Genomic DNA, 57,671 nt, shown 5'->3' on the forward strand with positions numbered 1-57,671 from the left:
CTTCGGTGAACTTGCTGCCGGTGGACAGGGAAACGTACACATCACCGGCGTTGTTGGAGTCATTACCAACGAACGTGACGATGTCGTCCTTGCCGTCACCGTTGAAGTCACCGACGGCGGGACGCTCGTCGTCCAGGCCGAAGTAGTCGTGCCACTTCTGGTTGTCTTCGGTGAACTTGCTGCCGGTGGACAGGGAAACGTACACATCACCGGCGTTGTTGGAGTCATTACCAACGAACGTGACGATGTCGTCCTTGCCGTCACCGTTGAAGTCACCGACGGCGGGACGCTCACCTTGCGACGCGAAGTCGCCGTGCCACAACTGGAATGTGCCGAACCCAGATTCGTTGGCCAAGGCGACATAGACACCGCCCGAATCACCTTGCTTGAACAGGGCGATATCGGCTCTGCCGTCTCCGTTGAAATCCCCTTCCAGCTGGCTGTCATTCCTTTCAATCAAGGAGGTGTTCCAGCTGTCCTTCGAAGAGAAGGAGGTTCCGTCGGAGTCCGTTACGGAAAAAGCGCCCTCGCTGAAAGTGGCGATGTCTTCGTAACCGTCACCGTTGAAGTCGGTTCCGCTGTCAGGGGTGGTTGTAGCCGTGACACTGTGGGTGGCTGTTCGTTGCTCTCCTGAAGCCATGACAGGAACCACACGGTAGTGCCAGGTTTGCGAGGCCCGCAGAGCTTCATGACTATAGGTAAGGGCGCTCGTGGTATCCAGCAGAGTCGACTCCGTCAGGGGAACCTCGGCGGTGGTGGCCGCGTAGACTCGGTAGTTCTCGGCGCCCGAAGGCTGCCAGCTCAGGTTGATGGCGTGTTTGCTGGCGGGTGTGGCGGTGGGGGCGAGCATGCCGGAGTTGATCCAGCCGGTGATGTTGTCGGTGCGGGCGATGGTGGCGCCACGTTTGGTGGTGTCCTCGCCGAAGCAGCCGTGTTGCCAGGAGTTGCTGTTGATGCCGACCAGTTCCACGGTGTCGTTGACCTGCCGCAGCACGGGCCCGCCCGCGTCGCCTTTGCAGATGCTGGACTGCTCGGTGCTGCCGAGCACACTCGCCGACCCAGCCGACACGGACTCCACGGAGAAGGTGCCGGTGTGGGCGGTGGTGGGGGTCCAGTCGGTGGCGGTGCGGCCGTAGCCGGCCGAGCGGACCGTGTCCCCCTGGGCCGCGGCTGTGGCGCTCACCGGCACGGGGGTGATGCCGGACACGGCCGTGTCCAGCTGGGCCAGCACCAGGTTGCGGTCGGTGCGGGGCACGAGGTCGATCACCTCGGCGACCTGCCCGGTCTGTCCGGTCAGATCGCTGCGCCCGATGGTGGCGGTGGTTGGTGTGGCGGGTTCTCCGGCGGGCACGGTGGTGGGCTCGGCCGGGTCCGCGGCGAAGCAGGAGGCCGCGGTGACGATCCACCGCTGGGCGATTAGGGCACCCGAGCAGGACCGCTGATCACCGACATCGACCTTGGCCAGGAAACCATAGCTGCCGTCCGGCACCTGCTGACCACCACTGACCGCCTGCGCGGGCAACCCGGCCAGCGCGGTGGCGGCCACGGTGGACGCGACTATCCCCGCGACACGTCTCGATCTGAACAATTCCGATCCTTTTTCCGTTTTCTTCGTCGATTTCTTAATCATTGGGAAACACGCAGTTCGACCAGCGTCGCCTGCTCATTATCAGGAGGTTCTTGCCCTTCCCCGACGGGGTTGTATTCTCCGGGGGCCAGTTCCACGTTTTCCGTTGTCCCGTTCACGGTCAGAGACGCGTTTACGTTGTGGTCGCCACTCTGTATCGCGTAGACTCTCGGAATTTCCATGCTGAGCCAGCCATTTTGTCCGAGTACTTCGTAGCACGAAGTGGCGACCTCGATACTTTCCACCTGGATCGCCGACGTGTCGGCATCGCACTCGGTCTTGACGATGTTCCCATCGCCCTCGATCAATTTGATCCCGGTTTCGGCCTCGATCGCCTCGGCGCCGGGATAGCTGTAGTCCTCCACGATCGGAGGAGGAACCGAAGACGCGGCCACTTCAGAAGTGCTGTCGCTATCACCAGCCGCGACCGCAGTGGCAACCCCTGTCGAGGTCACCAGCAACCCGGTCAGACCGAGCAGCCCCGATCGCACGGATTTACGCATTGCTCGCCCACTTTCCTGGTACGAAAAATAAATCTTAGTCAGTTGCCAACCATAGAATTCCCACAAGGACATTACTCGTAAGCAATTGAACAGTCAATGCCAGATGGAATTTTTACTATTTGTGATTTTCCTCTCTTTGTTCTTTGTTAGCGACGTTATAAAATTGTTGCAAAAATTTTTTTCGAAAAGTATGTTGACCTCACTTGATCAAGGTGCGAATCTCTTTGGTTGAATCCTTTGGGTGTTCTTAGGAGGAGCGAGTGTTACACCCTGGAAGAACCAGACACCCTGGAAGTCAGAGGGAGCGACGATTCGCAGGTATAGCTGCTAGTGTCGTTGCTACAACGGTGATTGGATTACTGGGAAATACTCCGTTCGCAGTAGCCGAGGCCGATCAAATTACCGCAACCGATCGTGCTGAAGCCGTTCGACTGTGGGAGGAAGGTGGCCCTGCGATGCGGGAAGCGGCCGCTGATGCTCTCGCGGAAGGAGATGCGGCGTTACGCGATTTCCTCGCCGACGGAAGGGAAACCGCCAAGCATCAGGACTTGCGGCTCCGCACGCTGCAGATGATGGATGCCGGTGGTCCGGCTACGAGAAACGCAGCCAATCAAGCACTCGAAACAGACACCGACGCCGCGTTGCAGGAGTTCCTGGACACAGGCTGGAAGGCGCCGTACCACACCGATCTACGACTGTGGGTGGTGCAGGCTAAGGCCGGCGGCGGTCCGAGTGTGCGCAGCGCCGCGGAGGAGGCACTGAGCGCCGACACCAAGGCGGCCTTGGAGAACTTTCTCGAATCGGGCTGGCAGGCCCCGCATCACACTGACCTTCGACTGCGGGTGGTGCAGGCGAAAGATGCCGGTGGTGCACACGTGCGGCAGGCGGCCGAAAGAGCCCTGAACGCTGATAGCGAGGCGGCGCTGCGACGTTTCCTCGACCACGATTGGGAAGTGGCGCAGGCCCGTGATGAGGAACAGGCCACGGTCACCGAGTTGGTCGAGCGTGCGGAACAGGCCGAGGAAGAGGCTCGAAAGCGCACGACGAGTGCGCAGCAGGCCAGCGAACGTGCCGTAAAGGCCGCGCGGAAGGCCAAGGAGGCCGCACAGCGGGCCAGGCAGGAGACCGAATCCGCCCAGGGCGACACGCAGCGGGCCAGTGCCGCAGCGCAGGAAGCGGCCAAGCTGGCTGACGAGGCCGCCGAAGCCGCCAAGACCGCCGTTACAGCCGCGGCCGCGGCGGATCGTGCGGCACGGGTTGCGGCCAACGCCTCCTCACGCGCTGCCAGTGCCGCCAGCTTGGCGGGACAGGCCGCTTCACGGGCGTACTCGGCTGCTTCAGCTGCCGCACAGGATGCGAATCAGGCTCAGGCCGCTCGCGACGCTGCCGAAACCGCTCGTGATGCTGCTGCTGGCGCGGGCCGTGCGGCTGATGCCGCCCGCAGTGCCGGTGATGCGGCCAACCAAGCCGCGAGTGCGGCCCAGTCGGCGGCCAGCGCTTCCGAGAATGCGGCGTCGGCCGGTGCCGCGGCCAGTGACGCGGCACAGCAGGTCGGCGTCGCTGAGGACGCCGCAGCTGAGGCGCGGAAGGCCGGCGCCGAGGCTCGGGCGCAGGCCGAGCGTGCCACCCGGGCGGCTAATGCTGCGACGTCCTTGGCGAACCGGGCGGGCGAGGCAGCCGACAACGCTGCCGCCGCGGCCGATTCAGCTGCTCAGCACGCCAACAACGCGGCCGATGCCGCTGAGGACGCTGCCGCACATGCTGGGGAGGCCGACGACGCTGCGGCTGAAGCCACTCGCCACGCCAATGGCGCGATCGAGGCGGCGAATGCTTCGGTGGCGGCAGCTGAACAGGCCCGCAAGGTCGTGGAACTGGCTCGAGAGGCCGATTCCGAACGGCTCGCCCAGCAAAAACAGCGTCAGATCGAGGCCGCGCAACAGGCCAAACAGACTCGTCAGAAGAGTCAGGACATGGCACAGTGGGACGACCTCGAACAGGCTCGTACCGACGCGGAAACCCAGAAACTGCTCGAAGCGGCAACTGCGCCCGACGCTTCTCCAGAAACGGTACTGAGTAAGGGGCGACAGGCCGCAGTCAACATCATGCGCACCGGAGGCCCCTGGAGCAGACAGGCCGCCCAACACGCGCTGTCCGGAACCGAGGCCGACATACGTCGCTGGCTCGAGTCGGGCCGCGAAGCGGCGCAGAACTCGGACAACCGCTCCCGCGTAGCACGGATCGCCGAACTCGGAAAACCCGCCGAGCTTCGTCAGGCCGCCGAACAGGCTCTGCAGGGCACTCCCACTGACATCAATGAGTTCTTGTCAAATCAGAACTACCCGGGACGTGCCACCGACGAACGAGTCCGCGTGGTCCAGATCAAGGACGGCGCCACTGGCCCCGCTGTCAGAGAAGCAGCCGAGGCAGCCTTGAACGGCACCGAGGCGGATGTGCACCAATTCCTCACGGAGGGACAGTTCACCGCTCGTGCCACCGACGATCGGGTCAACGTAACCCAGCTCAAAGACGGCGGTGCCCCTCACGTGCGTGCCGCGGCCGAAGCAGCGCTGCAAGGGCCACCTACCTGGACCAGGGCATTCCTACGCTCTGGCCAGTACGTCGCCAAAAAGCGTGATCACAGAGCCGCCGTCCACAACGCGGAAATGAACCGACTCGTCGAACGCGGACTGCAGGCAGCAGCAGAGGCGCAACGGCAGGCCTACGAAGCGGCCCAAGCCGCCGCAAAGGCACGCGGGGCAGCGGCCGAGGCCGACAAGTACGCCCAGCAGGCAGCGAACTCCGCCGACCAGGCAGCCCAGTACGCCAACCGGGCCCAGGCCTCGGCCGCGGCCGCACAAACAGCGGCCCAGCAGGCGGCGGATTCGGCCGACACCGCCCAGAACGTGGCCGAGTCGGCACGGCAATCAGCCCACGACGCGGCCATCTACACTGTACGAGCACAACGCTCCGTCGCCGACGCACGCAGCTATGCCTCGGAAGCCTACGCCGCCGCCACTGAGGCACGCGACGCGGCACTGCAAGCTGGCAAAGACGCCGTAGCCGCCGCAGAAGCGGCCGAACAGGCCCGCCAAGAAAAGATAAAACAAAAACAGGCGGAGTACACTGAAAAAAGGAACAATCGACCGGAAGTCACGGAGGAGCAAACTCAAGAAGTTAGATCCCAGACTAATAGCTGCATAGCAGAATACCCCGAAGGACACCCGGAAAAAGCAACATGTCAACAGGATTACAACAAAAAAGAAAATCATTCCGAACTGGGAATAAAGGAATCTTTCTGTAAGACCAACGATAAATATGGCCAATTGGCTACCGTTGTCGGCGGAATGAGCCTGGGGGCATCCGGGCTTTCTGCACTAGGAGTGGTCACCCTTCCGGCGAGCGCACCTACGGGTGCAATTGGGGCAGGAGCTACAGCTGTCGGTTTCGCGTCATACCTCGCAGGAGAAATCGTCGGATGCGATTGACAACTCCCCTATATTTCTGCAGCCATCTACGTTTATTCAGTAACACAACTAACCATGTTGCTATCAAAGCGTATCATGTTGAGTACACCCTAGGAGTTTCCAGAAAACATAATCACCAAGACCCTCGGAAAAACAAGGTAACCCCAAAGGAAAAAATGCGAAAATCGAGCAAAATACTCCTCGTGGGAGGGGCTTCAGCATGCGGATTAATTGCTATCGTACTCATGCTTCTGTGGATCTCTTTTGAATCAAATCCACAACTAAGCAGCTTGTTTCAGTTGACAAGCATCGCAATACTGGGAATAGGGTCTGCTTTGCTGATCTACAGCAAAAAACAGAAATAGCAACAGCTGGCGTTGCATATCGCTATTCCCTGGATGGCCTACCAGGGGCGCCTCCACGTACGACACATGGAGGCGCCCCTACCCAGCCCACACAAATTTTGTGTAGTGCTGCGCGATACGCATAGTGTGCTTCGTCAACGATATCGTTCAAAAGACGACGAAGTCAGCGCACAGCAATCCGATCATGACACGGCACCCTACACTGAAGGCTAGGACCTGAACTACCTCTCAGGTCCCTCGGAGGATCCGGATTCCGATGAATGACGCGGGAACTCCCACTGAGAGCACACACCGGGAACGAGGCCGTCACGGTTCACGCCGGACGAGATGCCCGTGTTGTGCATGGCGCAGAACCACCAGGATCCCTCCTTCTTGACCAGGACCCACGTACCGACGCTCGCACGCTGCTCGTCACGAGTAACCACGAGCCGGCGAAGGAAGACCACGGCGACGCTCGAATCGGGGAAGGTGATGCGGTCGATCTCGTACCAGATGCGAATGCCTTCGGCATGGTGCGTGAGACGTTCGCGGTGGTAGCGGTGGATCTCCTCCTAGCTGTGGAATTGCTGCCCGTTGACCGCCGTGAAAACACGTCGGAGGTGAATCGCTGGTCGAACTTCTCCGCGTCGTGCTCCGCGACTCCTCCAGCTCGGTGAATATCCGTCTGATCGCGCGGGCATCGTCCTCGTCGCTGACCGCGTCGTGAGTTTTCGGAGGATCCGCCATGGTCACTCGGCCTTCCGGTGTCGAGCCGTGCCCTCACGGGCCCCTCCCACGACGTTCTACTGGTGTTACACGTCCGTTCGGGATCCGTCGCTCCGAGTAGAGCTCTCGACCTCGGGAAGACGAAGCACCTGGCGACCGGGCCGGGCCCCGCGAGGCCGCGGGAAGCGTCGAATCCAGTCGAAGACGGTCCCCGAGCGCCCATGCCCCGCTCCACCCACCCCGCGGCTCACTCCCCCGACCAGATCCGGTCCAGCGGTAGCCTCCCGGTCGGGATCGCCGACCGCCCCGGCGGCCGCGGCGCGGGCCAGCCCAGCGCTATGCCGGTGCGCACCGACCAGGGCTCGGTGAACCCGGCCAGCGCGCTCGCCCGCTCCGCGTTCTCCCGCGGGAAGAACGTCGCCGGGCACGAGCCGAGTCCCTCGAACCCGGCCGCCGTCACGATCGCCTGCGCGATCCGGCCCCCGTCGAATTCGGCGTCCTGACCGCTGCGATCCAGCGCCAGCAGCACCACCACGGGCGCCTGGCTCAGGTACAGCGCGTAGCTCCCGCACCGGCTCAACCGCTCGCGCTGCTGCCGGTCCCGCACCGTGTGCAGCCGCCACGGCTGCCTGTTGCGGGCCGATCCGGTCCACCGCGCCACTTCGAGGACCCGGCGCAGCTGCTGCTCGGTGACCTCCCGGTCGGTGAACCAGCGCGTGGCCCGCAGCCCGCGCAACGTCTCCAAGGGATCCTCGGAATGGGCACCACGCCCGCTCGGTTCGCTCACGAACTGGAGTATGGTGCGCTAACGTACACCCCGTCGCGACGGGTTGGCTCGGCAGCAGCCGAAACCGTATGGAGGTTCGCCACGTGCAGTCGGAGACGACGGTACCGCCGGAGACGATGCTGCCGGAGCGCAGCAAGCAGGTGGCCCGAGCACTGCGAGCGGCGGAAGTGGCCGGCGAGATCAGGGAGATGCCCGGCTCCACCCGCACCGCGGCCGATGCCGCGACGGCCCTCGGCTGCGAGACCGGGGCCATCGCCAGCAGCCTCGTGTTCCTTTCCGACGAACACCCAGTGCTGGTGCTCACCAGCGGACGCCACCGGGTCGACACGGACAAGCTCGCCGAGAGCCTCGAGTGGCCCCCGCTGGAGCGGGCCAAGCCCGAACGGGTGCGGCAGGCCACCGGCCAGTCGATCGGCGGTGTGGCCCCGCTCGGCCACCCCGCGGCGCTGACCACGATCGTGGACAGCGCGCTGGCCGACTACCCGTGCGTGTGGGCGGCGGGCGGGACACCGCGCACCCTGTTCCCCACCACGCACGACGAGCTGGTGCGGATTACCGGAGGGTATTCACTCCCCGTCGCCGAGGAGTGAGTGAGGTTCGGCGGGTCTTTTTGCTTGGCGGGTCACTTGGCGGAACCTCAGTCGGGGTCTCGCTGTGGGGAGGCCCGACATCGAGTAGCCACCTACACAACGTCGGGCCCTCCTCGCGAGACCCGAGACTGAGAACCCGCGGCGGTGCCGACTGCGCAGGCTCGAAGCACCTGCGTTGAACGGTACCCTTCAGTCGGGAGCTCCTGTCCGGGGTTTCGTGGCGACTCATTCTCTCGCGGTGGTGCCGACTGATCAGGCTCAAAGCACCTGCGGTCGGAGTGGAGGCCTTGGTCGGAAGTTCCTGACAGAGGGTTCGACGACTCCGCTCTCCTGGAATCTCGGCACTGTCCGCGCCAGCCGCGGAGTGCCACACTGGGTGTGTAGCCCCCCGGTTAGCCAGTACCAGCTTCTGGTACGCGCCGGGGGTATTTTTGTTCCACCCGGCAAGCCCCGGACACCTCCTCCGCGCCGATCCCGGCGCGGTCGGGGACCGCACCGGGATCGGCGGGCACCGGCTCTCACAGGTAGAAGGCCAGGAACAGGAAGCCCGCGAGCACGCAGAACAGGATCAGCAGCACCTTGTCCTTGAGCGCGACCTCCTCGGGTTCCCCGGCCACGCCCTTGTCCACGTCCACGGCGTAGCGCAGGATCCCGATCACGAAGGGGATGATCGAGATGACTCCCCACCGGGAGTTGTCGTGGTTCTGGATCTCGTAGGCCCACTGGCTGTACGACATGATCATGATCGCCGCCGAGATGGCCCAGACGAACCGCAGGTACGAGGCCGAGTAGGCCCGCAGGGACTTCCGGATCTTGGCGCCGGTCTCGTTGGCCAGCTTCACCTCGGCGTAGCGCTTGCCCGCCACCATGAACAGCGAACCGAACGCCACGACGATGTAGAACCACTGGGTGATCACCAGCCCGGCAGCGGCACCCCCGGCCACGGCGCGCAGCAGGAACCCGGAAGCGACGATGCACAGGTCGATGACCGGCTGGTGCTTGAGCCCGAAGCAGTAGCCCAGCTGCACCGCGATGTAGACCGCCATGACGGCGAGCAGCGGGATGCTGACGAGACCGGAGATGACCAGCGACCCCACCAGCAGCAGACCGCACACGGCGTAGGCGATCGGCAGCGGGACCAGGCCCGCCGCGATGGGCCGGTTGCGCTTGGTCGGGTGGGCGCGGTCCGACTCGACGTCGAGCGCGTCGTTGATGAAGTAGATCCCGGAGGCGGCCATCGAGAAGACCACGAACGCCATGGCCGCGTCCAGCAGGATCGAGACGTCCAGCAGCGACCCCGCCGTGAACGGGGCGGCGAGCACGAGGATGTTCTTGACCCACTGCTTGGGGCGCAGCTCCCTGATCAGGCCGTTGAACAGCCCGGCGGGCGTTCCGGCCGCCGCCGTCACCCTGGCGTGGTAGGCGTCCGAGGACTTGTCGGTGCTGTCGGCGGAGGTGCTCGCCCCGCCCGCACCGGAGTCCTCCTCCAGCGCGGCGGCCTCACCACCGGCCTCCGAGCCGATGGCCCCCGAGGAGTCCGCTTCGACCTGCTCCTCGACCTGCCGCGGCAGCTCGGAGTCGGTCTCCACCGCTCCGCGGGAGGCGGCGGACTCTCCCGCCGGCTCCGTGGTGGCTGTCTCGGTGGCCACCCGCGTGCCGCCGGAGGCCTGCCCCCCGGCGATTCCTTCCGAGTCCTGCTGCGGACCCTGCCCCGTCGTGGGCTCTTCGTCGAGCTGAAACCCGGTCTCGTTCTTGTCAGCCACGGTTCCTCCGCCGTTCGATGTAGCGACGCACACCCCACGCGACGGCCCCACCGAGTGTCGAACCCGCTGCCACGTCACTCGGATAGTGGACCCCGAGCACCAGTCGGCTGACCATCATCGGCGGCACCAGCGCGGGCGTGAGTCGACGGCCGAGCACCCTGCCGTACAGCACGGCGGCCGTCGTCGTGGAAGTCGCGTGCGAGGAGGGGAAGCTCAGTCTGCTCGGAGTGTCGACCAGCACCCTGATCCCCGGGTCGCCGGGTCTGCTGCGGCGCACCACCCGTTTGACCGCGATGGAGGCTCCGTGTGCCGCGGCCACCCCGGCCGCGGAGGCGATCCAGTCGGCGCGCCGCCCGCGGTCGGCCAGCGCCCCCACTGCTCCCAACACGAGCCACCCAATCGCGTGGTCACCGAATTTGGACATGACTCCGGCGACCGTAACCACTGGTCGCTTGGCCAGCACGCCCTGCACCCTGCGCACCGCCACCGTCTCGGCCGTAACCGCCGGTCGCGGGTGTTCCTCCGCACCCTGCTCCGCCTCGGCGGCGGGGGGTGCGGTGGTCAGCTCTGCGTCCACTTCGTCTCCGGCTTTCTTCTCGGGCAGCTGCACGGGGGCTGTCGGTGTCCACCCGAGCGTTCTGGTCTCGGATCCGTGCTCTCAGCTGTAGGCGGTATTCGAATGTGGCGACCCGGACGGGCGGTCCGCGGACCCGTTGCCCGCCGAGTTCGCGCCGCGGCCCGGGGCGGGCACCACCCGCCCCGGGCCGACGCGCTCTCCGCCCCGTGACGTGAGTCATTCCGGACGGGTCGCCGCACGCGGATTCAGCTCACTCGTACATCTGCTTCCACGCCTCGGGGCTGGTCAGCTCCGGCAGGGCGGCACGATACGCCTCCCGCAACCGCGACCACTCGCTCACCAGCCTGCGGTAGTCGGCGATGGCCCGAGTACCGAGCCTACGGAACTCCTCCGGGTCACGTCGCCGGAAGGCCGTGCCGCTGCCGTCGGCGGTGGAGACGGTGGCGCTGTCCAGCGATCCGAGCAGGAACCACCGAGCGCTGGCCGAGGGGATGTTGAGCTGGGGACGCCGCCGCGCCTCGGCGTCGGGCTGCTTGAGGTTGTGCAGCAGCGCCTTCGAGGCCCGCAGGGCGATTCGCGTCGTGCGCACCGGCGGGTTCAGCAGCTGCTCGACCAGCACGGGGTCGGCGGTCGGCGAGGGCAGGTCCCCGGCCGAGGAGAAGGTCTGCGCGTCGTCGTACTGCTCACGCAGCTTCCGCACCTCCGGCAGCGCCGTGCGCAGGCTCTCGAACAGCCCGTCCGGCCCGGCCATGAAGTCCTCGACCGCCTTGAGCTGCACCGCCACGGTCGAGTACTCCATCGAGAACAGGTGCCGCAGGGTGAGCTTGAAGCTCTGCTTGAGCAGGTTCTTCTTGACGTCGTCGGGACTGTGCAACGCCGCCAGGATCAGCCTGTTGCGGGTGTGGAAGTAGGCCGTCCAGTCGGTGGCGTCGTTCTTGTCGCTCCAGGGCATGTGCCAGACGGCCGCACCGGGCAGCGACACCGTGGGATAGCCCCGCTCACCCGCGCGGACGTGGTACTCGGCGTCGTCCCACTTGAGGAAGAGCGGCAGCGGCAGCCCCGTGTTCTCGATGACCTCGCGGGGGAACAGGCACATCCACCACCCGTTGTAGGTGGAGTGGATGAGCTTGTGCAGCTTGCTGCTCTCGCGCAGCGGGTACTGGGAGAAGTCGTGGTCGGTGGCCGCGCCGGGGGCGGCACGCCACATCGCAGCTCCCAGGTCGACGACCTCGCCCATGGTGTGCAGCCGCGAGCGGGCCTGCAGGTTGAGCATGTGCCCACCCACGATCACCGGCTGGACGGAGGCCCTGGCGAAGGCGTTGGCCCGCAGCACCCCGTCCGGCTCCAGCGCGATGTCGTCGTCGAACAGCATCACCTGCTCGGCGTCGGAGTTGTACACCCCCTCGTACATCACGCGGGTGAAGCCACCGGAGCCGCCGAGGTTCGGCTGCTCGATGACGTGCAGCTTGTCGCCGATCCTCCTGGCGGCCTCGTCGAAGCCGTCGGTTTCCCGGATCTTCTGCCCGCCCTGGTCGGCCACGACCACGCGCTCGACGAGTTCGAGCACCTGGGAGTCCTCGCCGAGGGTCTGCAGGGTCTGCACGCAGTCGGCCGGGCGCATGGTGGTGGTGCCCACCACGACGCGCTGCTTGGGCAGCCTGAGGTCGGTCGTCCAGGACGCCTCGTCGAGGTCGAGCTCGCTGTCGTTGGTGAACAGGTCGAACCAGATCCAGCCGCCGTCCTCGAACGGCTTGAGCGAGACCCGGAACTCCAGCCACCGCCACGACTTCGAGCTGGCGACCTGGGCGCCCTCCAGGTGGACGACGTCGCCGTTCGGCTTGGACCGGTACACGTCCAGCCGCCCGGTGCCGCGGACCTTCAGCCGCAGGACCACCTCGTCGATCTTGGTCCAGCGCTTCCAGTAGCTGGCGGGGAAGGCGTTGAAGTACGAGGCGAACGAGAGCCGCGAGTTACCGGGAACCCGCACCGAACGCCTGGACAGCACGGTGGCGCGCTGGGCGAGGTTGTCCGGCTCGTCCAGGTAGAGCGGACGCGCGTCGAGCGGGTCCTCCGCCCGGGGGAGCAGCACCCGCTGCAGGACCTGTCCCGCGGCGACCCGCCGGTGCCCGGTCCGCACCGTGGCCGAGTCGCTGAGCTTGCTCTCCCCCGCCTCCGGCGAGGCGGGGGTGGTGCCGCCCTCGTCCGCCTGTTGTTCGGTCAGGTCCCCGGCTGCGACACCCGCGGCCTCCGCACCGGCGGGAGCGGGGTTCGCTTCCGCCTCCGGTGCTCCCGCCTCCGGGGCGCTCGGTTCCGATGGTTCCGACCCTGTCGGTTCCGATTCGGCTGGGGAAGTCCGGTCAGTCACGTCAGTCCTCCATCGAGCCGTCCAACGAGCGGCCCTCGGTGAAGTAGGGGGAAACCTTGTTGTCGAACATGCTCAGCGCCGAGCCGATCGCCATGTGCATGTCCAGGTACTTGTACGTACCCAGCCTCCCGCCGAAGAGCACCTTGCGCTCCTTCGCCTCCTTCTTGGCGAGTTCGCGGTAGGTCTCCAGCTTCGACCGGTCGGCGGATGTGTTGATCGGGTAGTAGGGCTCGTCACCGCTCTCGGCGAACCGCGAGTACTCCCGAACGATCACGGTCTTGTCCTTCGGATAGTAGTCCCGCTCCGGGTGGAAGTGCCGGAACTCGTGGATCCGCGTGTACGGGATCTCCTCGTCCGCGTAGTTCAGCACCGGGGTTCCCTGGAAGTCGCCGGTGTGCACCACTTCGGTCTCGAAGTCGAGGGTCCGCCAGCCGAGCTCACCGGCGGAGTAGTCGAAGTACCCGTCCAGCGGCCCGGTGTAGACGATCGGCACCTCGGGAAGCTGGTCCCGGACGTCGAAGTAGTCGGTGTTGAGCCGCACCTCGATGTTGGGGTGGTCGGCCATCCGACGCAGCCAGGCCGTGTACCCGTCCACCGGCAGGCCCTCGTAGGTGTCGCTGAAGTAGCGGTTGTTGAAGTTGTACCGCACCGGCAGCCGGGTGATGTTGCTCGCGGGCAGTTCCTTCGGATCGGTCTGCCACTGCTTGGCCGTGTAGCCGCGCACGAACGCCTCGTACAGCGGCCTGCCGATCAGCGAGATCGCCTTTTCCTCGAGGTTCCTGGCCTCGGCGGTGTCGATCTCGGCTGCCTGCTCGGCCACCAGCGCCTTCGCCTCGTCCGGGGAGAAGGCGCGTCCGAAGAATTGGCAGATCAGCCCGAGATTCATCGGGAACGAGTAGATCTGGCCCTGGTAGCGGGTGAACACGCGGTGCTGGTAGTCCGTGAAATCGGTGAAGAGGTTCACGTAGTCCCACACCCGCTTGTTCGAGGTGTGGAACAGGTGCGCACCGTAGCGGTGCACCTCGATGCCCGTTTCCGGCTCTGCCTCGGAGTAGGCGTTACCCCCGATGTGGTGCCTTCGATCCAGCACCAGCACTCGCTTGTCCAACTGGCTGGCGGCGCGTTCAGCGATGGTAAGTCCGAAAAATCCCGAACCTACGATAATCAGGTCATAGCCTCCGAAGCTCACAGCCGCGAGGGTAGCGTCAGCCGTACGAGGCCCCGAAACTGCGTTGTCACACACCCGAGTGAAACGACCACTACCGATCTTGCCCGGCGGCCCTGCGCAGGCCGATTCCGGATAACAATGGGATCACGACGCCCTCCCGGGGCCTCCGGTACTTCTGCGTTTCCGGAGCGGACCATCCGGCGTTCACCGTGATTTCGCCGCATACTCACCCGGCAGGAAGTGAACGAATCACGGACTATCCGCTCCAGCGAGGTGCCGCATGTTCCGCGAGCTCACCGCCGGGACCGTCGCGCTGGCCACGGCCGTGCTGCTGGCCGGCGGGGTGACGGATCGGGAAACGGCGCGGGCCGCCCCCGGACCGACGACACGGACCACGGCCGAGCGGGTGGAACTGTCCACCGCCCCCACCGCACGGGGGCAGCGGGGCGCCCGCACGGTGCGGACCGACCGCCCGTTCAGCATGCTGGGGCTCACCTGGGACGGCCCCGCCCCGGACCGGCTGCGCGTGCGCGAGCGGGCGGCTGGGTCGAGATGGGGCGAGTGGCACGCCCTCGAACCGCTCTCCCCCGCCCACGCCCCCGAGGGACGTGACCGGGGTGACCAGGGGCGCGGCGCTCCGGACGGGGCCAGTCGAGTCCGCTGGGTCGGATCCACCTCGGCGGTGCAGGTACGCGCCCGGCGCGGCGGCGCGGACGTGACCGAACGGCTGCGGCTGATCGCGATCAGGCCTGCCACCAAGCCGACGCCCGGCGGACCGGACGCCCGGGACGGGCGGGGTGCGCGCCCACCCGTGGTCACCCGCGCCCAGTGGGGTGCCGACGAGAACCTCATGCGCTGGCCGCCGCAGCACGCGGCGACCACGCGGGCAGCCATCATCCACCACACGGTGGAGACGAACGACTACACCTGCGCCGAGTCGGCCCGGGTCGTGCGGGGGCTGTACCACTACCACGCCGTTGAGCTGGGCTGGGGAGACATCGGGTACCAGGTGCTGATCGACAAGTGCGGAACGGTGTTCGAGGGGCGTACCGGCGGCCTGGACGGGCACGTGGTCGGTGGTCACACCAAGGGGTTCAACGCGCAGACCTTCGGGGTGGCGCTGCTGGGCAACTTCCAGACCGCCCGGCCGTCCGAACGCGCGCTGGCCGCGGCCGGCAACATCGCGGGCTGGAAGCTGGGAACGGTGGGGCGGGACCCGCTCGGGCGGACGACGCTGGTGTCCGGCGGCGGCAAGGACAACAAGTACCCGCAAGGGACCTCGGTGACCCTGCCCAGGGTCTTCTCCCACCGGGACGTCAGCGACACCGCCTGCCCCGGCCGGAACCTGTACGCACGGCTGGACGACATCCGCCGCCACGCCGCCGGCTGAGCTTCGCCGCGCCACCCACGCCAAGCCAGTCCCCGAAAAAGCCCCACCCCAACGCAGGCGCTTACGAGCCTGAGCAGTCGGCACCGCCAAGCAGAGCGAGCCGCCCAAGATAAGTACTTACGAGCCTGAGCAGGAGGAGAAGCTCCGGTGCGTGAGTCGGATGCATTGCACGGCCGGGCCGCTCGCCGCGTAGGTCGCTACTCGAGAGCGGCCCAACACAGCAAGGCGCCGACTCACGTGCCGGCTAACCGGCCAGCTACGCAAAGCTCCGCCGACTCCCACCTCACCACCAGCGGTCCAACACTGCTGCCACCCCGTCGACCTCGTTGCTCGCCGTCACCTCGTCGGCGGCCTGGCGGACGTCGGGGTGGGCGTTGCCCATGGCCACGCCGTGGCCCGCCCACTCCAGCATGGGGATGTCGTTGGGCATGTCCCCGAAGGCCAGGACGTCGGAGGTGGCGATCCCCAGGTCGTCCGCGACGCGGGCCAGCCCGGTGGCCTTGTTCACCCCGGGCGCGGACAGTTCCAGCAGCCCGGAGCCGGTCGAGTAGGTGACCTGCAGCCTGCTGCCGACCAGCTCCTCCGCCACCACGGCCATCTGAGCGCTGGTCATGCGCTCGTGCAGCACGAGCAGCTTGCCCGCGGGCGCGCCCACGAGCTCATCGACGGGCACGACCTGCAGGTCCGGGTTCGGCCAGCAGCGGTGGAAGTCGGACTCGGCGAGGAACTGCTCGTCGACGCGGTCCCGGGCACCTCCGGTCGCGCGCTCCACTCCGAAGGAGCAGCCCGGCAGCGCTTCGCGCAGCGACTTGGTCACGTCCCGCAGCGTCACCGGGTCGACGTCGCTGGAGTGCAGCACGGTGTCGGCGGCGGCGTCGTAGATCACCGCCCCGTTGGCGCACACCACGGTGCCCGCCACCCCCAGCGAGTCCACGATTCGCGGCACCCAGCGCGGTGGACGCCCGGTCACCAGCACCAGCGGGGTCCCGGAGGCGTCGACGCTGCGCGCGCTGCGGGCGGTACGGGCAGTGACCCTCTCGGCCGGGTCCAGCAGAGTTCCGTCGATGTCCGAGGCGACGAGGCACGGTTGGCGCACGTCCCCATGATGCCCGCGAAACGCGGATTTCGTAACGCGATCGTGGTCACCCCTGAGCTCTGCGGCACCGACAGTGCGTCGTCGCACCCCGGAAGGCGGCGTCCCCGCGGCGGGTGAGCCGGAGAATTTCATAACACTGCCGCATGTACCTGTGCCTACGCCGCACCGACCTCTCGTAGCGAATCCGGGTGAGCGTATACGGTCACGAGTGTGCGCGTTGGGATAGTGATTCTGCCCGAACATCGTTGGTGGGCCGCGGAACCGCTGTGGCGGATGGCTGAGGAGTACGGATTCGACCACGCTTGGACCTACGACCACGTGGGCTGGGGCTCGTTGGTGGACAAACCCTGGTTCGACGCGGTCCCCACTCTCACGGCCGCCGCGACCGTGACCTCGCGGATAAAGCTCGGAACCCTGGTGGCCTCGCCCAACTTCCGGCATCCCGTGCACTTCGCGCGGGAGCTCACGGCGCTGGACGACGTCAGCGACGGACGTTTCCTGCTCGGAGTCGGCTCGGGGGGACACGGTTTCGACACGCAGGTGTTCGGTGGACGGGCGCTGTCCGCCGAGGAGCGCGGCAATCGCTTCACCGAGTTCCTCGAACTGCTGAACACCATTCTGACCTCGGACAACGCCAGCTTCGACGGTGAGTACTACTCGGCCGTGGAGGCGCGCCGCGCCCCGGGATGCGTGCAGACGCCGCGGGTGCCGTTCGTGGTGGCCGCCGAGGGAGCGCGGGCCATGCGGTTGGCCGCGCGGTTCGGGAACGGCTGGGTGACCACGGGACGCCCGCCCGGCACCGAGGTGACCGACAGCACGACGTGGTGGCGCCGCCTGCGGGACAACACCGAGCGCTTCGACGAGGCGCTCCAGCAGCAGGGGCGCGTTCCGGGCAGGGTGCCGCGCTACCTCAACGCCGACGCCGGGCCGTCCTACTCGCTGTCCAGCGTCGAGCACTTCAGGGACGTGCTGGGCAGGGCTTCCGAACTCGGGTTCACGGACGTGATCGTGCACTGGCCGCGCACCGAGGAGCCGTTCGAGGGCAGGGAGTCGATCCTCGAGGAAGTTTCCAGTGAGGTGTTGCCCGGTCTCAAGGAACATTGAGAACTTGTAGCGAAGACCTGCGTAGCCGGCCGGTTAGCCGGCACGTGAGTCGGCGCCTTGCTGTGTTGGGCCGCTCTCGAGTAGCGACCTGCGCGGCGAGCGGCCCGGCCGTGCAATGCCTCCGACTCACGCACCGGAGCTTCTCGTCCTGCGTGGGCTCGAAGCGCTCGCGTTGGGGTGGAGGTTTTTCGGGGACTGGCTTGTCGTAGGTGGTTGCGTGGCCGAACCTCAGTCGGGGTCTCGCTGCGGGTGCCCCGACGTCGGGTAGCCACCTACACAACGTCTCCGGCCGTCCTCGCGAGACCCGTGACTGAGACTCCCCGGCAGTGCCGATTGACTGAGCTCAGAGCGCTGCCGGGACGCACCACCGCTCGGGGACGTTTCGGCGCGCTCCCCGAGCGGTAGTCCTGTGCGGAGGAGTTCTCCCGTCGGAACACCGATCTCGTGGGGAGGTGCGATGGCGGAACGGGACACCGCCCGCGGACTGCTGGAAGTCGCGGGCACCACCTACGCGTCCGAGGCCGGGATCAAGCTGCGCGACCAGCCCGCCCCGCTGTACCGGCTGCTCGTGCTCTCGGTGCTGCTGTCCACCCGCATCAAGGCCGAGATAGCCGTTTCCGCCTGCCGCGAGCTGGCGGAGTTCGGAACGCCCGAGCGGATGCTCGCGGCCACCTGGCAGCAGCGGGTGGACGCCCTCGGCAGGGGGCACTACGTGCGCTACGACGAGAGCACGGCCACCGCGCTGGGGGAAGGTGCCGAACTGCTGCGGAGGAAGTACGGCGGGGACCTGCGCCGACTGCGCCGCGCGGCCGACGGCGACCTCGGGAAGCTGCGCGCGGGGCTGCGCGAGGTGCCCAAGCTGGGGCCGGTCGGGGTGGACATCTTCTGCCGCGAGGCCCAGGAGGTCTGGCCCGAGCTGCGCCCCCACTTCGACAAGAAGGCCCTGACGGGTGCGGAGCGGGCGGGGTTGCCCGCGGACGGGCAGCGGTTGGCAACCCTGGTCGACGACTCCGACCTGGCTCGGCTCGCCGCCGCCTGCGTGCGGGTCACCCTGGAGAAGGGGCTGGTCGAGAAGCTGAGTCAGGAAGCCACCACGGGGTGATGAAACGTGCGGCAGTTTGCTCAGTGGGCCGGTTAGCCGGCACGTGAGTCGGCGCCTTGCTGTGTTGGGCCGCTCTTGAGTAGCGACTCTCCCGAAAGTGCGCAGAGCACCCGAACAGGAACTCCTGACCAGGGCGCCACACCAACGCGAGCGCTGTGACCCCGAGCAGTCGGCACCGCCGCGGGTTCTCAGTCGAGTGCCCGGCGAGGACGGCCCCGACGTTGTGTAGGTCGCTACCCGATGTCGGGGCACCCGCAGCCGGGCGCCGACTGAGGTTCCGCCAAGTGACCCACCAAGCAGCGGGAGCCGCCACGGAGAAACCCCGTCAGGGGGTGAGCAGTTCCTTTCCACCCATGAATGGCCGCAGCGCCTCCGGCACCCGCACGGAACCGTCGGCGAGCTGGTGATTCTCCAGCAGGGCCACGATCCACCTGGTGGTGGCCAGGGTGCCGTTGAGGGTGGCCGCGATGCGGTTGCCGCCCTCCTCGTCGCGGTGGCGGACGTTGAGCCTCCGCGCCTGGAAAGTGGTGCAGTTGGAGGTGGAGGTGAGCTCGCGGTACTCCTGCTGGCTCGGGAACCACGCCTCGCAGTCGAACTTGCGCGCGGCGCTGTCCCCGAGGTCCCCGGCCGCGGTGTCGATCACCCGGTAGGGCAGCTCCAGCTTGCCGAGCATGTCCTCCTCGGCGGCCAGCAGCCGCTCGTGCTCCTCCCGCGCCTGCTCCGGGGCGCAGTAGACGAACATCTCCAGCTTGTTGAACTGGTGCACCCGGATGATCCCCCGGGTGTCCTTGCCGTAGGAGCCCGCTTCCCTGCGGAAGCAGGTGGACCACCCGGCGTAGCGCCGCGCCCCCTCGGAGAGGTCCAGGATCTCGCCCTGGTGGTAGCCGGCCAGCGGGACCTCCGAGGTCCCGACGAGGTACAGGTCGTCCTCCTGCAGGTGGTAGACCTCGGAGGAGTGCGCCCCCAGGAAGCCGGTGCCCTCCATGATCTCGGGCCGCACCAGCACCGGGGGGACGGTGAGCGTGAACCCGGCGGCCGTGGCGCTGGCCGCTGCCATGTTCAGCAGCGCCAGCTCGAGTTGGGCCCCGACTCCGGTCAGGAAGTAGAACCGCGCTCCGGACACCTTGGCCCCGCGCTCCATGTCCAGGGCGCCGAGGGCGGTTCCCAGGTCGAGGTGGTCGGAGACCTCGAAGTCGAACTCCGGCGGGGTGCCCACGTGCTTGAGCACCACGTAGTCCTGCTCACCGCCGGGTGGCGTCTCGGGTTCGATGATGTTGGCGACGGCGCGCTGCGCGCGGTCCAGCTCGGCCTCGGCAGCGGTCTGCTCCGCCTCGGCCTCCTTGACCCGGCTCGCGAGTTCCTTGGCGCGGGACAGCAGCTGCTCCCGTTCCTCACCCGTGGCCTTGCCGACCTCCTTGCCCATTCGCTTCTGCTCGGCACGCAGGTCGTCGGCACCGGCCACCGCGGACCTGCGCCGCTCGTCGGCGGCGAGCAGGGCATCCACCAGGGAGGGGTCCTCCCCACGGGCGCGCTGCGAAGCGCGCACGGCTTCCGGGTCCTCGCGCAGCGTCTTCAGGTCGATCACGGCAGGTCAGCCTAGCTTGCGACGGGGCGGCGGGCGAGCCCGGGTACTTCCGCGGCGCTCCGGTCCGCGACCTGCGCCCCCCGGGCAGCCACCCTTGCTTGAGCGGCCCGCACGAGGTGCAGGCAGTATGGAAGGTGATGGCCGAGTCCCCCGAACCCGCACAGCAGGACCAGCGGTCCGACTCGACGTCCTCCGCGGAGGGCAGGCGTGCGCGACGTGACTCCGCGAACGCCCGGCTGGTGATGATATCGGCCGTTCTCGGTGCTCTGCTGGTTTTCACCGTTGCGGCGGCGTTGAACTGGCCGTCCTCGGAGACCCCCGATTCGACGGGGGGTGGAGTGGGCGAGCAGCAGACGAGCGCCGCTCCGCCTCCGCCGTTCGAGGCCGCGGCTGGGACGTGCCTGAACTGGACCGAGCCGGACGCCAGCGACATCCGCAAGGTGAACTGCTCGGAACCCCACCTCTTCGAGATGACCGGGAAGAGTGAAGTGTGGGCGCGCTTCGGCCCGGACGCCCCCTTCCCCAGCACCGAGGTGTTCAACGAGCTCAAGTCGCAGCGCTGCACCGACGTGGCTCGCCAGTACCTCGACGAGCAGTTCGACCCGCACGGCCGGTTCGAGGCCAGCGCCTTCCTCCCGAGTCGGGAGAGCTGGAACAACGGCGACCGCACGCTGCACTGCGCGCTGCAGCAGCCCGGACCGGCGGGGAAGCTGTACAGGTTCGACGACAAGGTGGGCCGGCTCGACCAGTCCGACACCTACGAGGTGGGGACCTGCCTCGGCATCAGCGGCAACTCGCTGTCCTCTCCCACGGAGTGCTCGAAGCAGCACTCCGTGGAGATCGTCGGTGTCGCCGACCTGAGCAAGGAGTTCGACGAGGGGTATCCCGCCACGCAGGACCAGGACAAGTACCTGATCACCACCTGCCAGGAGCAGCTGAAGAACTACGCGGGCAGCAAGAACGCCGCCGAGGACAAGGGGCTGGCGCTGTACTGGGACAACCTCCAGGAGGAGAGCTGGCAGGCCGGTTCGCGCAAGGTCAACTGCAAGGTGGCGGCTCCTCAGGAGAACGACGACGGGTTCTCCCCGGTCACCGGAAGCGTGGCCGCCGAGGTTTCGATCTCCGACCAGCCCGCCCCGACCACTTCCCCGACTCCCGGCGTACCGGCAACAGGCACGAGGTGATGCGGCAGTGCCAGTCGAGATGACCCGCCAGCGGTTCGAGGAGCTCGTGAGCGACGCCCTGGACACGGTCCCGAGCGGGCTCATGGCCGAGCTGAACAACCTCGTCGTGCTCGTGGAGGACCACCACCCCGAGGACGAGTCGCTGCTGGGGCTGTACGAGGGGGTCGCGCTGACCGAGCGGGACAGCACCTACGGCGGGGTGCTGCCGGACCGGATCACCATCTACCGCGAGCCGCTGCTGGAGATGTGCTCCGACGAGCAGGAGGTCATCGACGAGGTGGCCGTGACCGTGGTCCACGAGCTCGCGCACCACTTCGGCATCGATGAGGCGAAGCTGCACGCGCTGGGGTGGGGCTGATTCCGGGGGAGAGAGTCGGTGGGTCCGTTCGCTCGGGTGGTCGCGTGGCGGAAGCTCAGTCGGCGCCCGGCTGCGGGTGCCCCGACATCGGGTAGCGACGGTGGTGCGGAGCCGCAGGGAGTCGGGGATCAGCGGCTGTGGGCCCGGGCGAAAACTTCGTCCCAGGCCGCGGCGACCTGCTTGGCGCACAGTTCCGGCGCGGCCCCGCCCACTCCGGTTCCGAGCCCGGGCAGCGCTATGGAGCGGACGACCTGGCGCACCGGGGTCCCGTTGTCGAGCACCGCACCGGACCACAACCGCAGCATGGCCCGTGCGGCGAGATAGGGGTGCACCGTGTCGGCAGGGAGCTTCTCCCCCGGTGCACGCATCGTGGGCGCGCTTATCAGCCAGGCGGGAACCCGGGAACCGGTGGGCACCAGCAGCGCCTCCCCGACGGGGAGCTCACCGCCGTGGTAAGCGAGCACCGCACTGCGCACCTGCTGTTCCACATCGGGAAACGCGTTCGCGTAGGCGGCGTCCACGCCCCCGCGCATCCATCCGTAGGAATTCGCCGGGCTGACGACGGCGTCCACGCGATTGTCGAGCACCGAACCGTGATGCACGCTGACGCCGTCCCGACCGTCGGCGACCTCGTTCCAGGCTGCGGCCAGCGGCTCGTCCAATGCGCACAGGACCAGTCGCAGCTCCGGCTCCGCCCCGTGTCTCGAGCGCTCCGAATCCGCGGTCACGCACACAGCATCGCAGGAAATGCCACTTTCGCGTAACTGGGTAGCTCACACTCAAGGGGCATGATCTTCACCACCGCTCTCCTCCGCTCCGGTGAAACGGGAGGCGACGCGCGGCTGTCCTCGGGCGCCGGGAGCACCCGCCGGAGGAACCGGGGAGACGTCCGGAAATGTGACGCCAGTAACCTGAGCGTGTGCCCAGAATCGCCTATCTCGGCCCCCCGGGAACGTTCGCCGAACAGGCCAGCCGCGCCCTGACGGAGGACACCGACTCCGAACTGGTCCCCAGCGAATCCATCAGGTCGGCACTGGACGCCGTGCGCGGCGGCGAGGTGCTCGCGGCCGGGGTGCCGGTGGAGAACTCGGTCGAGGGAGCGGTCTCGGCGACGCTGGACGGGCTCGCCTCGGGGCAGCCCCTCGTCGCGGTGGCCGAGACGGTGCTTCCGATCCGCTTCGACGTGCTGGTGCGCCAGGGGAGCTCGGCGCGGGACGTGACCTCGGTGGCCAGCCACCCGCACGCCCTGGCCCAGGTCCGCCGCTGGGTGACGGAACGGTTCCCCGGGGCCTCGACCGTGCCCGCCTCCTCCACCGCGGCGGCGGCCGAGGACGTCGCCGCGGGTTCGGCCGATGCGGCGGTGGTCGCCCCCGTCGCGGCGCAGCACCACCCCGAGCTGGTCCCGCTCGCCCGCGGGATCGCCGATGTGGACGACGCGGCGACGCGCTTCCTGCTGATTCGCGCCCCGGGTCCGCTGCCCGAGCCGACCGGGGCCGACCGGACCTCGATCGCAGTGGTCGCGCACGACGAGGTGGGCACGCTGGGGGAGGTGCTGTCCGAGCTCTCGCTGCGCGGGATCAACCTGAGCCGCATCGAGTCCCGCCCGACGGTGGACGGGCTCGGCGCGTACCGCTTCTTCCTCGACCTGGACGGGCACGTGGCCGACGCGCGCGTCGGGGACGCGTTGGCCGGGCTGCACCGGCGCTGCTCCGAGGTGCGCTTCCTCGGCTCCTTCCCCAAGGCGGGGCGGGAGCCGGTCAACGTGCGCCCCTCGGCCTCCGAGCAGGCGTTCCGGGAGTCCGCGGCCTGGTTGGAGCGGGTTCGCTCGGGTGCTGAAGGTTCCTCGGAGCGGTTTTGAAGGTTCCTCGGGCCGGTTCGCGTAGGTGGTTCCGTGGCGGAACCTCTCGCGGGCTCTCGCTGCGGATCCGAGCCGCCGCCACGCAACCACCCACAACAAGCCAGTCCCCGAAAAGCCTGCCACCCCAACGCAAGCGCTCTGAGCCCGAGCAACCGGCACCGCCGCGGGTTCTCAGTCGAGTGCCCGGCGAGGACGGCCCCGACGTTGTGTAGGTGCCTACCCGATGTCGGGGCACCCGCAGCCGGGCGCCGACTGAGGTTCCGCCACGCAACCACCCGAGCAGAGGGACCACCCGAGCAAACCGAGCTGCCGCCCCTCGCTGTCGCTGGCCGGGCGTGCACGCCTTCTGGGGCGTAGCCTCGAAACGTCGCCGGCTACTAGGAGGTTCGCCGATGTTGATCCGCAGGCTCGCGCGGCCGTTGTTGGCCTCGGTCTTCATATACGGTGGAATCGGAGTGTTCCGCGACCCGAAGGGCCATGCCCAGGGGGCCGCCCCGCTCGTGGAACGTGCCACCGCCCCGGTCCAGGACACCCTCCCCGACCAGGTCCCCACCGACACAGAAACGCTGGTCAAGGTCGACGCCGGGATCAAGATCGGCGCGGGGGTGCTGCTGGCGCTCGGCAAGTTCCCCAGGTTTTCCGCGCTACTGCTCAGCGGCAGCCTGGTCCCGACCACGCTGGCCGGGCACGCGTTCTGGGAGTACTCCGATCCGGAGCAGCGGGCGGGCCAGCAGATACATTTCCTCAAGAATCTCGGGCTGCTGGGCGGGCTGCTCACCACGGCCGTGGACACCAAGGGCAAGCCCTCGGTCGGCTACCGGGCCCGGCACGGTGCGCACCGGGTGGCCGAGCAGACCCAGCACGCGGTCGGCAACGGCAAGGGCCGGAAGGGCAAGGGGCGCTCGTCCAGCAGGTGACGCCGTCGAACGGCCCGTTCCGGCGCGGGGCGCACCCGCTGCCGTTCGGGCCCCTGCCCGCGGCATCGCGCTTTCCTTGCCAGTAGCGTTGCGGACGTGCCGGTACGTGTACTGCTCGTCGACGATCACGAGGTCGTTCGCAGGGGTCTGCGCGATCTGCTGGACACCGAGGAGGACGTCGAGGTGGTCGGCGAGGCCGGAGGTGTGAACGAAGCCCTGGTCCGTGCGGAGGCCGACCGGCCGGACGTGGCCGTGGTCGACATGCGGCTGCCGGACGGGGACGGGCTCGATCTGTGCCGCAGGCTGCGTGCCGCGGACGCCCCGCCGCACTGCCTGGTGCTCACGGCTTTCGACGACGAGCAGGCGCTCGTCGGGGCGATCAACGCGGGGGCTTCGGGGTACCTGCTCAAGCAGGTGCGCGGCCAGGACCTGATCAACGCCGTGCGCGAGGTGGCCGCTGGGCGTTCGCTGCTGGACCCGGTGACCACCAGGAGGGTGTTGGACCGCCTGCGCGAAGGGGGCGGTGGTGAGCCCGATGACGACGAGCTCAGGGACCTGACCGAGCAGGAGCACCGCGTGCTGGAGCTCATCGGGGAGGGGCTGAGCAACCGCGAGATCGCGGAGCGCCTGTTCCTGGCGGAGAAGACCGTCAAGAACTACGTGACCTCGGTGCTGGCCAAGCTCGGGATGGAGCGCCGCACCCAGGCCGCGGCCTGGTACGCCCGCCACCGGGGTTGAGCCGCCGAGCTCCCCGGGAGGTTCCGGAAGAGGGCTCGCTCCAGCCCAGGCGATGCGAGCCCGAGCCGACGCGCCCCGAACAGGAACTCCCAACCAGAGCGCTCACACCAACGCAAGCGCTGTGAGCCCGAGCAGGACGAGAACATCCGGTGCGTGAGTCGGATGCATTGCAAGGCCGGGCCGCTCGCCGCGCAGGTGGCTGCTCAAGAGCGGCTCAACGCAGCAAGGCGCCGACTCACGTGACGGCTAAGCAACCACGCACGCAGTCGGCACCGCCGACCCTCACCCAGAAGAAAGAGGAACCTCCCAGGTCACGGTGCTCCCCCGCTCGGGGGAGGACTCGATCGCGCAGTGCCCTCCCGCGGCCACCGCGCGCTCCTCCATGTTGTGCAGTCCGCGCTTGCTCACGTCCTGCGGTATCCCGCACCCGTCGTCGGCGACCTGCAGCAGCAGTCCCGTCCCGGTGCGGCGCACCCGCACCGACACCGCGCCGGCACCGGAGTGCCGCACCACGTTCGACAGGGCCTCCCGCAGGGCGGCGCGCGCGTGGTCGGCCACCGCGACGGGGACGTCGTCGAGCTCGCCCTCCACTTCCAGCTCGGGCGACCACCCCAGCAGCTCTCCCGCGATGCGCACCTCCGAGCGCAGCGAGTCGGCCAGCGCCGGGGGCTGTTCGGATCGCTCCGGGTCGGAGGAGGTCAGGGTGCGCACCGTTGCGCGGACCTCGGCGATGGTCTGGTCGATCTGGTCGGTCACCTCGGTGAGCCGCTTCGCGTCCTCCTCGTCGAGCCGGTCGGACAGCCTGCGCCCCAGCACGTTCAGCTGCACTCCCGCCCCGTAGAGCCGCTGCACGATCACGTCGTGCAGGTCGCGGGCGATCCACTCCCGCTCCTGGTAGACGGCGATGCGCTGCCGCGCCGTGGATCCCTCGGCCAGCACCAGGGCCAGCCCGGCCTGGGCTGCGAAGGAGGTCAGCAGGTCGACGGTCACTCTCGTGAAGGGGTCGGCGCTTCTCCTGCGGTAGACGGCCAGGGAGCCCAGGCGGCGCTCCCTGGTGCCGAAGGGGGCCACGGCGAACGGGCCGTACACCCGCAGCGCCCGGGGGACGTAGGGCGCGGTCAGCGGGTCGTCGATGAGGTCGTCGACGACCACCGGCACCCCGTTGTGGGCGACGTGGGAGGCGGCCGAGTGCGGGGAGAGCACCGCGCCGACCGGGTCGGTGGGCGGGCCCGCGGCCTGGGGGCCGACGTAGGAGGCCTCGACGGTGAGGTTGTCCTGCTCGTCGCGGACCATCAGCAGCCCGAGGTCGGCCTCGGTGAGCGCGACGGCGCGGCGCACGATCAGGGGGAGGACGGCGTCCGGGTCCTCCGCGGCGAGCGCCGCCTGGGTGATCTCCGTCGAGGCCGCGAGCATCCGCCTGGCCAGCGTTGAATCCATGACAACCACGAGATTAGGCTCCGCGCGCCGGCTGGTCCGTCCTGCGGAGCCGAAAGACGAGCAAAGTCACAGGCACGGCTCGGTCCGGTTCCTTCCCCGCTCGGGAGCGGCCTGCTCGGCCGCGACGTGCCCGCCTTCGGTCACGCGCAGCACCAGATCGGCCTCGGCCGCCTCGCACTCCCGGTGGGTGACTCGCACGACCGTGTGGCCGTGCAGCTGAGCACGCAGCCGGGTGGAGAGCTCGTCGGCCGTGTCCACGTCGAGGTGGGCCGTCGGCTCGTCGAGCAGCACCAGCTCGGGGTCGGGCATCAGCAGCGCCCGCGCCAGCGCGAGACGCCGCGCCTGGCCACCGGAGGGCCGCGTCCCGCCGGTTCCGAGGATCTCGTCCAGCCGCCAGGCCCAGTCCGGCAGCGCGGCCGAGCGCAGCGCTTCCGCCATCCGCTCGTCGTCGGCCTCCGGGTCGGCCAGCCGCAGGTTCTCCCGCACGGTGGTCGACACCAGCTGCGGGTCCTGCGGGCACCAGGAGATCCGCCCCGCCGTGCTCGCCGTCCCGCGCTCGGGGGGCAGCAGCCCGGCGAGCAGCGCGAGCAGCGTGGACTTCCCGCGGCCGGACTCGCCGAGCACGGCGACGTGCGTTCCCCGCGGCACGTGCAGCGTCACGTTCCGCAGCGCGGGGGCGGCAGCTCCGGGCCAGCGCACGTCCACCCCGTCCAGCAGCACCTCGCCCGCCGCGGTGGGCTCGCGCGGGGAGTTCGCTCCCGCGGAGCGCGTTCCGGCAGTCCCCTCCCGGTCGGCAGCGCCGCCCGGAGGCGTTCCGCCGGGCTCCGCCAGCAGCGGGGCCAGCCGTTGGCGGGCCGCCCGCAGCGGTCGCCACTGCTGCGCGGCCGCGGGAAGCTCGGCCACCGCCTCGGTCGCGGCCAGCGGGACCAGCGCCAGCAGCGGCGCGAGCTCGGGGGCGAGCTCGCCCCGGGCCACGGCCCGCGCGGCCAGGGCGGTGCAGCCGACGACGGCGGCCCCCATGACCAGGGTGACGACCGCCCCGGCCGCCCCCTCGCCCGCGGAGACGCGCCTGGCCCTGGCGGCGAGCCGCGAGTCCGCCTCGGCGAGCTCGGCCCTGCGGGAGTCCGCCGCCCCGAACGCGAGCAGCTCGGCCGCGGCCTCCAGCAGCCCCAGCACGCGGGCGGCGACCTCGCGCCGCCCCCGGGCCACGGCTGCGGCGGCGCGGCGCTGCACCAACAGCGCCACGGCGGGCCCGGCGAGCCCGGCCACCAGCAGCCCCGCGGCGAGCAGCACCCCGGCCGCGGGCAGCACCAGGGCCTGCAGCACCACGGCCCCGCCGCCCACGCCCACCGCGATCAGCGGGGGGACGAACACGCGCGGAGCGAGGTCGCGCACGGTGTCCGCGTCGTCCACGAGCCTGGCCGCCCCCTCCCCTCTGGCGAGCGCGCCCGCCCTGGCCGGTCCCAGCCGCACCAGGCCTTCCCAGAGCGAACGGCGCAGCCTCCCGGCGAGCCGGAACGCGGCGTCGTGGGTGAGCAGCCTCTCGGTGTAGCGCAGCACGGCGCGCGAGAGCGCGAAGGTGCGCACCCCCACCGCCGCGACGCTCAGGGTCAGCACCGGTGGCTGCTGCGCCGCCCGCGCGATCAACCACGCGGAGGTCGCGGTCAGCGCCACCCCCGACATCAGGGACAGCACCCCCAGCCCGGCCCCTCCTAGGCCGCGCGCGGTGACCAGGGCGCGCAGGCGCGCTTTCCCGTGGAGCGGCTCCTCGGCGGCGCCCGCGGTCTCGTACCCGCGCACCTCCGGTTGCGGGGACCGCGGGTTGGCCTGGCGGTGGCTGGCCAGCACGACCACGGACCCCGCGGCGGCGGCCTCGTCGAGCGCGGTCTCCACCCGAGCGGCCGTAGCCGTGTCGAGGTGCGCGGTGGGCTCGTCGGCCAGCAGGATCCGGGCCCCTCCGCGCAGCCGCAGCAGCGCGCGGGCCACCGCCACCCGCTGGCGCTCCCCCGTGGACAGCGCGTCGACCGGGCGGTGCCGCAGGTGACCGGCCCCGGAGGAGTCCAGCGCCCCCTCCAGGTGGGCCGCTGTTCCGGCGGGCTGGTCGGTCGCGGCGACCAGCAGCTCGTCCTCGACGGTCCCTCCGGAGAACACGGGGTGCTGCGGTATCCAGGCCAGCAGCGAGCGCCACCGCTCGGCGGTGGGATCGTCGATCTCGACCCCGCCGTAGTGCAGGCTGCCCGTTTCCGGGGTGACGAATCCGAGCAGCGCGGCGATCGTGGTGGACTTGCCGCTCCCGCTCGGCCCGATCCCGGCGAATCCCTCCAGGCGCAGGACCTCGCCCGGTCCGGCGGTGAAGCTCAGCCCCTCGGGGGTGCGGGTTCCGCGCCGGAGCACGCTGAGCCCGTCCACGGAGAGCCGCGCGTCGGCGGGCCACTCCGCCGGCCAGCGCCGCGTTCCCGGCTCGCGCTCGTCCGACCGCTCCTCGCCCGGCCGCTCGCCGCCCGACCGCTGGGTGCGGACCAGTTCGACGCGGCGCACCGCTTCCAGCCCGTCCTCGCTGGCGTGGTGGGCGGCCCCGGCCGCGCGCAGCGGCAGGTAGCACTCGGGGGCGAGCACCAGCACCAGCAGCCCCGTTTCCAGGGGGAGCTCGCCCGAAACCAGCCGCATCCCGATGCCGACTGCCACCAGCGCCACCGAGAGCGAGGAGCACAGCTCCAGCACCAGCGCGGACAGGAAGGCGATGCGCAGGGTGCTCACTCCCCTGCGCCGGTGCTGCTCGCTGACCCGGCGCACCGCCTCGCCCTGGGCCCGCGCCCTGCCGAAGGCGGTGAGCACCGGCAGCGCGCGCACCAGCTCGTGCAGGTGTCCGGACATGCGTTGCAGGGAGTCGGTGGCGCGCTTGGTCCTGCCCTCCGTGTAGCGCCCGACCAGCCAGGCGAACAGCGGGATCAGCGGGACGGTGAGCAGGATCGTCACGGCCGAGGGCCAGTCGGCCACCAGGATCCGGGCCCCGATCACCGGGGGGACGATCGCGGCGGTCACCAGGGCGGGCAGGTACTTGGTGAAGTAGGCGTCGAGCGAGTCCAGCCCCTTGGTGGCCAGTGTGGTCAGCTCGGCCGCGCCGTAGCCGTCTATCCACTCCGGACCTCGCCGCAGCGCCGAGTCCAGCAGCAGGGAGCGCAGCTCCTCCTTGGCGCCCGCCGCGGCCCGCGCCGAGACGCTCTCGGTCGCCCAGCTCAGCGCGGCCCGCGCCAGCACCGCACCGCAGAGCACGCCGATCCGGGGCGCGATCCCGTCCGCGGCGAATCCGCGCAGGACCACGTCGGCCAGGGCGCTCGCCAGTGCCCAGGCCTGCACCACGAGTGCCAGCGCGTTCGCCAGGGCGAGCAGCCCGGAAGCGGCGAGCGCGCGGCGGGTCGAGGCGGACAGGTGCGGCAGCGCGCCGAGCGGGCCGCGACTCAGCGCGCCCGGTTCGGCGTCTCCCGTTCGGGGGCGCGCGGGGTTCGGAATGCGCAACCGACCCTCCTGGTCAGGGACTTGCAGTGTTCACGTAGGTGGTTGCTCGGCCGGCACGTGGGACGGCGCCCTGGGAGTGTCGGGCCGCTGGTGAGCAACCACGCAGAGCACCCGAACAGGAACTCCCCACCAAGAGGCCCCTCCAACGCGAGCGCTCTGAGCCCGAACCACCGGCACCGCCGAACAGGAACTCCCCACCAAGAGGCCCCTCCAACGCGAGCGCTCTGAGCCTGACCCGCCGGCACCACCGCGGGCCAACCAAGCCGACGCAAAACCCGAACAGGAACTCCCCACCAAGGCGCCACCCCAACGCGAGCGCTCTGAGCCCGAGCCACCGGCACCACCGCGGGCCAACCAAGCCGACGCAAAACCCGAACAGGAACTCCCCACCAAGGCGCCACCCCAACGAAAGCGCTGTGAGCCTGACCCGCCGGCACCGCCGCGGGTTCTCTCGTGGTGCTCTCGCGAGGAAGGCCCGACGTTGTGTAGGCCGCTACCCGATGTCGGGCCTCCCGGAGCGAGAGCCCGCGAGAGGTTCCGCCACCCGCACCGCCAAGCAACCGGCACCGCCGACCCACTAAGGAACGTGGACCGGGGGGATGTGCTTGGTCCCGATCCGCTTCCGAAACACCCAGTAGGTCCAGCCCTGGTAGACCAGCACGGCCGGGGTCCCGAAGGCGGCCACCCAGCTCACCACGGCCAGCGTGTAGGGGCTGGAGGCCGTTTCGGCCACGGACAGCGACCACTCCGGGTCGAGGGTGGAGGGCAGCACGTTCGGCCACAGCGCGCCGAACAGGGTGACCACTGCTCCGGCCAGCGCGATCCCCTGCAGGGTGAACGCCTGGCCGTCCCGGGATCGGGCCTGGCGTCCCAGGGCGGCGAGCCCGGCCGCGAGGCTGGTCAGCAGGGGGATCCAGGTCCAGCTGGCGCCTTCCCGCAGCTGCGCCACCAGCAGCAGCGCGGCGAGCGGGGCCAGCAGCGGCACTCCCAGGGTCAGCGCGAACCGCTGGGCGCGTGCCCGCACCTCGCCCTCGGTCTTCAGCGCGAGGAAGGCGGCCCCGTGCAGCAGCGAGAACGCGAGCACGGACACGGCCCCGAGGACGTTCGGCCAGGTCAGGATGACCAGCGGGCTGCCCACCCTGTCGCCGTTGGCGTTCAGCGGCAGCCCGAACACGGTCGCCGAGAGCATCAGGCCGACCATCAGCGGGGCGGCCCAGGAGGCCAGCACGATGACCGCGTCCCAGGACTTCCTCCACCGGGCGGTGTCCACTTTGCCCCGGTACTCGAAGGCCACTCCCCTGCCGATGAGCACGATCAGCAGCACGGTCAGCGGGAGGTAGGCGGTGCTGAACAGGGAGGCGTACCAGCCGGGGAAGGCGGCGAACATGGAGCCGCCGGCCACGATCAGCCACACCTCGTTGCCGTCCCAGACGGGGCCGATCGTGTTGATCAGCACGCGACGTTCGGCTTCCCTGCGCCCGAGGATCGGCAGCAGCATGCCGACCCCGAAGTCGAACCCTTCCAGGAAGAGATACCCCAACCAGAGCAGGGCGATAACGCAGAACCAGAAAGCAGGCAGATCCATCAGATCACTCCGGCGGTGGTCGAGCGGGGTGGCGCGGTGGGCGCCCCCGCGGCCGGGCTCCGGCGCGCGCGGCGGTTCCCGGCCGTGCGTGGCGGTGTCGCGGCGGGCCTAGTACGCGAAGGACAGCACATCGGAGTCCTCGTCCGAGTCGGAGTCGTCCCCTCCGCCGTCGGAGTGCTTCGGGGGCATGACCGCTTCGAACCCGCCGCGCGCGTAGCGCACCATCAGGAAGACCTCGACGACGAGCAGCACCGCGTACACCGAGGTCAGCGCGATCAGCGAGGTGAGCATCTCGCCCGGTGCCACCCCGGAGGAGACCGCCTGGGCGGTGTACATCCGCACGCCGTCCACTCCGGACGGGTTCGGGTTGGGGACCACGACGAAGGGCTGCCTGCCCATCTCGGTGAACACCCAGCCGAAGACGTTGGCCAGGAACGGCGTGGCGATCGAGGCCAGCGCCAGCGGTCCCCACCAGCGCCCCGTGGGGAAACGTCCCTTCCGCGTGAACCACAGCACCGCCGCGGCGGACAGCGCCGAGACCGCGCCGAAGCCGATCATGAGGCGGAATCCCCAGTAGGTGACGGGCAGGTTGGGCTGGTAGTCGATCGGTTCGCCCGCGAGCTCGCCCAGCCGGGGGTCGTCCGGGTAGTTCGCGCCGTACTTCTGCTCGTACTCCTGCTGGAGCTGCTGGACGCCCTTGACCTCGGTGCTGAAGTCCCCGTGGGCCAGGTAGGACAGCAGGAAGGGGACGGTGAGGCTCTTGACGCTCTCGCAGTCGGGCTGGCTCACGTCCCCGTAGGCGAACACCGAGAAGCTCGCGGGCTGCTCGGTGTGGCACAGCGCCTCCGCCGAGGCCATCTTCATCGGCTGCTGGGAGAACATCAGCTTGCCCTGCACGTCACCCGAGACGGCCAGTCCGGCGAAGGCCACCAGGGCCACCCAGGCGCCGACCCGCATGGACTTGTGCCAGACCCTGCGGTCCTCGTCGTGCGGCGCACCGGCACGGTCCCGCTTCCACACCTTCCACGCGGCGATGCCGAGCACGAAGGTCCCGGCCACCGCGAAGCAGCCGAAGATCGTGTGCGGGAACGCGGCGAGCAGGGTGCTGTTGGTCAGCACCGCCCAGATGGAGCTCAGCCGCGGTTCCCCGTCGACCAGCTTCACCCCGACCGGGTGCTGCATCCAGGAGTTGGCGGCCAGGATGAAGTAGGCCGAGGCCACCGTGGCCAGCGAGAACGCCCAGGCGCAGGCCAGGTGCACGCGCTTGGACAGCCGGTCCCAGCCGAAGATCCACAGCCCGAGGAAGACCGATTCGACGAAGAAGGCGACGATCCCCTCCATCGCCAGCGGGGCCCCGAAGACGTCGCCGACGAACCTGGAGTACTCGCTCCAGGCCATCCCGAACTGGAACTCCTGCACGATGCCGGTCACCACGCCCATGGCGAAGTTAACCATCATGAGCTTGCCCCAGAACTTGGTCATCTTCAGGTACCGCTCGTTGCCCGTGCGGTACCACGCGGTCTGCATCCCGGCGACGAGAATCGCGAGTCCGATCGTCAACGGGACCATCAGGAAGTGATAGACCGTCGTGATCCCGAACTGCCACCTGGCGATGTCGAGAAGATCCACGGTTCCCAGGCTCCCCGGTGCGGGCGGGGGCGCACAGATTCGTTGGTCCTCTCGTGGGCGGACCGAGGTCCCGCACCCGGCGGGACCATGGTCCCTGCCGCGGGACTCCGCTGGGCTCCCTGCCGGGGCCGCCGTTGGGCCCCAGCTGTGAGCTGGACCGCGTGAACTTCGTTGTACCACCGCGGGCGCCCCGCGTGCCAGGGCTCGCCCGCGGGGTCGACCGCGTCCGGGATCACCACTGCGCGGTCACGCGCAGCTCCCGCATTCCGGGGTGCTCCTGCCCGCCGGGGCCGGTCACCTCCACCCGCACGTGGCGGGCGAGCACCGGCTCGTCCTCCTCGGGATCGAACTCGCTGAAGTGGTGGCCGTCCAGCGAGGTCAGCACCCGGTGCTCGGCCGGGGCCACCTCGGTCCACTGCGGCTCGACCCGCTCCACTCGCCTCGGCCCGTCCAGCTCGACGGTCAGCTCGGCCCGCTGCTGGTCAGCGGTCCACGTGGTGGCCGTGCTGCCGTCCACGGCGGCCTCGGCGTACTTGCCCGGTTCGGATCCGCTGGCGGTGACCGCCCGGCAGCGGGCGAGGTTGTCGGTCGGCTCCAGGTCCGGCCGCCGGGTGTCGATCGTCAGCGGCCCGCTCCCGTCGACCACGTGCTCCCCGTCCGGGGTGCGCACGGTGAACGGCTCACCGTCGCGCAGCCACACCCGCGTGCTGTCCGGTCCGATGCGGATGTCGTAGGTGCGTCCCTGCCACTTCATGCCGGTCAACTCCACGCCGCGCGGGAACTGCGGCGGCAGCGTCGGATCCAGTCGCACCGCGTCGGTCCTCCAGCGCAGCCCGGTCAGGCCGTTCGTGAAGGTCTGCAGGAACCCTCCGTTGCCGGTCAGGAAGTTCAGCGCGGGTGAACCGCCGTCGTCCCCGGCCTGGTCCCCCCGCGCCTCGGAGAACTGGGCGAAGGGCTCGCGGACGAAGGGGCGGATCGAGCGGTTCAGGTAGGTGTTGGTCACGCAGCCGGGCCTGCCGCCCGCGGCGGCGTCGATCGCGTGCACCGCGTCGGTCATCGCCGGACCGTCCGGGTCGGTGCGCTGGGCGTAGTAGTCCAGCGTGTTCCCGGCCCGCTCCTTCGACATCGGCCACTCCAGCGGGTACTGCAACATCACCGCGTCGGCCTGCTTGATCTCGCTTCCGTCGTAGCCCGCGTACTGCAGGAACACCCCCCGCTGCTCGTCGAAGGGGATGCGCAGGCCGTCGGCGATCGTGCTCCACCGTTCGGGGGCCGGTTCGCCGAGCACTTCGGCGGCCCTGGTGGCGTCGCGCAGCGCGGTCGCCGCTCCCGCGTTGGTGAACGCGCCGTCGTCCACCCCGTTGCTGTACTCGTCCGGCCCGGCCACGTCGTTGATCGAGTAGCTGCCGTCGGAGTTGCGCGTCACGCGTCCGGCCCAGTACTCGGCGACGGCGCGCAGCACCGGCCAGCCGTGCTCGCGCAGCCACTTCTCGTCTCCGGTGGCCTGGTAGTGCTGCCAGGTGGCCAGCGCTACGTCGCCCTGCAGGTGGTTCTGGGTCAGGCAGTGCGGCGGGTCCCAGCTGTGGCAGTCGGTGTCGAGGTCGCCGCTGTCGGCGCTGGTCCACGGGTAGAAGGCGCCCCGCTGGCCGATCTCGGCGGCGTTGCGCTCGGCTGCTCCCAGCGTCCGCTCGCGGTAGGCCGGGACGGACTCGGCGATGCGCGGGTGCTGGGCCAGCAGCGCGGGATACATCCACAGCTCGGCGTCCCAGAAGACCAGTCCGGCGTAGTTGTCGCTGCTCAGCCCGGCAGGGGCTATGCTGTTGTCCTGGCCGCGCCGGATGCTGGACAGCAGGGCGTACTTGCTCGAGCGCAGCCACCGCTGCATCTTCGGCCGCCCCGGGGTGCGGATGTCGCTGCGCCACAGCCGTTGCCAGCTGTCCGCGTGCGAGGCGAAGAGCTCCCGCCAGCCGCGCTCGGCCGCCTGCCTGGCCGTGGCCAGGGCCGAGGCCCGGTGGTCCGCGGAGGTCAGCGAGGTGTCCACTCCGACGTACTTGCCGAACTCGTAGCTGCGTCCCCGCCGCGCGCGGAAGCTGATCGACTGCTCGGCGTCGAGGCCGTCGACGCGCTGCCCGCGCGCGGTGGTGCTCGCGCGCACGTCGTCCCCGGGGCGCAGCGTCGAAGCGACCGTGCCGGTCTCGCCGACCTCCTCGGTGCGGAATCCGACGTGGACGGCGCCGTTGGCGGAGCCGCCGCCGGTCGGCCGCATCCGGCGTGCGCCGGCGCCGTCGATCGCGCCCGCAACGGTGGCCGGACCGCTCCAGTGCGGGGTCATGCGCAGCCGCACGGCTCCCGCGTGCGGTTCGGAGCGGTCGGCCACGATCTCGTAGACCAGGTCGGTCTTCCTGCCGTCCTTCGAGGTCCAGGTCAACGAGGTGCGCAGCAGGCCGCAGCGCAGGTTGAGCGACTGCTCGAAGTCGGAGATCCGCTTGCCCGGGGTCTCCGCGCCGTAGGTGCCGGAACCGTTGTCCACGGTCAGCGTGGACCAGGTGGGGATCGCGGCGATGGAGTGCTTGTCCTCGTCGGTCTGCGCGCTCGGGCCGCTGCCGTACAGCCCGCTGACGAAGGCGCCGTCGAACCGCTGGGTCTCCAGCGGGAAGCCGGTCTTGCCTCCGGTGGCCACGTATCCGGTTCCGGTGGGAGGCACCCGCTGGGAGAGGTAGCCGTTGCCGATGAAGGCGTGCCTGGTGTAGGTGGTGTCGAACTCGTCGGTCGACAGCACCCAGCCCGGATCGTGCGGAGAACACCCGTGGCCGTGCCGCGCGGAGGGTGCCGACGGATCGGCCGGTGCGGGCTCCGCCTGCGCCGGAGTCACGGCCGTGGTGATCGCCAGCAGCGCTCCGGTGAGGATCCCGCCCGCTCGTCTCGATGACAGTCCCATTGGTCCACCCCGGTTGGACGTCGCGGTTCGACAGCGGGAAAGCCAACCCGGCCTTTCCGGGGTGAGTCAACATCGAAGGCGCGTGTCCGCGGAATTTCGCCGGAACGGCCTAAGGGGCTTCGCGGTGGTTCCGTCCACATTCACGGCAACTGACGGGGTTTCGTCCCCAACGCGGCGGGGTGGAACAGGCGAGAACTCCTCCACCGACCACGACGGAGCGTGCCGGGCGTCCCTACTCCCCCAGCGCCTCGGCCACCGAGGTACAGCACTGCACCACCAGCGGCCCCACCTCGTCCGGGGAGAGCGGCTCCATGGCCACCACCCCGACGCTGGCCCGCAGCCCGGGAACACCCCGCACCGGGGCGGCCACCCCGTAGGCGCCGGGCTGCAGCTCACCGGTGCTGGTCACCCACTTGGGCCCGTCGGCGGGGAGGTCGACCGCGCGCCCGGCCGCCCCGCGCTGCACCGAGTGCCTGGTGCCCACCCGGTAGGAGATGTGGTAGCTCGTCCAGGATGGTTCGACCACGGCTATCGCCTGCGCCTCGTTGCCGTCGGCCACGGTCAGGTGCACGGTCGCCCCCACTCGCTCCGCCAGCGCGCGCAGCGCGGGCAGGGCTGCGAACCGCAGCTGCGGGACGACCTTGCCCGCCAGCCACAGCACGCCCAGCCCCAGCCGCACCCTGGACCCCTCCCTGCGCACCAGGCCGCGGTTCTGCAGCGGCCCGAGCAGGCGATATACCGCGGCTCGGCTGACCCCGACCCCCGCAGCGAGATCGCTGATCGTGGGAGCCTCGCTGTCCGCGTCGGCCACGGCCTGGAGCAGGTTCAGCCCGCGCTCCAGGGTCAGCGAGCTCTCCTTCGTCGAGGTCGCCCCGGCCGGTTCCCGCTCCGGTTCCGGAGTGGGTTCCCGGTCGGGCCGAGCCGATCCGGTGTTCATCGTGCTACCTCCGAACGGCCGGGAGGATCGTCCCGGCCACGTTGCCGAGCCCGACCACGGAGCCGTGCTCGCCGGGTGCGGTCGCGCTCAGCAGCACCCTGTCCCCGTCCTGCAGGAAGGTCCGCTGCTCGCCGTCCTCGAGCGTGACGGGTTCCGAGCCGCCCCAGGTGAGCTCGAGCAGACACCCCCGCTGGTCGGGGTTCGGCCCCGAGACCGTTCCCGAGGCGAACAGGTCCCCCGGACGAACCGGGCTTCCGTTGACGGTCATGTGGGCGAGCTGCTGCGCGGGCGACCAGTGCATCTCCGCGAACGGGGGCCCGGACAGCAAGGTGTCGTTGCACCGGACCTCCAGCCGCAGGTCGAGGCCCCACGGCTGCTGCTCGACCAGGTAGTCCTGCATCCCGTCGGCCTCCCCCGTGGTGGGGACCCTGGCGTGCTCCAGCGCCTCCAGCGGGGTGATCCACCCCGAGATCGACGTCGCGAACGACTTGGCCAGGAACGGGCCCAACGGCTGGTACTCCCACGCCTGGATGTCGCGGGCCGACCAGTCGTTGACCAGCACGGCACCGAGCACGTGCTCGGCGAAGTCCTCCGTGCCCACCCGGTCGGTCGGTTCTCCCCCGCAGACGAAGCCCACCTCGGCTTCGAAGTCCAACCTGCGGGTCGGCCCGAAAACCGGCTTGGGATCGCCGGAGACCCGGCGTTGACCGTTCGGGCGGGTGACGTCCGTTCCGGAGACGCACACCGTCCCGGAGCGGCCGTGGTAGGCGACCGGCAGGTGCGTCCAGTTCGACAGCAGCGGCTCCGCCTCCCGCCGGAATATCCTCCCGACGTTCTCCGCGTGGTGCTTGGAGGAGTAGAAGTCCGCGAAGTCGGAGACGGTGAACGGCAGCAGCTGGGTGTGCCAGTCGGTGCGCAGCAGCTCGGCACCGGCCGGGGCCCGCTCGGCGTGGACCAGCTCGAGCAGGCGTTCCCGCAGCTCCCGCCACGCCGGACGTCCGGCCGCCAGCAGCGGGTCCAGCGAGGACCCCCCGACGAGCTCGGACAGCCTCGGTCCGAGCTCGTCGGCGATGCCGCGCAGCGGGATGGCGTGCCTGCCGACCCGCACCGCCACCGTCGGGCCCGCCGCCGTTCCCAGCACCCCGTAGGGCAGGGTCTGCGGCCCGAAGGGGTGGTCCGGAGTGAACTCCGGGTCCTCGATCCAGCTCACAGCAGTTCCAACTCGACGAGATCGGACACGGGATCGGTGGGCGAGTTCGCCCCGTAGGAGGCGAACACCCCGCGCACCGCCTTGGCGGCCTCGTCGGAGAAGGACCCCGCCTCCGCCGCGAGCTCCGCCTCGTCGGTGCTGGCGAGCGCCCCGCGCACGTCCTGGCCCGACAGCGCGCGCCCCACGGCCACCAGCAGGTTCAGGAAGCCGTGGTACGGGAACCCGGTCTCCGAGTCGGTGCGGCGCACCGCCCGCGGCATACCCGCGGTCACCTTGAACGGAACGTCCAGCGTGGTGGCCACGGCCAGGAACTCGGCCACCACGTCGACGCTGGGGAAGGACTCGACTGTCTGCCCGCCGGAGCGCAGCTTCGGCCAGCAGCCGAACTCGGCGACCCGGCGCACGCTGTCGAGCCACCCCTCCCCTCGCCGGGGTTCGACCACGCGCACCACGTCCTCGGGAACGAACTCGGAGACGCGTTCCAACCAGATGTCGTCCACGTCCGAGGGGCCGGGCATCTCGACCATTCGGAGCGAGAGCAGTTCGTGGCGGCCCTCGATGATCGAGAGAGCTTTCGGCACCTCTCCGAGTCCGGTGTCGCAGACCAGCGACATCGGAACGGGTTCGGCCGGTTTGGCCTTGGCCAGTTCGGTGATCAGTTCCGGCAGTCGGGAGACTTGGCACAGGATGGGCCCCAGCAGCCCCGCGTACTCACCGTCCCGCGCACGCAGGTGTTCCTCGACCGCCTGAGCGACGGACGCGCCGGCCGGCGAGAACAGTGAGGCGTCGTCGGCCAGGCGTGCGAGCAGCGGCGGAATACCGCGCGGACTGGGAGCGTGGAGTTCAACAGCGCTTGACACGAGTGCCACGCTAATGCCGTGCCGGGTAGTGAACAAAAGTGTCCGTAAAACGAACACCAAATCGGCAGGGCAAACCGGCCCCCGAACTGGGGCGGAAGGCGCCCGCGCGCCTGCCGCACGGCGTGTCGTCGCACCGCAGCGGAGTACTGCGCGCGACGACCGGATGATCGTCCGCGCGGAGGAGGTTCACCGACCGCGGCACCCGACAACTCGACATCGGATCGACCGGAGGTCGGTATGCCGTACTACCGCCAGGTGGGCGAGATCCCCCGAAAGAGGCACACTCAGTTCCGCCGCCCGGACGGTGGGCTGTACGCCGAGGAGCTGATGGGCATCGAGGGCTTCTCCGCCGAGTCGGCGCTGCTCTACCACCGCGGTCTGCCCACGGCCGTGGTCGCCGCGGAGGCCGTGGACGAGCACGGGCGCGACACCTCGCCCAACCTGCCGCTGAAGCCGCGGCACTTCCGCACCGGCGAGCTCGGCTCCACCGGAGACGCGGTGGACTCGGTCGACGCGGTCACCGGGCGCAGGCTGCTGTTCGCCAACGAGGACGTGTCGGTGTGCTTCGCGGTGCCGGACACCACCAGCCCGCTGTACCGCAACGCCGTCGGTGACGAGCTGTGCTACGTGCAGACCGGCTCGGCCCGGGTGGAGACGATCCACGGCGCTCTCGAGGTCGCCGAGGGCGACTACGTGGTGCTGCCCGCCTCGACCACCCACCGATTCGTCCCGCACGCTGGTGAGCAGCTCCGGCTGTACATAGTGGAATCGACCGGGCACATCGCCCCGCCCAAGCGCTACCTGAGCGCCAAGGGACAGTTCCTGGAGCACGCGCCGTACTGCGAGCGGGACCTGCGCGGCCCCGCGGAGCCGCTGCTGCTGGAGGGAAGCGATGTGGACGTGCTCGTCCGGCACCACCACGGCACGACCAGGATGACCTACGCCCACCACCCCTTCGACGTGGTCGGCTGGGACGGCTGCCTCTACCCGTGGGTGTTCAACATCGGCGACTTCGAGCCCATAACCGGCCGGATCCACCAGCCGCCGCCGGTGCACCAGACCTTCGAGGGCCCCAACTTCGTGGTGTGCTCGTTCTGCCCGCGCAAGGTCGACTACCACCCCGACGCCGTGCCGGTCCCGTACAACCACGCCAATGTGGACTCGGACGAGCTGATGTTCTACGTGGGCGGTGACTACGAAGCGCGGAAGGGGTCCGGGATAGGCATCGGTTCCCTGTCACTGCACCCCTCCGGGTGCAGCCACGGCCCCCAGCCCGGTGCGGTGGAGGCCTCGCTCGGTGCCGAGCGGTTCGACGAGACCGCTGTCATGATCGACACCTTCCGCCCGCTGCGCCTGGGCGAAGCGGCCGCTGCCTGCGAGGACCCCTCCTACGCGCGGAGCTGGGCCGGTTCGTGAGGCGACGGCGCTCTGCTCGGCGGGTCGGTTGACCGGCGCGCGAGTCGGCTGAAGCGCTCGCGCGGAGCGGAACCTTCTCCCGGAAGTGCGCAGAGGTCACGGGCAGGAGTTCCCGGTTGGAGATCCCGTCCAACGCAGGTGCTTTGAGCCCAAGCCACCGGCACCGCCGAGCTTGCAATCACCCCGAACGGGTCATTTCCAGATCCACCACTACGAGTTAGGGTTACCTAAGTAGCTCCGTGGATCAGGCCCGCGGCGCGTCCGAGCGCTCGCGTGCGCCGCGGGCGAGGGCAGTGGCTCGTCCGGCACGTTCTCCCCGGAGCGGTTCCGACCAGGCCCGCGCGTCCCCTCGAGAGGTGAGCAATGCACGAGACCGCTCGCAGGCCCGCGACTCCCGGCCCGGCAGAGCGGGCCCGCACCATCGCGAAGCGCGGTGGACGGGCGACCGTACTGCCGTCCGGGGACACCTCCGACCGCGCGCGGCCACTGCTGCACCACGTGCACGCGGACGGCACCGCCGCGCTGCTGCTGCCCGACGAGCACCCGCTGGTGGCCACGGCGTGGCAGAACCCGCGCGGGGAGCTCACGGGCGTGCTCGAGGTGACCGACTCCGCCCCGGTGCGCCTGCGCGAGCCCGTGCGCGGGCTGCTCTGGCTCACCGGCAGGCTGCGGCTCCCCGACCCGGAGACGGCCCACGCCGAGGTGCTGCGCGTGGCCGAGCAGCGGCCCGACCCGCGCCTGCTGGACGCCGGTCACGGCGCCTCGGTGCTGCGGCTGGAGAGCGTCTCGCTGGTGCTGGCCGACGCGGAGAGCACGGACTCGCTGGAGCCGGCCGAGTTCGCCGCGGCCGAGCCAGACCCCTTCTGCCTCCACGAGGACGGGTGGCTGCGCCACCTGGAGCTGTCGCACCGGGACGTGGTGGGGCTGCTCACCCGGTATCTGCCCGTCCGGCTGCGCGGCGGTCACCTGCGTCCGCTGGGGCTGGACCGCTACGGGGTGCGCCTCCGCGTGGAGGCCGCGGACGGGGATCACGACGTGCGCATCGGGTTCTCCCGGCCGGTGGAGGACTCCGAGCAGCTGAGCACCGAGCTGCGCAGGCTGATGGGCTGCCCGTTCCTGGCGGCCCAGCGCTGACTCGCCGGGGAGTCGACGCGCGCGGAACGAGCCGCTTCCTTGGTTAGAGTCCTTCGGGTGAGCACCTCCACTTCGGGGCAGGCGCTGCCCGAACCCCCAGCTACGCGTTCCGGCTCCGTGCTGCGTGACTGGTTCCTCCCGCCGCGCCCCGCCGAACCGGGCGCGGTCACCGCTCGCCGCGAACGTCGTGCACTCGTGGTCGAGCTGGTGATCGTCTTCGCGATCACCCTGGGCATGGCCGGGGTGCAGAGCCTGATCTCGCTGCTGGACGCGCTGCTGCGCCCCGAGGGGCTCGGCGAGCAGGCGGTGGCGATCAACGCCTCGCGCTCGACCCTCGGGCTGCTGGACCTGGCTCAGCAGCTGGTCAACATCCTGCGGCTGTTCTCCTGGGGTGCGCTGGGGGTCTACCTGCTGTGGCGGGGCGGCATCGCGCTGCGCTCGGTGGGGCTGCGCCGGGACCGCCTCGGGGGTGACTGCGCGGGCGGTGCGGGGCTGGCCGCGCTCATCGGCATCCCCGGGCTGGGGTTGTACCTGCTGGCCCACGCGCTCGGCCTGAACCTGTCCGTGCAGCCGTCCACCCTGGGCGAGGCCTGGTGGCGCGCGCCGGTGCTGGTGCTGTCGGCCCTGGGCAACTCCTTCGCCGAGGAGATTCTGGTCGTGGGTTACCTGCTCACCCGGCTGCGTCAGCTCGGGCTCCGCGAGAACGGGGCGCTGTGGCTGTCCGCGGTGCTGCGCGGTTCCTACCACCTCTACCAGGGCTTCGGCGGGTTCGTGGGAAACGTGATCATGGGGTTGGTCTACGGCCGGGTGTGGCAGCGGACCAACCGGCTGTGGGCGCTGGTGGCCGGGCACGCGCTGATCGACGTGGTGGCCTTCCTCGGCTACGCCCTGTTGCGCGGGCGGGTGGGCTGGCTGCCCTGATCGCACAGCAGCGCGCAACGATGTGAAAACCGGCGTGCGCTCGTGTTTAACGATCCTTCGAATTTCGCGCCGGATGCGGTCATTCTCGCTCAACAGCGCTAGGCTGCGGGGCCGTGACCACTCCACACGTGACGAGCGAAGTCGGCCCGCTGCGCACCGTGCTGCTGCACCGCCCCGGCGGGGAGCTCAAGCGGCTCACACCGCGCAACAACGACCAGCTGCTGTTCGACGCCATCCCCTGGGTGGATCGCGCAGAGCAGGAGCACGACGCCTTCGCCGAGGTGCTGCGTGGCAGGGGTGTCGAGGTGCTGCTGCTGGACGAGCTGATCACGGAGGCCCTCTCCGATCCCCGGGCCAGGACGGCCGCGCTGCACAGCGGTGTGGACGAGCGCAGGTTGAGCACCGAGGTGGCCGACACCCTGTGCTCGTATCTGGCCAGTGTGGACGACAGGACGCTGACAACGGCCCTGGTGGCAGGCATGACCTTCGAGGAGCTGCCCGCCGCGGAGGGGCAGTCGCTGGTGCGGCGGATGCACCAGCCGCACGACTTCGCGATCGACCCGTTGCCGAACCTGCTGTTCACCAGGGACTCCTCGGTGTGGATCGGCGACCGGGTGGCGGTGACCTCGCTGGCCATGCCCGCGCGCACCCGCGAGTCGGCGCTGACCGATCTCGTCTACGCCTACCACCCGAGGTTCGCGCAGTCCGTGCGCGCCTACGGTGCGCACTCCGCCCCGGTGGAGGGCGGGGACGTGCTGCTGCTGGCCCCCGGCGTGGTGGCCGTGGGGGTCGGCGAGCGCACCACACCGGCCGGGGCCGAGTCGCTGGCGCGGTCCATGTTCACCGACGGGCTCGCGCACACGGTGCTGGCCGTGCCGATCACGCAGACGCGGGCGTCGATGCACCTGGACACGGTGTGCACCATGGTCGACCGGGACGCGGTGGTGATGTATCCGGCGATCCAGGACCACCTGACCGCCTACGTGCTGCGCTCAGCCGGGGACGGGATCAAGGTGTCCGGTCCGGAACCGTTCCTGCGCGCGGCGGCCGAGGCCATGGAGCTGGAGCGGCTGCGGGTGATCGACACCGGGCTGGACCCGGTGACGGCCGAGCGGGAGCAGTGGGAGGACGGCAACAACACCCTCGCGGTCTCGCCGGGCACGGTGGTGGCCTACGAGCGCAACGTGGAGACCAACGCGCGGCTGGAGGAGGCGGGCATCGAGGTGCTGCGCATCAGCGGCTCCGAGCTGGGCTCCGGGCGCGGCGGGCCGCGCTGCATGTCCTCCCCGGTGGTGCGGGACGGGCTGGACTAGCCACGTGCCCCGCCCGGCTCGAGGCGCTACCCCTGGGCGGGGTTTCCCTGGGTGGGAGTCCAATTTCGCCTGAAATTGGGAGTTATCCACAGCACCCCGAACGGTCCCCAGCTCCCCCGGGGTCTCCGGTTTTGCCTAAAACTGGGAATCCCCAGTGGACACCACCCAGGACACCACCCAGGACACCGCTCAGGACGCCGCTCCGGCGCCCGCGCCGTTCACCGCCCGCACGCCACGCGCACCACCCGCGATGCTCGTGCTGCTCGTGCCGTTCGGCTTCCACTCGCGCGGCAGCGCGATCTGCTCGTCGGCGCTGATCAGTTTGATCTCCTTCGGCTTGGCCGTGGAGTCATCTCCGGGCACGAGCAGGATCAGGGTGCGCAACGCGCTCTCCCCGCTGCCGTAGCGGACCTCGTCGGCCAGGCGCCGCAGCAGTCGCTTGCCGTCCGCGTACCTGTCCAGCGGCGCGATGTTGTCGAGCGCGAGCACCGGCTGCCGCGACCACTGCTGCTGGAGCCGCTCGAACACCATCTCCAGCAGCCGCCCGAGGTTGTTCGCGTCGCTGCTGTTCGGCTCCGCGGCGTCGGCGGCGGTGACCACCTTCTGGTCGGTGATGTTCATGTCCCGCATCACCGCGCGCACTGCGGCCACGAATTCCGCGTTGACGTCCACGACGGGAGCTTCGAGTTCTTCGGCCAGTCGTTGCCGGGCCGCCGCCCAGTTGCGCGCGTCGACGCCGAGTATCCGAAGTCCCCCGTTGGCCACGGCTTGGCCCAGCCGCGCGGTGATGTCGCCGCCGCCCGCGGGGGTCACGCCGATGCTTCCGGAGTCCCCGCCCGTGGTGGAGCTGGAGCGTTCCTGCTCGTTGTCCGGGGGCCAGAACAGGTTCCCGTCCCACTTGACCGGGATCAGCGCTTCGTCGAGCAGTTCGCGCAGCTGTTCCCCGCCGGGCAGGCGCTCCCCCAGACCGGGGAAGCGGGCTTCCAGCCGCCGCACCAGCGTTTCCCTGCCGACTCCGTCGCGGGGAAGCACGGCCCCGAGGCGGGCTATCCGCACGGCACGCGACAACGGCATGTCGTCGCGGTAGAGCTCGTTGCGCGCGTTGGCCCGCACGTGCTCGCCCGCGACGGCCACGGCGAGCCGCACCAGCCGTTGTTCCTCGAAGACGTAGCCGACCTTCTCGAGGGCGCGCTGCTCCAGTTCACGCACCACCGTGGCGGGGGTGGGCAGCTGTTCGTGGGCGGCGAGCTCGCGCGCCTTGCCCCCGAGCACGAGCGCGAACTCGATGAGCTGATCGGCCCCGGTGGTGTCGGTCGGGTCCTCGGCGGTGACGTCCAGCGCGAGGACCACCACGTCGCCGTGCCTGCGGAACTGCAGCCGCTGTTCCTGGCGAACCTGCTCGGCCTCCACCACGGCACGCACGGCCGCGCAGCCGTACGCCCGGCGTTCCTCCGGGTCCTCGATGTCCGGCACGCCCCGGTCGTAAACCAGCGTTCCGGCCAGCTCGTCCACGGTGGCCACGCGTTTCAGTTCCTTGAGCAGCGTGACGATCTCCGCGCGCAGCTCGTCCACCTCGGGGTTGGCCGACCACTCCTGCCGCCGGGCGCGCAGGATCTCGGCGGCTTTGCCCTGGTCCAGCCCCAGCGCACGTGCGACCACGGCCTGGGTGGGCCAGCGCTCCGGGGGCAGCGTTCCGTCCTCTCCGGGCAGCCCGAGCACGCGGCGGGCCATCTCGGCCTTGAAGGTGCCCTTCTTGGTGGCCGCGGGGATGAGCTGCTGTGCGATCTCGCGGAGGTCGGAGGGCAGCCCGGACTGCTGGTGCTGCTGGTTGCGCTCGTCGCCTCGTGCCGCGGCCAGCGCGCGGGGCTGGTCGGGGGTGTCGAGCTTCTCGCGCCATCGTGCGATGCGCAGGCGCAGGTCCTGGCGGGTTTTCTTGCGCAACCCGCGCATGTTGAGGATCTCGCCGCGGTTGTGGTCGATCAGCTCGCCGACGGTGTTGATGCCCAGCCCCTGGGCCACGTGCACCGCGCGCTGGGTCAGGCCGCTGGATTCCAGCGGGGTTTCCCGCTGGGCTCGTTCGACGGCTTCTTCGCGCAGCTGCTCCGGTGTTTCGGTGCCGCTGTCGGAGACGGTGGCGGGCAGGTCTGCCTCGTCGACGTTGCGGAACGCCGCGTTGAACCGGCGGCGCATCTCCGTCGCGCTCTGGGGGCGGCGCATCGTGTCGGCGCTCAGCACGCCGGTGAAGAACTCGGCGAGTTCCGTGCGGTAGGCCGCGGGGAACAGGTCGTCGGACAGCGTGAGCCCGCAGGACGGGTCCACGCGCGGGTCGCAGCTTCCGTCTCCCCACTTCGGACGTTCGGTTGAGACCAGTTCGTGCAGGGTCACGGCCGCCGCGTACCGCTCGGCGTGCCAGTCGTAGACCCGGCGCCGCTCGGTTCCCAGGAACGGGTCGAGGTAGCCGGGGGTGCCCACACCGATGTCTTCGGCGGAGGCCAGCGCCAGCGAGAAGTCGAACAGCATCAGCCACTCGGCTTTCTTGCTGTCGCTGCCGTCGCGGATGCCGATGTTCTCCGGTTTGATGTCGCGGTGCCAGGTCCGGTGCTTTTCGAGGTATTCCAGCGCTTCGAGCAGCTGGTCGCCGAACCGCTGCATCTGGTCGGGGGTGAGTTGGTTGCGCGTGGTGTCCCGCAGTCGCGCTGCGAGGGTTTGCGAGCCCGCGTAGTTGATCAGGATCGCGTGGCGTTGCGCGTGGCTCGGGCCGATCTCGAGGTTCTCGCGCAGCAGGCAGGCGATGTGGTCGTGGCGCAGGTCGGCCAGCGCGCCGGCTTCGGTGCGCAGCCGGAGGTCGGAGTCGGCGTCCTTGCCGATCTTGAGTACTTTCTTCTCGGGCTGGGCGCCGTCGTTGACCAGCAGCGCCCGCGCCGAGGAGCCTGTGCCGAGGCGTTCCAGCACGGTCCAGGTCTCGTCGATCACGTTGCCTTCGACGGCTTCCCACGGGTCGACCGCGGTGCCTTCTTCGGCTTGTTCGATCAGCTGCTGTTCGGCTTCGGCGAGCTGGTCGAGCAGTTCGGCCACGTCGATGGTGCGTTCGTAGTCGGTCACGTGGGTGGCGTCGGCGATGAGCTCGTCCAGCCGGTCGGGCACTCCGTCGGCCAGCACGGAGGGGCGCAGGCAGCCTTCTTCGGCCAGCCTGCTCAGCAGGCCGGGGCGGTCTCCTGCCGGGGGCTTGCCGGTGGTCACCAGGTAGGCGGTCGCCCCGAGGCCGAACACGTCGACGGCCACGGTCCCGTCGGGCCTGTTGTGGATCTCCGGGGCCAGGTAAGGCTCGGCGGCGTCGTCGATGTGCCTGCCCGCGTGGGTGGTGGGTTCGATCCGGTCGCTGGTGGTCGATCCGCCCAGTCCGCGGGAGGCGATCTGCCATTCGCCGATGCGCAGGTTGGGGGTGAGCCAGTCGTCCTTGCCTTCGCGGCGTGCGGGTTCGACCAGCACCGCTCGCGGGGACAGCGCGCGGTGGACGATCCCGGCTTCGTGCGCGGTGTGCAGGGCGAGCCCGAGCTGGCGGATCATGTCCAGTTTGGTCTCGGGGTCGAGCCGGTCACCGTAGGTGGCCGTGTAGTGGTCCAGCCGCATCGCTTCTCGGTGCTGGTCGAAGCGCAGCGTGGGCCCGGCTTCGTGGGGTTGGAAGTCGGCGGGGACCAGCAGCCCGCGGTGGCGCAGGTCCTTGAACACCTGGTACTCGCGTTTGGCCGCCGCGTCGAGGGATTCGTTGGCCTCGCCCCGCTGGTCGCGGCCGTAGGGGTAGATGCGGATGCGCGAGTAGCCCCCGGCGATGTCCTCGCGGTGGGCGTGGTGGTCCTGCCAGGTGGGGCCGCTGTCGAAGGCGGGGAATTCGAGCACCCACTGGTTGACTTTGCGGCTCTCCTCGGAGGGGTGGATGCCGACTGCTTGCAGCAGCTTGTGCAGCACCAGCAGGGCTTGCGAGTCGACCTCGGGCCGGGCGGGCGCGTTGATCAGCTCGCTGATGTCGGGCAGCCCGGCGATGTCGTTGCCGTAGACGTGCTGGCTCTGCACTTCGTCGAGTTCGCAGCGCAGGGAGCTGTCGGACAGGAAGACCTCCGCCGAGATCCAGGGGATCCGGACCTGGTGCTGCCGGTTCTTGCGCTGGACCTCCCTTCCGAGCAGCCCGCGGAGTTCCTTGGCCTTGGCGTTGGTCAGGTACACCGGGTGGTCCATGGTGCGCTGACTTCTGCCGTCGGGGGTGCCCAGGATCCAGGCGCCGTTGCGGTCGCGCAGCGTCCCGCGCAGGCTCTTGATCTCGATCATGCGCAGTCCGGCGGGGGTGGCCAGCAGCAGGTCCACTTCGCGGATGTGCCCTTGTTGGGACATGAAGGTGAAGTTGGACCAGGCCTGGTACGGCGCGACGTCCGGCAGCAGTTCGCGGACGTGTTCCAGCGCGGCTCGCTCGTGGGGAAACTGCGAGGGTGTGATCGGGTGCCAGCGCTGCGACTCGGCGTCCACGCCTTCCTCCTCGTGCCGACCGACGGTGTCCTGTGGGCCAGCCCCGGCTGCCGCTGCAGCCCCGGCTAACGCTGCAGCGCAGTGCCGTTGCAACGCAGCGCCGCTGCCGTACGGTGCCGCTGTCGCGCGGGGGCGCTGTCGCGTGCCCTCCGGAGACGGCGGCGGTTTCTCCTCCGTGCGCTGCCCACGTGTGCGGCGGGGATTCTACGCGTAGTCGGGCGATCACCGGGGCGTGACGGCGGGATCGATCGCTCTCGTCGGTTCGTTTCGGCATGCGCCCCGAATTCGGCGCGCGCCACTGCGTGCGGTCCCGGGGGTTGCTGAAGAAAGGCCGGGACCGGCCGTTCTCGTCGACCCGCACCGGCACGTCCCCCGATTCAGGCCGCCGCGGGCAGTCGACCGCGCGAGGATGTCCGGCCGCGCGGGGGCATCCGCCCGGGCGGGGACGCTCGGCTGCTCGGGGAAGCTGCCGCGCGCGGCGGGGTTCGCCGGTGGGCCAGCAGCCCCACCTGCGCGGTCCACTCCGGACGGGAGGCGCAACCGCGAGCCGCGCTCGGCGCCAGGCGGTGCTTGCCGATGTAGCCGGGTTCCGGGTGCTCGTCCTGACCGGCCGGGAGGCCGAGCAGGACGGCGAGGTCCTGCTCGACCAGGCTGACGGGGTGGCGCGGCCGCCACCTGCGGGGGTCGGGTGGCTGGTACTCGGGGTGGTTGAGCAGCGCCCGCCGCTGGGCCGGGGTGAAGTCGGGCACGGGCCAGTAGCCGAGGGCGTCCCACCAGTCAGAGTCCGGGGAGCGGTCCGGCCCGTGCGGGATCAGCGTGTCCGTCCTCGCCGGTGGTTCCGGTGCTGTTCCGGGGTGGCTCGCAGCCGCGCTTTCGTCCACAGTGCTCGAAGGTTCGCGCCGTCCGGACGGTTCCGGCGCGCGGTGCCGGTCGAGCAGTCCGGCGACGGTGAGCGCGCCCGGCCCGACCCCGGTGTGCTGCCCGTGCCCGCCGCGCAGCGGGGTGAGCACGCTGCCCAGGGCCAGCGCGAGCACGGCGCCGAGGATCCACAGCAGTCCGACCGGCTGGTGCAGCAGCGCCGGTCCCAGGTTCAGCGCCGCGCCGGTCACAGCACGTCCCCGTCGAAGCCGAAGCGCTCCCGCAGCCTGCGGCGGGCCTGACGCTCGAGGTCCTCCTTCTCCCGACCGTGCTCGATGGCCACGCTCATGCAGATGTCGCAGGTCGGCAGCAACCAGTCCAACTCGGACGGATCGATCAGCGTGAGCCGCTGCCCGCACAAGGTGTCGCGCTCCTGCCCCGGACGCGGCCGCAACTCCCGCGAGAACGCGTGCCGAAACCCCGCCACCGGGTTCCACCACACCACCGGACCGGACCAACCCCACCCGGCCAACGGAACCTCCAGCATCACCAACACTCCCAACGAACGCTTCGATCGCTTTCCGGCGGAGTGACAGCTATGCACATGTTCAAGCAGCTGTCACATGTTACAGAATCCAAGCCCCGATCACTCCTGGTCAATAACTCCTTCAGGTGGTCTGGCAGTCCGGTGAGCTTGGTTAGGATGTGGCACATGGCCCGCAGCGCACGAGGAAGCCCGCAAGCACGAGCTCTGGGTGCTGAGCTGCGCGAATGCCGCCAACGGGCGAAGAGGAGCATTCGCCAACTGGCACATGCGCTCGGTACGCACCACATGACGGTCTCCCGCTACGAGACCGGCGACGCCGTGCCCGACCCCGCCCGAGTGGCCGACTACCTCACGGCTCTGGAGGTCAGCGACGCCGAGCACGAGCGCATCCTCGCCCTCGCCCACGAGGTCGGGGAACCGAACTGGCTCACCTCCGGAGTGCCCGGCGTCGAACAGCAGATGACCACGCTGCTCGAGTGCGAGCGCTCCGCGACAGCCATCACCGACGTGTCACCGCTGCTGGTGCCCGGACTGCTCCAGACCGCCGACTACACGCGAACGGTGATGTCGGGAATCTCGCCCGGGGAAACGGAGAAGCGGGTCATGCTGCGCCTCAGCAGGCGCGACACGATCACCAAGCCGAACGGGCCGCAGCTGACAGCCGTCATCGCCGAGGAGGCACTGCAGCAGCCCACCGGAGGACATTCGGTCATGGGCGAGCAGCTACGTCATCTGCTCAAGATGGACGATGAGCCGAACATCTCGGTACGGGTGCTGCCCGGCAGGGAGCAGATCGTCCATCCGGCGCACGCGGGACCTTTCGTCCTGTACGAGTTCGCCAAAGCGGCACCGATCGTGCATCTGGAGCACTACAGCTCGGCCGCCTTTCTCTACGGTATGCGTGACGTCGAAGCCTACCGGGAAGCCGTCGCCACGCTGCGCGAACTGGTTCTTCCCCAGGACGAATCGCGCACGATCGTCGAGCACTACGCCACGCACATGGAGAAGCAACAGTGATCACCGACAACGCCACCTGGCGCAAGTCCAGCCGCTCGCACCAGAAGACCAACTGCGTCGAAGTCGCCTTGACCCCCGAAGCCGTCGGCATCCGCGACACCAAGGACCGCTCCGGCGGCACCCTCGCCGTGCACCCGCGGGCCTGGGCCGGCTTCGTGAACCGACTCAAGACCGGCGAGTACGACCGGGGCTGAGCACGCGGCTCCCACAGCAGGGCGCCACTCGCACCCCCTTCACGAACGGCGCCCTGCACAGCACCAACCTCCCCGACGCCGAAACGCTCCCGCAGCCCACAACGACCCCGAGGCGCGCGGACCTCCTTCTCCCGGCACGGAACCTCCAGCATCACCAACACTCCTCACGCTGCGAATGATTTCTTTCACGATCTGTCTTCAGTGAATATTACACAGAGATAGTTACGGATAAATCACTCGCGCAGGTGATAGTCGTATGATCAGAGCTGACTCCGACCGATCCGGGAAGGCTGATGACCGCTACCGACTCGCCCGCCGTGCTGCGGCGCTACATCGCGTTCGAACTCAAACGGCTGCGTGAGGCACGCGGATGCACCCAGGCTCAGGTGGCCAGCTACATGCGGTGCGCCCAGAGCCGCATCACCCACATCGAAAGCCAGCGCAACCTGCCCAGGCTGGAGTTCCTGGAGAAGCTGCTGCGCTACTACGACTGCACCGAGGAGCAGGTGCGCCACTTCGGCGGGCTGCTGGAGCGGGCCAACACCAAGTCGTGGTGGACCGGAATCGACCACAGCAGGGAGCCACTCCAGTTCGATCTCTACCTCGGCCTGGAAGACGGAGCCTCACGGATCGAGAGCTACGACCCGCTGCTCATCCCCGGCTTGCTGCAAACCCCGCGATACACCGAGGCCATCGTCCGCGCGGGGCAGCAGACCGAGCACGACCTCGACCGGCAGGTGGATCTCCGCGTTCGACGACAGTCAGCACTGACGCGTTCGGACAGCCCCACCCACCTCTGGGCGGTCATCGACGAGCAGGCTCTCGATCGCCCTGTCGCGGAACCAGCAGTCATGCGCGAGCAGCTGGACAAGCTGCTGGACACCGCCGAGCTCGCCAACGTCACCCTGCAGATCTGTCCCGTCGCCGTCGGCGGGCACCCGGCCCTGACCGGGCCGTTCACCATCCTGCACTTCCCCATGCCGCACGACCCCGGGGTCGTCTACATCGAGACTCGGATCAAGGGCTTCTGGTTCGAGGAGCAGCCCGAGATCGACCAGTACACCCAGATCATGAATCACCTTCGCACCATCGCCGCTTCTCCGGAACAATCGAAGAAACTCCTCAACGACAAGCGCGAGGAACACATCTGATGCAGCACGACGCAGCACACCACTGGCGGACCTCCAGCTACTCCAACGACATCGGCCAGTGCGTCGAAGTCGCCTTGACCCCCGAAGCCGTCGACATCCGCGACACCAAGGACCGCTCCGGCGGCACCCTCGCCGTGCGCCCGCGGGCCTGGGCCGGCTTCGTGAACCGACTCAAGACCGGCGAGTACGACCGGGGCTGACCGCGAGCCGTGCCGGGCCGTGCCGGACCTCGCCCGAGCACGCGGGCACAGCCCGGAGCACGGCCCCGGCACGGCACGCTGGGCTGATCGGGCGAGGTCGAGGTTACGATCTCGCACGAGCCGTACAACGCACGATCAACCCGCGCCTACAGTGTGGGTGTGACTGCGAATCCCACCGTCGACTCCGCCAACTCCGCCGACTCCGATCTTCCGGACCCGCGCCACCCCGGCCTGCTGGCCGACCTGCGCCCGGTGCTGCGCACGCTGGAAGAGGACCTGCGCGAACAGCTGGACAAGCCCGGACCGGAGCGCGACTGGGCCGAGCGGCAGTGGAAGAAGATGCAGGAGGCCCAGCGCAGCGCCGCGAGCTGGGAGAGCTACCGGGACGGGCTGATCACCCAGTCGGCCGCGGCGTGGGTGCTGGGCACCGTGTTCGTGCGCTGGTGCGAGGACAACGAGCTCATCGCCCCGCACCTGGCTGGCCCCGGCGACCGGCTGGCCCAGGCCCAGGACGCCGAGCTGGCGCACGTGCGCGACGAGCAGCACCGGCTGGACACCAACGCCGACTGGATCAAGGTCGGCTTCTCCGCCGTGGCCGCCAACGACGCGGGCAGCCTGCTGTTCAGCTCCCGGCACAACCCGGCCTACCGACTCACCCCCTCGCACCTGGCCGCAGGCGAGCTCATCAAGTTCTGGCGCAGACCCGCCGAGCAGGAAGGCAGGCTCGTCCACGAGTTCACCGACCCCGGCTGGGACACCCGCTTCCTCGGTGACCTCTACCAGGACCTGTCCGAGAACGCGCGGGACAACTACGCACTGCTGCAAACCCCCGAGTTCATCGAGGAGTTCATCCTCGACCACACCCTCGAACCCGCGGTGGACGAGTTCGGGCTGGACGGTTTCCGGCTGATCGACCCCACCTGCGGATCCGGGCACTTCCTGCTCGGCGCGTTCCACCGGCTGGTGGACAAGTGGCGCGAACGCAAACCCGAGCTGGACGGGGCCACCCTCGCCCGCACCGCCCTCGACTCGGTGCACGGCGTGGACCTCAACCCCTTCGCCGTGGCCATCGCCCGCTTCCGGCTGCTGCTGGCCGCCTGGAACATCGCCGGAGTCGAGACCATCGCCGGAACCGGCAGCCAGCGCTGGAGCATGGCCGTGGCGGCCTGGGACTCGCTGCTCGAACCGAGCGTGCAGGACGCGCTGTTCCAGCAGAACGACCGGGAGAACGATTGGGAGGACATCACCGAGTTCAGCACCCAGCGGCTGCTGCAGTCCGGCAGCTACCACGTGGTGGTCGGGAATCCGCCCTACATCAACGTCTCCGACCCGGAACTCAACGCGCTGTACCGGAAGCAGTACAAGGCCGCATACAAGCAGTACCAGTTGACCGTCCCGTTCGCGGAGCGCTTCTTCCAGCTGGCCAAATCACCCGCGGGAGACGACCGGCGCGGAGCGGGCTACGTCGGACAGATCACCTCGAACGCGTTCATGAAACGCGAGTTCGGCAAGCGACTGGTGCAGGAGTACCTGCCCAGCAGGAACCTCACCCACGTCATCGACACCTCCGGCGCCTACATCCCCGGGCACGGCACCCCCACGGTCGTCCTCATCGGACGTAACTCGTGGCCCGTTCCCGGCTCGTACATCCGCGCCGTGCTCGGTGTGCAGGGTGAACCCGGCGTTCCGGAAGACGCCGCCCAGGGCCACGTCTGGCGCGCCATCGTCGACCAAATCGACCAGCCGGGCAGTGAATCGGACTGGATCAGCGTAGTCGACATCGTCCGCGAACAGTTCGGCACACATCCGTGGTCGCTCAGTGGCGGCCGCTCTGCTGAAGTTTGCAGCGAGCTGGATGCACGCCCGACCAAGATAAAGGAAAAGAAAAAGAGAATAGGATTCTCTGGAGACACACACGCCGACGAAATATTTAGCACAAAAAATAATCAGCAGGCAAGAATAGAAGCAGTCGGCGACATCTTCCGAGAATCGCCACGCGGAGAAAACGCCAGAGATTGGTCAATAGAGGGAGAAATCGAAGCACTACTGTACCCATACAACCAGAAAAAAGAAAAACTAGAAGATATTCCTTTCCCGATCAAGAAACACTACTGGGCAACACGCGAACAGCTGTGGTCCAGGAAAAATTTCAACGGGAAAACCTACAAGCAAGAAAGACGAAATTGGTGGGAATGGCACCAACTCCCCAAGGACGAGGGGGCACACAGCTGGGCCATCGCGTTCGCGTTCGTGGCCACGCACAACCACTTCGTGCTGGATCGCGGCGGTAAGGTGTTCAACCGTTCCGCGCCGGTGATCAAGCTGCCCGCGGATGCGAGCGAGGAGCAGCACCTGGAGCTGCTGGGGGTGCTGAACTCCTCCACCGCCTGCTTCTGGCTCAAGCAGAACTGCCACGACAAGGGCAACGGTGGAATCGGCGGGGGGATCGGTGACGAAGCGTGGGAACCTCGGTACGAGTTCACCGGCACCAAGCTGGAACAGTTCCCGCTGCCCTCCGAACTCCCGCTGGAGCGCTCGCGCCGGCTCGATGAGCTGGCCACCGCGCAGCAGCGCGTCACCCCGGCGAGCATCGCCGAGACGGCCGCTCCCACGCGCGAGCGGCTGGACGAGGCCCGCGCCGAGTACTTCCGGCTGCGCGGGCGGCTGGTCGCCGAGCAGGAGGAGCTGGACTGGGACGTCTACCGGCGCTACGGGCTGCTGGACGAGCACGAGACCGCAGACGTGCTCGTCGACGATCCCGCGCAGGTCCCCGAGCTCGCGCTGGGTGAGCGCGCCTTCGAGATCGTGCTCGCGCGCAAGCAGGCTGCAGGCGAGCTCGAAACCAGCTGGTTCGACCGCCACGGCTCCACCCCCGTCACCGAGCTGCCCGCGCACTGGCCGGAGTGGTACCGCCGCGTGGTCGCCAACCGCATCGAGCTGATCGAGCGACGCCGCGACCTCGGGCTGATCGAACGGCCCGAGTGCAAACGCCGCTGGAACACCGAAACCCGGCAGTCCCAGGAGCAGCGCGCGCTGCGCGACTGGCTGCTGGACCGGCTGGAGAACCACGAGCTGTGGTACGCCACCGATGACAACGGCTACACCCAGCCCACCTCCCGCAGCGTCTCCGAGCTCACCGACCTGCTGCGCGGCGAGGAAACCTTCCAGACCGTGGCCACGTTGTGGGCGGCGCACGCGCTCGGCCACGGCGACGCGCGCCCGCAGGAGATCATCGCCGAGCTCGTCACCGGCGAACACGTCCCCTTCCTGGACGCCTACCGCTACAAGCCCTCCGGGCTGCGCAAACGCGCCGAGTGGGAAGAAGTCTGGCGCAAGCAGCGCGCCGAGGACCGCATCGCCGCCGAACAAGGCAAGGACGTCACCGACCCCGAGGTGCGCAAGCGGGTCAAGTCCGAGATCGGCGAGATCCAGGTCCCGCCGAAGTACGCCAAGGCCGACTTCCTGCAGGGCAGCTACTGGACGCACCGCGGCAAACTCGACGTGCCCAAGGAGCGCTTCATCTCCTACCCGGGGGCGAGCCGCGCCAGCGACGGCAGCCTGCTGCTCGGCTGGGCGGGCTGGGACCACCGGGAGCAGGCCCAGGCACTGGCCGTGCTCACCAGCGAACGCGGCCTCCACGACGGGTGGTCCGCCGAACAGCTCACCCCGCTGCTGGCCGGGCTGCACCAGCTGCTGCCCTGGGTCGCGCAGTGGCACCCCGAGATCGACCCCGACTTCGGCACCACCCCGCACGAGACCTACCGGAGCTTCCTCGACGACCAGCTCAACAGCCTCGGACTCACCGAAGCCGAGCTCGACGAATGGAAGCCCACGGGGCGCGTGGACGTGAACCCGCTGCCCAAGCGGAAGGGGAAGGGATCGTCAGCTTGACCCGCTCGGGCGGATGCTTCGGCGCCGCCGGCGCCGAAGCATCCGCCCTGCCCCGCACCGCCGGGGTTCCGCCACGGAACCACCTACGCGGCCGAGGTCCCGGAAAGCCTGCCACCTCAACGCGGGTGCTTACGAGCCCGAGCAGTCGGCACCGCCGCGGGTTCTCAGTCTCGGGTCTCGCGAGGAAGGCCCGACGTTGTGTAGGTGGCTACCCGATGTCGGGCCTTCCCCGGAGCGAGACCCCGACCGAGGTTCCGTCAAGCGACCCGCCAAGCAACCGACACCGCCGAACCTCACCCGATCATTCGATGACGGGCGGGGCAGTCCGCGGCATGTCGTTGAACCACACGTCGTCCCACTCCTCGAGCCAGCTGGGACGCTCGTGCTCCTCTTCCTCACCGCCCTGGTTCTGCCCGGCGCCGGCGCCCATGGGCATCCGTCCTCCGCCGGAACGGCCGGAGGCACCGCTCGCGGCGGCCCCGCTTCCGGAAGAACCGCTGCCCGGCATCGCGCCGGTTCCGGCCCGACCGCCCGGGCCCACAGCTCCGCCGCGTCCGGCCCCGGCTCCGCCGGGCACACCGCCTCCGGCGTAGCCACCGGCGCCCGCACCGCCACCGGCTCCTCCGGCCGCACCGCGTCCACCCGCGACGCCACCGGCGGCGCCTGCTCCGCCCTGGGCACCGCCCGCGCCCGGACCGCCCGGGTTCGTGGCCCAGGCGGACTCGTTGCCGGCCGAGTCGTAGCCACCTCCGGAAAGCCGGCCACCACCGGATCCACCACCGGAACCGGAGCCGTTCCAGCCGGGCTGCACGGACTGCCCCGGCGAACCACCGATCACCCCGCCGCCGTTCGGATAGCCCGCGGTCACCGGGCCACCGCCCCCGGTACCGCCGCCGACACCGCCGGTGCCGCCGTACCCGCCGGTACCGCCCGTGCCGCTGCCGGTGCCTCCGCCGTCACCCGGTTTCGACTGCGGCTTGGTCTCGTTGCCGTCGAGGTCCTTGTAGGCGGGAACCGTGCCGTCCACATTCTGGTAGGTCGCCCCCATGACCCGGCTCATGGTTTCCTGGGCGCTGCGCTCCGCCTGCTTCTGCTCGTTCATCTGCCGCACCGCGTCGTTGGCGACACCGGTTCCGGCGCTCAGCAGCCCCGC

41 protein-coding genes (1 of these 41 running past the window's edge) are annotated in these 57,671 nt (G+C 69.5%); 19 read left to right on the forward strand and 22 right to left on the reverse strand.

The genetic code is table 11. The annotated features are described in order from the left end of the window. Both G9Q41_RS17290 and G9Q41_RS17295 read right to left on the reverse strand, forming a co-directional pair. On the reverse strand, positions 1-1,546 hold a 1,546-nt coding region (locus G9Q41_RS17290), incomplete at its 3' end, for a trypsin-like serine protease (protein ID WP_165638173.1). Between the two features lie 80 nt (positions 1,547-1,626). Next, positions 1,627-2,202 (reverse strand): hypothetical protein, encoded by a 576-nt coding sequence (locus G9Q41_RS17295; protein ID WP_165632983.1) that lies wholly within the window; start codon positions 2,200-2,202, stop codon positions 1,627-1,629. Positions 2,203-2,477: 275 nt separating this feature from the next. Between G9Q41_RS17295 and G9Q41_RS17300 the strand changes: the two genes are divergently transcribed. After that, a complete protein-coding gene (locus tag G9Q41_RS17300) occupies positions 2,478-5,615 on the forward strand; it encodes an ALF repeat-containing protein (RefSeq protein WP_165632984.1) in 3,138 nt (1,045 codons plus the stop codon). Between the two features lie 1,296 nt (positions 5,616-6,911). Here the strand turns inward: G9Q41_RS17300 and G9Q41_RS17305 are convergent. Next, positions 6,912-7,451 (reverse strand): nitroreductase family protein, encoded by a 540-nt coding sequence (locus G9Q41_RS17305; protein WP_165632985.1) that lies wholly within the window; start codon positions 7,449-7,451, stop codon positions 6,912-6,914. Between the two features lie 68 nt (positions 7,452-7,519). Here G9Q41_RS17305 and G9Q41_RS17310 point away from each other — a divergent pair, with 68 nt between their 5' ends. Next, on the forward strand, positions 7,520-8,041 hold the full coding sequence (locus G9Q41_RS17310) for a YbaK/EbsC family protein (RefSeq protein WP_092524875.1): 522 nt from the start codon (positions 7,520-7,522) through the stop codon (positions 8,039-8,041). A gap of 518 nt (positions 8,042-8,559) precedes the next feature. Here the strand turns inward: G9Q41_RS17310 and G9Q41_RS17315 are convergent. The 4 genes from G9Q41_RS17315 to glf form a co-directional block, all read right to left on the reverse strand. Further along, complete coding sequence (locus G9Q41_RS17315; protein WP_092524877.1) at positions 8,560-9,804, reverse strand: decaprenyl-phosphate phosphoribosyltransferase; 1,245 nt, start codon at positions 9,802-9,804, stop codon at positions 8,560-8,562. Continuing rightward, positions 9,797-10,381, reverse strand: coding sequence for a phosphatase PAP2 family protein (locus G9Q41_RS17320; protein WP_092527728.1), 585 nt, complete (start codon positions 10,379-10,381; stop codon positions 9,797-9,799). Before G9Q41_RS17320 ends, G9Q41_RS17315 begins: the two co-directional genes overlap by 8 nt. A gap of 250 nt (positions 10,382-10,631) precedes the next feature. Next, positions 10,632-12,746: a glycosyltransferase gene (locus tag G9Q41_RS17325; RefSeq protein ID WP_347567553.1), complete on the reverse strand. Its 2,115-nt coding sequence runs from the start codon at positions 12,744-12,746 to the stop codon at positions 10,632-10,634. Position 12,747: 1 nt separating this feature from the next. Then, complete coding sequence (gene glf / locus G9Q41_RS17330) at positions 12,748-13,935, reverse strand: UDP-galactopyranose mutase (protein WP_092524879.1); 1,188 nt, start codon at positions 13,933-13,935, stop codon at positions 12,748-12,750. Positions 13,936-14,194: 259 nt separating this feature from the next. On the opposite strand from glf, the gene G9Q41_RS17335 reads away from it, so the two are divergent. Continuing rightward, complete coding sequence (locus tag G9Q41_RS17335) at positions 14,195-15,304, forward strand: N-acetylmuramoyl-L-alanine amidase (protein WP_165632986.1); 1,110 nt, start codon at positions 14,195-14,197, stop codon at positions 15,302-15,304. Between the two features lie 283 nt (positions 15,305-15,587). Here the strand turns inward: G9Q41_RS17335 and G9Q41_RS17340 are convergent, their stop codons facing one another. Continuing rightward, positions 15,588-16,400 (reverse strand): HAD family hydrolase, encoded by an 813-nt coding sequence (locus tag G9Q41_RS17340; RefSeq protein WP_092524883.1) that lies wholly within the window; start codon positions 16,398-16,400, stop codon positions 15,588-15,590. 210 nt (positions 16,401-16,610) lie between these two features. On the opposite strand from G9Q41_RS17340, the gene G9Q41_RS17345 reads away from it, so the two are divergent. Together G9Q41_RS17345 and G9Q41_RS17350 are read left to right on the forward strand one after the other, a co-directional pair. Continuing rightward, positions 16,611-17,504 carry an LLM class flavin-dependent oxidoreductase gene (locus tag G9Q41_RS17345; RefSeq protein ID WP_092524885.1) on the forward strand — a complete coding sequence of 298 codons (894 nt, stop codon included), beginning with the start codon at positions 16,611-16,613 and terminating at the stop codon, positions 17,502-17,504. A 457-nt stretch (positions 17,505-17,961) separates the two neighbouring features. Then, positions 17,962-18,606, forward strand: a complete 645-nt coding sequence (locus G9Q41_RS17350) for an endonuclease (protein WP_165632987.1) — start codon at positions 17,962-17,964, stop codon at positions 18,604-18,606. 325 nt (positions 18,607-18,931) lie between these two features. Here the strand turns inward: G9Q41_RS17350 and serS are convergent, their stop codons facing one another. Continuing rightward, entirely contained in the window at positions 18,932-20,191 is a 1,260-nt protein-coding gene (serS, locus tag G9Q41_RS17355; RefSeq protein WP_165632988.1) for a serine--tRNA ligase, read from the reverse strand. Positions 20,192-20,289: 98 nt separating this feature from the next. On the opposite strand from serS, the gene G9Q41_RS17360 reads away from it, so the two are divergent. Beyond that, positions 20,290-21,375 carry a septum formation family protein gene (locus tag G9Q41_RS17360; protein ID WP_242687603.1) on the forward strand — a complete coding sequence of 362 codons (1,086 nt, stop codon included), beginning with the start codon at positions 20,290-20,292 and terminating at the stop codon, positions 21,373-21,375. Positions 21,376-21,382: 7 nt separating this feature from the next. After that, on the forward strand, positions 21,383-21,733 hold the full coding sequence (locus G9Q41_RS17365) for a metallopeptidase family protein (protein WP_092524893.1): 351 nt from the start codon (positions 21,383-21,385) through the stop codon (positions 21,731-21,733). A 128-nt stretch (positions 21,734-21,861) separates the two neighbouring features. Here the strand turns inward: G9Q41_RS17365 and G9Q41_RS17370 are convergent, their stop codons facing one another. Continuing rightward, positions 21,862-22,467 (reverse strand): macro domain-containing protein, encoded by a 606-nt coding sequence (locus G9Q41_RS17370; protein WP_092524895.1) that lies wholly within the window; start codon positions 22,465-22,467, stop codon positions 21,862-21,864. 185 nt (positions 22,468-22,652) lie between these two features. Between G9Q41_RS17370 and pheA the strand changes: the two genes are divergently transcribed. From pheA to G9Q41_RS17385, 3 genes are all read left to right on the forward strand, one after another. Further along, positions 22,653-23,591 carry a prephenate dehydratase gene (gene pheA, locus G9Q41_RS17375; protein WP_165632989.1) on the forward strand — a complete coding sequence of 313 codons (939 nt, stop codon included), beginning with the start codon at positions 22,653-22,655 and terminating at the stop codon, positions 23,589-23,591. Between the two features lie 392 nt (positions 23,592-23,983). Then, positions 23,984-24,508: a DoxX family protein gene (locus G9Q41_RS17380; RefSeq protein WP_092524899.1), complete on the forward strand. Its 525-nt coding sequence runs from the start codon at positions 23,984-23,986 to the stop codon at positions 24,506-24,508. Positions 24,509-24,604: 96 nt separating this feature from the next. Next, positions 24,605-25,246 carry a response regulator transcription factor gene (locus G9Q41_RS17385; RefSeq protein WP_092524901.1) on the forward strand — a complete coding sequence of 214 codons (642 nt, stop codon included), beginning with the start codon at positions 24,605-24,607 and terminating at the stop codon, positions 25,244-25,246. 282 nt (positions 25,247-25,528) lie between these two features. Here the strand turns inward: G9Q41_RS17385 and G9Q41_RS17390 are convergent, their stop codons facing one another. The 8 genes from G9Q41_RS17390 to G9Q41_RS17425 form a co-directional block, all read right to left on the reverse strand. Then, positions 25,529-26,683 carry an ATP-binding protein gene (locus tag G9Q41_RS17390; RefSeq protein ID WP_092524903.1) on the reverse strand — a complete coding sequence of 385 codons (1,155 nt, stop codon included), beginning with the start codon at positions 26,681-26,683 and terminating at the stop codon, positions 25,529-25,531. Positions 26,684-26,749: 66 nt separating this feature from the next. Beyond that, positions 26,750-30,199 carry a thiol reductant ABC exporter subunit CydD gene (cydD, locus tag G9Q41_RS17395; RefSeq protein WP_207631128.1) on the reverse strand — a complete coding sequence of 1,150 codons (3,450 nt, stop codon included), beginning with the start codon at positions 30,197-30,199 and terminating at the stop codon, positions 26,750-26,752. Positions 30,200-30,776: 577 nt separating this feature from the next. Next, a complete protein-coding gene (cydB, locus tag G9Q41_RS17400; RefSeq protein WP_165632990.1) occupies positions 30,777-31,784 on the reverse strand; it encodes a cytochrome d ubiquinol oxidase subunit II in 1,008 nt (335 codons plus the stop codon). A 108-nt stretch (positions 31,785-31,892) separates the two neighbouring features. Beyond that, on the reverse strand, positions 31,893-33,413 hold the full coding sequence (locus G9Q41_RS17405; RefSeq protein WP_092524907.1) for a cytochrome ubiquinol oxidase subunit I: 1,521 nt from the start codon (positions 33,411-33,413) through the stop codon (positions 31,893-31,895). A 232-nt stretch (positions 33,414-33,645) separates the two neighbouring features. Continuing rightward, the gene (locus G9Q41_RS17410) at positions 33,646-36,351 is read right to left on the reverse strand and encodes a glycosyl hydrolase family 65 protein (protein WP_207631129.1); all 2,706 of its coding nucleotides are present in this window, start codon (positions 36,349-36,351) and stop codon (positions 33,646-33,648) included. A 232-nt stretch (positions 36,352-36,583) separates the two neighbouring features. Continuing rightward, the gene (locus tag G9Q41_RS17415; protein WP_175455113.1) at positions 36,584-37,288 is read right to left on the reverse strand and encodes a helix-turn-helix domain-containing protein; all 705 of its coding nucleotides are present in this window, start codon (positions 37,286-37,288) and stop codon (positions 36,584-36,586) included. A 4-nt stretch (positions 37,289-37,292) separates the two neighbouring features. After that, positions 37,293-38,498, reverse strand: coding sequence for a fumarylacetoacetate hydrolase family protein (locus tag G9Q41_RS17420; protein WP_165632991.1), 1,206 nt, complete (start codon positions 38,496-38,498; stop codon positions 37,293-37,295). Then, positions 38,495-39,358, reverse strand: a complete 864-nt coding sequence (locus G9Q41_RS17425) for a hypothetical protein (RefSeq protein WP_217637878.1) — start codon at positions 39,356-39,358, stop codon at positions 38,495-38,497. The genes G9Q41_RS17420 and G9Q41_RS17425 overlap by 4 nt, the downstream gene beginning before the upstream one ends. A 237-nt stretch (positions 39,359-39,595) precedes the next feature. Here G9Q41_RS17425 and G9Q41_RS17430 point away from each other — a divergent pair, with 237 nt between their 5' ends. The 4 genes from G9Q41_RS17430 (at position 39,596) to G9Q41_RS17445 (ending at position 44,142) form a co-directional block, all read left to right on the forward strand. After that, on the forward strand, positions 39,596-40,774 hold the full coding sequence (locus tag G9Q41_RS17430) for a homogentisate 1,2-dioxygenase domain-containing protein (protein WP_165632992.1): 1,179 nt from the start codon (positions 39,596-39,598) through the stop codon (positions 40,772-40,774). Between the two features lie 363 nt (positions 40,775-41,137). Continuing rightward, positions 41,138-41,908: a DUF2470 domain-containing protein gene (locus G9Q41_RS17435; protein WP_092524913.1), complete on the forward strand. Its 771-nt coding sequence runs from the start codon at positions 41,138-41,140 to the stop codon at positions 41,906-41,908. 120 nt (positions 41,909-42,028) lie between these two features. After that, positions 42,029-42,829 (forward strand): CPBP family intramembrane glutamic endopeptidase, encoded by an 801-nt coding sequence (locus tag G9Q41_RS17440; RefSeq protein ID WP_165633114.1) that lies wholly within the window; start codon positions 42,029-42,031, stop codon positions 42,827-42,829. A 128-nt stretch (positions 42,830-42,957) separates the two neighbouring features. Continuing rightward, complete coding sequence (locus G9Q41_RS17445; RefSeq protein WP_165633115.1) at positions 42,958-44,142, forward strand: arginine deiminase; 1,185 nt, start codon at positions 42,958-42,960, stop codon at positions 44,140-44,142. A gap of 189 nt (positions 44,143-44,331) precedes the next feature. Here G9Q41_RS17445 and pglW read toward each other — a convergent pair whose 3' ends face one another. From pglW to G9Q41_RS17460, 3 genes are all read right to left on the reverse strand, one after another. Further along, positions 44,332-48,660, reverse strand: a complete 4,329-nt coding sequence (pglW, locus tag G9Q41_RS17450; protein ID WP_165632993.1) for a BREX system serine/threonine kinase PglW — start codon at positions 48,658-48,660, stop codon at positions 44,332-44,334. Between the two features lie 377 nt (positions 48,661-49,037). Then, positions 49,038-49,769, reverse strand: coding sequence for a hypothetical protein (locus G9Q41_RS17455; protein WP_207631130.1), 732 nt, complete (start codon positions 49,767-49,769; stop codon positions 49,038-49,040). Then, complete coding sequence (locus tag G9Q41_RS17460; protein WP_092527750.1) at positions 49,766-50,065, reverse strand: zinc finger protein; 300 nt, start codon at positions 50,063-50,065, stop codon at positions 49,766-49,768. Before G9Q41_RS17460 ends, G9Q41_RS17455 begins: the two co-directional genes overlap by 4 nt. A 165-nt stretch (positions 50,066-50,230) precedes the next feature. Between G9Q41_RS17460 and G9Q41_RS17465 the strand changes: the two genes are divergently transcribed. From G9Q41_RS17465 to pglX, 5 genes are all read left to right on the forward strand, one after another. Beyond that, the gene (locus G9Q41_RS17465; protein WP_092524920.1) at positions 50,231-51,082 is read left to right on the forward strand and encodes a helix-turn-helix transcriptional regulator; all 852 of its coding nucleotides are present in this window, start codon (positions 50,231-50,233) and stop codon (positions 51,080-51,082) included. Continuing rightward, positions 51,079-51,276, forward strand: a complete 198-nt coding sequence (locus G9Q41_RS17470) for a DUF397 domain-containing protein (RefSeq protein WP_092524922.1) — start codon at positions 51,079-51,081, stop codon at positions 51,274-51,276. Before G9Q41_RS17465 ends, G9Q41_RS17470 begins: the two co-directional genes overlap by 4 nt. Positions 51,277-51,569: 293 nt before the next feature. Next, complete coding sequence (locus G9Q41_RS17475) at positions 51,570-52,427, forward strand: helix-turn-helix transcriptional regulator (RefSeq protein WP_165632994.1); 858 nt, start codon at positions 51,570-51,572, stop codon at positions 52,425-52,427. Continuing rightward, positions 52,427-52,627 carry a DUF397 domain-containing protein gene (locus tag G9Q41_RS17480; RefSeq protein ID WP_165632995.1) on the forward strand — a complete coding sequence of 67 codons (201 nt, stop codon included), beginning with the start codon at positions 52,427-52,429 and terminating at the stop codon, positions 52,625-52,627. Before G9Q41_RS17475 ends, G9Q41_RS17480 begins: the two co-directional genes overlap by 1 nt. A gap of 159 nt (positions 52,628-52,786) precedes the next feature. Next, the gene (gene pglX, locus G9Q41_RS17485) at positions 52,787-56,518 is read left to right on the forward strand and encodes a BREX-2 system adenine-specific DNA-methyltransferase PglX (RefSeq protein ID WP_207631131.1); all 3,732 of its coding nucleotides are present in this window, start codon (positions 52,787-52,789) and stop codon (positions 56,516-56,518) included. A 301-nt stretch (positions 56,519-56,819) separates the two neighbouring features. On the opposite strand, the gene G9Q41_RS22430 is transcribed toward pglX, so the two are convergent. After that, positions 56,820-57,671: the 3' portion of a PPE domain-containing protein gene (locus G9Q41_RS22430; protein ID WP_165632996.1), read on the reverse strand. It continues 630 nt past the right edge of the window; the window shows 852 of its 1,482 coding nt (coding positions 631-1,482); its start codon lies off the right edge, out of view; its stop codon occupies positions 56,820-56,822.

The sequence above is a fragment of the Actinopolyspora sp. BKK2 genome (genome assembly GCF_011291845.1).
In the GTDB taxonomy this organism is placed as follows: Bacteria; Actinomycetota; Actinomycetes; order Mycobacteriales; family Pseudonocardiaceae; genus Actinopolyspora; species Actinopolyspora saharensis.

Bases quoted from the DNA above. Each gene is read 5' to 3' on its own strand.
- cydB (WP_165632990.1), bottom strand. From the start codon at position 31,784: ATGGATCTGCCTGCTTTCTGGTTCTGCGTTATCGCCCTGCTCTGGTTG.
- G9Q41_RS17415 (WP_175455113.1), bottom strand. From the start codon at position 37,288: ATGAACACCGGATCGGCTCGGCCCGACCGGGAACCCACTCCGGAACCG.
- G9Q41_RS17295 (WP_165632983.1), bottom strand. From the start codon at position 2,202: ATGTCCTTGTGGGAATTCTATGGTTGGCAACTGACTAAGATTTATTTT.
- G9Q41_RS17435 (WP_092524913.1), top strand. From the start codon at position 41,138: ATGCACGAGACCGCTCGCAGGCCCGCGACTCCCGGCCCGGCAGAGCGG.
- G9Q41_RS17430 (WP_165632992.1), top strand. From the start codon at position 39,596: ATGCCGTACTACCGCCAGGTGGGCGAGATCCCCCGAAAGAGGCACACT.
- G9Q41_RS17475 (WP_165632994.1), top strand. From the start codon at position 51,570: ATGACCGCTACCGACTCGCCCGCCGTGCTGCGGCGCTACATCGCGTTC.
- G9Q41_RS17380 (WP_092524899.1), top strand. From the start codon at position 23,984: ATGTTGATCCGCAGGCTCGCGCGGCCGTTGTTGGCCTCGGTCTTCATA.
- G9Q41_RS17480 (WP_165632995.1), top strand. From the start codon at position 52,427: ATGCAGCACGACGCAGCACACCACTGGCGGACCTCCAGCTACTCCAAC.
- G9Q41_RS17465 (WP_092524920.1), top strand. From the start codon at position 50,231: ATGGCCCGCAGCGCACGAGGAAGCCCGCAAGCACGAGCTCTGGGTGCT.
- G9Q41_RS17460 (WP_092527750.1), bottom strand. From the start codon at position 50,065: ATGCTGGAGGTTCCGTTGGCCGGGTGGGGTTGGTCCGGTCCGGTGGTG.
- G9Q41_RS17310 (WP_092524875.1), top strand. From the start codon at position 7,520: ATGGAGGTTCGCCACGTGCAGTCGGAGACGACGGTACCGCCGGAGACG.
- G9Q41_RS17410 (WP_207631129.1), bottom strand. From the start codon at position 36,351: ATGGGACTGTCATCGAGACGAGCGGGCGGGATCCTCACCGGAGCGCTG.
- G9Q41_RS17335 (WP_165632986.1), top strand. From the start codon at position 14,195: ATGTTCCGCGAGCTCACCGCCGGGACCGTCGCGCTGGCCACGGCCGTG.
- G9Q41_RS17350 (WP_165632987.1), top strand. From the start codon at position 17,962: ATGGCGGAACGGGACACCGCCCGCGGACTGCTGGAAGTCGCGGGCACC.
- G9Q41_RS17390 (WP_092524903.1), bottom strand. From the start codon at position 26,683: ATGGATTCAACGCTGGCCAGGCGGATGCTCGCGGCCTCGACGGAGATC.